This is a genomic window from Paenibacillus lacisoli (assembly GCF_030580655.1).
In the GTDB taxonomy this organism is placed as follows: Bacteria; Bacillota; Bacilli; order Paenibacillales; family Paenibacillaceae; genus Paenibacillus; species Paenibacillus lacisoli.
Genome location: NZ_JAUQTB010000001.1, coordinates 692,059 through 749,729, shown reverse-complemented (window position 1 = coordinate 749,729; position 57,671 = coordinate 692,059). Strand labels below are relative to the sequence as shown.

At 52.5% G+C, this 57,671-nt stretch carries 50 protein-coding genes (1 of these 50 running past the window's edge); 48 read left to right on the top strand and 2 right to left on the bottom strand.

Annotated features, from left to right (window positions below; all coding sequences use genetic code 11):
- Positions 1-412 precede the first annotated feature (412 nt).
- The 3 genes from Q5741_RS03595 (at position 413) to holA (ending at position 3,553) form a co-directional block, all read left to right on the top strand.
- Positions 413-961 (top strand): RNA polymerase sigma factor, encoded by a 549-nt coding sequence (locus Q5741_RS03595; protein ID WP_305022655.1) that lies wholly within the window; start codon positions 413-415, stop codon positions 959-961.
- Complete coding sequence (locus tag Q5741_RS03590) at positions 958-2,286, top strand: zf-HC2 domain-containing protein (protein WP_305022654.1); 1,329 nt, start codon at positions 958-960, stop codon at positions 2,284-2,286. Before Q5741_RS03595 ends, Q5741_RS03590 begins: the two co-directional genes overlap by 4 nt.
- Before the next feature lie 247 nt (positions 2,287-2,533).
- Positions 2,534-3,553 (top strand): DNA polymerase III subunit delta, encoded by a 1,020-nt coding sequence (gene holA, locus Q5741_RS03585; RefSeq protein WP_305022653.1) that lies wholly within the window; start codon positions 2,534-2,536, stop codon positions 3,551-3,553.
- A gap of 142 nt (positions 3,554-3,695) precedes the next feature.
- Here holA and rpsT read toward each other — a convergent pair whose 3' ends face one another.
- Positions 3,696-3,968: a 30S ribosomal protein S20 gene (gene rpsT, locus Q5741_RS03580; protein WP_305022652.1), complete on the bottom strand. Its 273-nt coding sequence runs from the start codon at positions 3,966-3,968 to the stop codon at positions 3,696-3,698.
- A gap of 232 nt (positions 3,969-4,200) precedes the next feature.
- On the opposite strand from rpsT, the gene gpr reads away from it, so the two are divergent.
- The 17 genes from gpr to Q5741_RS03495 all read left to right on the top strand — a co-directional run bounded on the left by gpr (position 4,201) and on the right by Q5741_RS03495 (position 21,577).
- Positions 4,201-5,202, top strand: coding sequence for a GPR endopeptidase (gene gpr / locus Q5741_RS03575; RefSeq protein ID WP_305022651.1), 1,002 nt, complete (start codon positions 4,201-4,203; stop codon positions 5,200-5,202).
- Positions 5,203-5,419: 217 nt separating this feature from the next.
- Entirely contained in the window at positions 5,420-6,724 is a 1,305-nt protein-coding gene (locus Q5741_RS03570; RefSeq protein WP_305022650.1) for a stage II sporulation protein P, read from the top strand.
- 18 nt (positions 6,725-6,742) lie between these two features.
- A complete protein-coding gene (locus Q5741_RS03565; protein WP_305022649.1) occupies positions 6,743-7,162 on the top strand; it encodes a hypothetical protein in 420 nt (139 codons plus the stop codon).
- An 80-nt stretch (positions 7,163-7,242) separates the two neighbouring features.
- Positions 7,243-9,060: a translation elongation factor 4 gene (gene lepA, locus Q5741_RS03560; protein WP_305022648.1), complete on the top strand. Its 1,818-nt coding sequence runs from the start codon at positions 7,243-7,245 to the stop codon at positions 9,058-9,060.
- Positions 9,061-9,167: 107 nt separating this feature from the next.
- Positions 9,168-10,358 carry a radical SAM family heme chaperone HemW gene (gene hemW / locus Q5741_RS03555; protein ID WP_305022647.1) on the top strand — a complete coding sequence of 397 codons (1,191 nt, stop codon included), beginning with the start codon at positions 9,168-9,170 and terminating at the stop codon, positions 10,356-10,358.
- Positions 10,359-10,431: 73 nt separating this feature from the next.
- The gene (locus tag Q5741_RS03550) at positions 10,432-10,908 is read left to right on the top strand and encodes an N-acetyltransferase (protein ID WP_305022646.1); all 477 of its coding nucleotides are present in this window, start codon (positions 10,432-10,434) and stop codon (positions 10,906-10,908) included.
- Positions 10,909-11,251: 343 nt separating this feature from the next.
- Positions 11,252-12,283 (top strand): heat-inducible transcriptional repressor HrcA, encoded by a 1,032-nt coding sequence (hrcA, locus tag Q5741_RS03545; RefSeq protein ID WP_305022645.1) that lies wholly within the window; start codon positions 11,252-11,254, stop codon positions 12,281-12,283.
- A gap of 98 nt (positions 12,284-12,381) precedes the next feature.
- Positions 12,382-12,981, top strand: a complete 600-nt coding sequence (gene grpE / locus Q5741_RS03540; RefSeq protein ID WP_305022644.1) for a nucleotide exchange factor GrpE — start codon at positions 12,382-12,384, stop codon at positions 12,979-12,981.
- Positions 12,982-13,105: 124 nt separating this feature from the next.
- Positions 13,106-14,953: a molecular chaperone DnaK gene (dnaK, locus tag Q5741_RS03535; protein ID WP_305022642.1), complete on the top strand. Its 1,848-nt coding sequence runs from the start codon at positions 13,106-13,108 to the stop codon at positions 14,951-14,953.
- 121 nt (positions 14,954-15,074) lie between these two features.
- Positions 15,075-16,199 (top strand): molecular chaperone DnaJ, encoded by a 1,125-nt coding sequence (dnaJ, locus tag Q5741_RS03530; protein ID WP_305022641.1) that lies wholly within the window; start codon positions 15,075-15,077, stop codon positions 16,197-16,199.
- A gap of 153 nt (positions 16,200-16,352) precedes the next feature.
- A complete protein-coding gene (locus tag Q5741_RS03525; RefSeq protein ID WP_305022640.1) occupies positions 16,353-16,724 on the top strand; it encodes a hypothetical protein in 372 nt (123 codons plus the stop codon).
- 42 nt (positions 16,725-16,766) lie between these two features.
- Positions 16,767-16,955, top strand: coding sequence for a YfhD family protein (locus tag Q5741_RS03520; RefSeq protein WP_305022639.1), 189 nt, complete (start codon positions 16,767-16,769; stop codon positions 16,953-16,955).
- 134 nt (positions 16,956-17,089) lie between these two features.
- A complete protein-coding gene (prmA, locus tag Q5741_RS03515; RefSeq protein WP_305022638.1) occupies positions 17,090-18,055 on the top strand; it encodes a 50S ribosomal protein L11 methyltransferase in 966 nt (321 codons plus the stop codon).
- A gap of 2 nt (positions 18,056-18,057) precedes the next feature.
- The gene (locus Q5741_RS03510; RefSeq protein ID WP_305022637.1) at positions 18,058-18,735 is read left to right on the top strand and encodes a site-2 protease family protein; all 678 of its coding nucleotides are present in this window, start codon (positions 18,058-18,060) and stop codon (positions 18,733-18,735) included.
- Positions 18,736-18,929: 194 nt separating this feature from the next.
- The gene (locus Q5741_RS03505; RefSeq protein ID WP_305022636.1) at positions 18,930-19,688 is read left to right on the top strand and encodes a 16S rRNA (uracil(1498)-N(3))-methyltransferase; all 759 of its coding nucleotides are present in this window, start codon (positions 18,930-18,932) and stop codon (positions 19,686-19,688) included.
- A gap of 1 nt (position 19,689) precedes the next feature.
- The gene (gene mtaB, locus Q5741_RS03500) at positions 19,690-21,033 is read left to right on the top strand and encodes a tRNA (N(6)-L-threonylcarbamoyladenosine(37)-C(2))-methylthiotransferase MtaB (protein ID WP_305022635.1); all 1,344 of its coding nucleotides are present in this window, start codon (positions 19,690-19,692) and stop codon (positions 21,031-21,033) included.
- A 106-nt stretch (positions 21,034-21,139) separates the two neighbouring features.
- On the top strand, positions 21,140-21,577 hold the full coding sequence (locus Q5741_RS03495; protein ID WP_305022634.1) for an NUDIX hydrolase: 438 nt from the start codon (positions 21,140-21,142) through the stop codon (positions 21,575-21,577).
- Positions 21,578-21,600: 23 nt separating this feature from the next.
- On the opposite strand, the gene Q5741_RS03490 is transcribed toward Q5741_RS03495, so the two are convergent.
- Entirely contained in the window at positions 21,601-22,584 is a 984-nt protein-coding gene (locus Q5741_RS03490) for a Na/Pi cotransporter family protein (protein WP_305022633.1), read from the bottom strand.
- Positions 22,585-22,738: 154 nt separating this feature from the next.
- Here Q5741_RS03490 and Q5741_RS03485 point away from each other — a divergent pair, with 154 nt between their 5' ends.
- From Q5741_RS03485 to Q5741_RS03350, 28 genes are all read left to right on the top strand, one after another.
- Entirely contained in the window at positions 22,739-24,109 is a 1,371-nt protein-coding gene (locus tag Q5741_RS03485; protein WP_305022737.1) for a class I SAM-dependent rRNA methyltransferase, read from the top strand.
- A 218-nt stretch (positions 24,110-24,327) separates the two neighbouring features.
- Positions 24,328-27,861, top strand: coding sequence for a helicase-exonuclease AddAB subunit AddB (gene addB / locus Q5741_RS03480; RefSeq protein ID WP_305022632.1), 3,534 nt, complete (start codon positions 24,328-24,330; stop codon positions 27,859-27,861).
- Positions 27,861-31,790: a helicase-exonuclease AddAB subunit AddA gene (gene addA / locus Q5741_RS03475; protein ID WP_305022631.1), complete on the top strand. Its 3,930-nt coding sequence runs from the start codon at positions 27,861-27,863 to the stop codon at positions 31,788-31,790. Before addB ends, addA begins: the two co-directional genes overlap by 1 nt.
- Before the next feature lie 118 nt (positions 31,791-31,908).
- A complete protein-coding gene (locus tag Q5741_RS03470; protein ID WP_305022630.1) occupies positions 31,909-33,093 on the top strand; it encodes an exonuclease SbcCD subunit D in 1,185 nt (394 codons plus the stop codon).
- Positions 33,090-36,479, top strand: a complete 3,390-nt coding sequence (locus Q5741_RS03465; protein ID WP_305022629.1) for an AAA family ATPase — start codon at positions 33,090-33,092, stop codon at positions 36,477-36,479. The genes Q5741_RS03470 and Q5741_RS03465 overlap by 4 nt, the downstream gene beginning before the upstream one ends.
- 284 nt (positions 36,480-36,763) lie before the next feature.
- Positions 36,764-37,111: a hypothetical protein gene (locus tag Q5741_RS03460; protein WP_305022628.1), complete on the top strand. Its 348-nt coding sequence runs from the start codon at positions 36,764-36,766 to the stop codon at positions 37,109-37,111.
- A gap of 149 nt (positions 37,112-37,260) precedes the next feature.
- On the top strand, positions 37,261-37,620 hold the full coding sequence (locus tag Q5741_RS03455) for a histidine triad nucleotide-binding protein (RefSeq protein ID WP_305022627.1): 360 nt from the start codon (positions 37,261-37,263) through the stop codon (positions 37,618-37,620).
- 127 nt (positions 37,621-37,747) lie between these two features.
- Positions 37,748-37,921 (top strand): 30S ribosomal protein S21, encoded by a 174-nt coding sequence (gene rpsU, locus Q5741_RS03450; RefSeq protein WP_005547957.1) that lies wholly within the window; start codon positions 37,748-37,750, stop codon positions 37,919-37,921.
- Between the two features lie 16 nt (positions 37,922-37,937).
- Positions 37,938-38,381, top strand: a complete 444-nt coding sequence (locus Q5741_RS03445; RefSeq protein WP_305022625.1) for a GatB/YqeY domain-containing protein — start codon at positions 37,938-37,940, stop codon at positions 38,379-38,381.
- A gap of 301 nt (positions 38,382-38,682) precedes the next feature.
- Positions 38,683-39,996, top strand: a complete 1,314-nt coding sequence (locus tag Q5741_RS03440; RefSeq protein ID WP_305022736.1) for an NfeD family protein — start codon at positions 38,683-38,685, stop codon at positions 39,994-39,996.
- Positions 39,997-40,089: 93 nt separating this feature from the next.
- Positions 40,090-41,088, top strand: a complete 999-nt coding sequence (floA, locus tag Q5741_RS03435) for a flotillin-like protein FloA (protein WP_305022624.1) — start codon at positions 40,090-40,092, stop codon at positions 41,086-41,088.
- Positions 41,089-41,124: 36 nt separating this feature from the next.
- Positions 41,125-41,676, top strand: a complete 552-nt coding sequence (locus tag Q5741_RS03430; protein WP_305022623.1) for a hypothetical protein — start codon at positions 41,125-41,127, stop codon at positions 41,674-41,676.
- A gap of 185 nt (positions 41,677-41,861) precedes the next feature.
- Positions 41,862-42,155, top strand: coding sequence for a sporulation protein YqfC (gene yqfC / locus Q5741_RS03425; RefSeq protein WP_305022622.1), 294 nt, complete (start codon positions 41,862-41,864; stop codon positions 42,153-42,155).
- Positions 42,152-43,345 (top strand): sporulation protein YqfD, encoded by a 1,194-nt coding sequence (gene yqfD / locus Q5741_RS03420; RefSeq protein ID WP_305022621.1) that lies wholly within the window; start codon positions 42,152-42,154, stop codon positions 43,343-43,345. Before yqfC ends, yqfD begins: the two co-directional genes overlap by 4 nt.
- A gap of 6 nt (positions 43,346-43,351) precedes the next feature.
- Positions 43,352-44,326, top strand: coding sequence for a PhoH family protein (locus tag Q5741_RS03415; RefSeq protein WP_305022620.1), 975 nt, complete (start codon positions 43,352-43,354; stop codon positions 44,324-44,326).
- 16 nt (positions 44,327-44,342) lie between these two features.
- Positions 44,343-46,616, top strand: coding sequence for an HD family phosphohydrolase (locus Q5741_RS03410; protein ID WP_305022619.1), 2,274 nt, complete (start codon positions 44,343-44,345; stop codon positions 46,614-46,616).
- Positions 46,613-47,110, top strand: a complete 498-nt coding sequence (ybeY, locus tag Q5741_RS03405; protein ID WP_305022618.1) for an rRNA maturation RNase YbeY — start codon at positions 46,613-46,615, stop codon at positions 47,108-47,110. Before Q5741_RS03410 ends, ybeY begins: the two co-directional genes overlap by 4 nt.
- A complete protein-coding gene (locus tag Q5741_RS03400; RefSeq protein ID WP_305022617.1) occupies positions 47,110-47,496 on the top strand; it encodes a diacylglycerol kinase family protein in 387 nt (128 codons plus the stop codon). Before ybeY ends, Q5741_RS03400 begins: the two co-directional genes overlap by 1 nt.
- Positions 47,497-47,547: 51 nt before the next feature.
- On the top strand, positions 47,548-47,961 hold the full coding sequence (locus tag Q5741_RS03395; protein WP_305022735.1) for a cytidine deaminase: 414 nt from the start codon (positions 47,548-47,550) through the stop codon (positions 47,959-47,961).
- 27 nt (positions 47,962-47,988) lie between these two features.
- Positions 47,989-48,891, top strand: a complete 903-nt coding sequence (era, locus tag Q5741_RS03390) for a GTPase Era (RefSeq protein ID WP_305022616.1) — start codon at positions 47,989-47,991, stop codon at positions 48,889-48,891.
- 138 nt (positions 48,892-49,029) lie between these two features.
- Entirely contained in the window at positions 49,030-49,170 is a 141-nt protein-coding gene (locus Q5741_RS03385) for a YqzL family protein (RefSeq protein WP_305022615.1), read from the top strand.
- Between the two features lie 33 nt (positions 49,171-49,203).
- Positions 49,204-49,959 (top strand): DNA repair protein RecO, encoded by a 756-nt coding sequence (recO, locus tag Q5741_RS03380; protein WP_305022614.1) that lies wholly within the window; start codon positions 49,204-49,206, stop codon positions 49,957-49,959.
- Positions 49,960-50,337: 378 nt separating this feature from the next.
- Complete coding sequence (gene glyQ / locus Q5741_RS03375; RefSeq protein ID WP_305022613.1) at positions 50,338-51,225, top strand: glycine--tRNA ligase subunit alpha; 888 nt, start codon at positions 50,338-50,340, stop codon at positions 51,223-51,225.
- The gene (glyS, locus tag Q5741_RS03370; RefSeq protein ID WP_305022612.1) at positions 51,218-53,293 is read left to right on the top strand and encodes a glycine--tRNA ligase subunit beta; all 2,076 of its coding nucleotides are present in this window, start codon (positions 51,218-51,220) and stop codon (positions 53,291-53,293) included. Before glyQ ends, glyS begins: the two co-directional genes overlap by 8 nt.
- 291 nt (positions 53,294-53,584) lie before the next feature.
- Positions 53,585-54,058 (top strand): YaiI/YqxD family protein, encoded by a 474-nt coding sequence (locus Q5741_RS03365; RefSeq protein WP_305022611.1) that lies wholly within the window; start codon positions 53,585-53,587, stop codon positions 54,056-54,058.
- Between the two features lie 85 nt (positions 54,059-54,143).
- Positions 54,144-55,994, top strand: coding sequence for a DNA primase (dnaG, locus tag Q5741_RS03360; RefSeq protein ID WP_305022610.1), 1,851 nt, complete (start codon positions 54,144-54,146; stop codon positions 55,992-55,994).
- Positions 55,995-56,038: 44 nt separating this feature from the next.
- The gene (rpoD, locus tag Q5741_RS03355) at positions 56,039-57,172 is read left to right on the top strand and encodes an RNA polymerase sigma factor RpoD (RefSeq protein WP_305022609.1); all 1,134 of its coding nucleotides are present in this window, start codon (positions 56,039-56,041) and stop codon (positions 57,170-57,172) included.
- A 96-nt stretch (positions 57,173-57,268) separates the two neighbouring features.
- A protein-coding gene (locus Q5741_RS03350) for a hypothetical protein (protein WP_305022608.1) crosses the window boundary here: on the top strand, positions 57,269-57,671 show its 5' portion. It continues 422 nt past the right edge of the window; the window shows 403 of its 825 coding nt (coding positions 1-403); the start codon lies at positions 57,269-57,271; its stop codon lies beyond the right edge, outside the window.

The following is a 57,671-nucleotide window of genomic DNA, read 5'->3' as shown; positions in this document are numbered from 1 at the left end:
GTCACCTAACATCATTTCAATAATTTAACATAATTTATAGGAAAAACCTAGCATTATATGTAAGATTCTTAAAACCGACAAGCCATATCATCCATACAGCCACAGGAACGGACATAAATCTCACAATCACAAAAGGAATTATATGTTATATTTGTCTTATATACCATGTCCTCATACAGACAGGCGGAGAGATGACGATATTACCTTTTTCTGTTATTGTAAGGGAAAATGGTGCATTTGTACGCACTCCGCCCACAGGATGAGGTGTATAGCAGGAGGGCTCCGTGAATCCGTTGTTTCTAGTTCCCGGGTCCCTGAAGATATTATAAAAAAATGGGCAATTCTGATGAAAAGTTGCAACAATTACAGCCGGTATCACGTCTGTTAGGTTGCAGGGAGAGGGGGATCCTTTGTGGTGGAGCAGGGACTCATTAGAGCGGCTCAATCGGGCGATCGCGACGCTCTAATCACCCTATTAAGAGAGATAGAGGATCATGTCTACAAAACTGCATACTATATTTTGAATAATGAGCATGACGCTCTGGATGCAGCTCAGGAAGCACTGATCCGGGTCTATACCAAAATCAACTCTTATGAAGAGAAAGCTCAATTCAAGACCTGGGTGCAGCGGATCGTAACCAATATCTGCATCGATAAATTCAGAAGAACCAAGCCATCGGTTTCTATGGATGAGCATGAAATGGTATTCCATGACACACAGAACGTGGAGCATGAGGTGCTAACGGCCTATATGGCTCAAGACGTACAGGAAGCGATCAACCGGCTGCCGGAGCATCACCGGACCGTGATCGTGCTGAGATATTTGCAGGACTTCTCGTATAACGAGATTGCAGACTGTCTGAACCTGCCGCTGAATACGGTCAAATCGTATTTATTCCGGGCGAGACAGCAGCTGCAGACCTTACTTCAGGATTATCAGAAAGGTGGTGTATCAGGATGAGATGTCAGGAAATGGAGGAATGGATGAACCGGTACCTGGATCATGATTTGAATCAGGAAGAGACGGCCGAGCTTCTGCGCCACACGGCGGAATGTCCGGCCTGCGCCGAGAAGTTTCAGATCTTGCGCGCATTGTCGCGGGAACTGGAAGACCTTCCACAGGTAAAGCCCCGATTCAGTCTGGTTGATGCGATTATGCCGCAGCTGGATGCTATAGACGAAGCGAAGCGGGAACAAGGAAGCGCTCTGCAGGAGATGAAGCCGGTAGCTGCGGTTACAGATTTGGGAGCGCGTGCCCGGGACCGCAAGCCATCCTGGTTCAACTCCATGGTTGGACGGGCGGTGCTCGGTACAGCGGCTGCGGCTGCGGTTCTGGGTATTGCTATACTTAATTATGAACCGCACACGGTGCAGGATGCTGAGGCCTTGATGGAGCAAAATACAGCCTCTCAAGATACAGCCCGCACGGGGTCGGCCGGATCTTCGGTTGATCGCTCGATCACGGACGGAAATGCTACGATGAAGGCAGTGGAGCCAGATCCGGAGGATAAGGACAGTTCAGAACCTGCATCGGTTCAAACTGGCCAGGAGTCTGATGCTAAGGAAAGTCCTGATCATTCAGAACCCAAAAAATCTGTTCTTCAGGACCAGCCAGACGTGACCAAAGAATCCAAGCCTAGTGAGGACAGTGCAAAGGCAAGCAGCAGTGCGCCTGCGTCTTCCGACGGCTCAAACAGGCCTTCAGCTTCTTCGGAGCCTGCGGAATCGCCCAAGCCCGCTCGGAGCCAGTCAGCAGAGAACAAGAAGACGGTAGAATCGACTCCTTCTACGGGCGAGCTGTCCAAATCGGAGAAAGCGGCTCCTAAAACAGGGGCTGCCGATACGAAAGATCAAGCGAAGGCAGACGATTCAGATCAGGCTGCCCTGCCGGAGATGTCGATTCAGTCTTCTCCGGAAGGTAATCAGCAGCCGTCGGCAGATGTGCCGACAGCCCAGCAGCAGTTGGTTCCTCCTCGAGGGATTACAGCGCCTTCAACGGATTCAGCTGCAGCAGGTGAATCTAAGCTGAAGGTGGCAGAGGAGGATCCTTTCAAATCGCCGGATGGACAGTACGTAGTTAAGGTGGAGGGCAGGAAACTTACGGTGTATCAGTTGGCAAGTGACGATACCGGTGCGGGAACAGCCATTGAGGTCCGGGACTTAGCTGGAACGTGGAGCGAGGGATCCTGGTCGAAGGACAGCAAGGTGTTCACCTACAAAATTCAGCAGGATGGTGTAACGAGCACACTTACCTATACCGTGCCGACTCCGAATAAAACTCCTTAAATTTTTGAATTTCTTCACGTTTTGACTTGGACCTGAATATAGTATTGTAAAGGGTTGGAGAATGAAAGAAAGATCCGGCCGTCGGTATGACCGTTTGTCCGAAAGTTTCTAGAGCTTTCATGGGCAGGCGTTTATATAGATGCTGGGACAGAGGGACGGGGCTGCATGGCGGCTCGGTCCCTTTTGCATGCGCGTCTGTTCCCACGTTTCATTTTCTGTTAGGATAGATGGATGGAGGTGTGCGGAATTGGATGTGAAAGCGGCGGTTAAAGCCATCCGCAAAGGTGAAATAGCACCAGTCTATTTGTTATACGGTACAGAGAAATATCAAATGCGTCAATTTACAGATTTTCTGACAGAGCAGGTCATTGAGAAAGACCAGCGTGACTTTGCCATCGTGTCTCTGGATCTGGGAGAGGTGCCGGTAGAAGTAGTCGTGGAAGAAGCCGAGACAGTCCCCTTTCTCGTGCCGCGTAAGCTGATTCTCGTCCGGGATGCATCGCTGTTTACAGCAGCGAAGGACAGCGGTAAGCTGGAACACCGGATTGATGCGCTGATGGACTACCTGGATAATCCGGCAGACTACAGTGTAGTTGTTTTTATGGTCCAGAGTGAGAAGCTGGATGAACGTAAGAAGATCGTAAAAGCAATGAAGAGCAAGGCACAGGTGCTGTCATTTACGCCTCTTGGCGGTGAAGAACTGCTGGACTGGGTGAGCAAACAGGGAACACGCCAGGGCTCCACGTTTGCACCTGAGGCGGCGGCGGCGCTCGTTAATAATGCGGGTACAAGCCTGCAGACCTTGTCGGCCGAGATTGACAAGCTGTGCCTGTATGCCGGCAGCGGTGGAACAATTACTTCGGAAGACATTGACCATCTTGTGGCGAGAAGTACTGAGCAGAATGTATTTGCCATGGTGGAGGACATTGCGAATCTCCGGATGGAGAAGGCGCTGAATATATTCTATGAATTGTTGAAGCGGCGAGAGGAGCCGATCAAGATTGCAGCGCTCATCACGCGGCAGTTCCGTATTATTCTGCAGGTGAAGGAGCTGGCTCAGCAGAGCTATTCCCAGCAGCAGATTGCGGGTCAGTTGGGCTTGCATCCGTATGCGGTCAAAATTGCCGGCGAACAGGCCCGTAAATTTCCGCCGGATCAGCTGAAATTTATTCTAAATCAGCTTGGCGACCTAGACTACCAGATGAAGACAGGCCGAATTGATAAGGTACTTGGTCTGGAGCTGTTCCTGTTAAGGCTTGGTGCATGAATGTAATGAAAAAAAGCCGGATTCCATACATGAGTATGGGTCCGGCTTTTTACTATACGAGTCTGCTGCAGATCATCTACTAAAAAATCCTGACCCGTCGAACGGATCAGGATTTTTCCATTGTCGTATAAAATAGCGCTTCTTACGCTTGAGCAGTAAGAGCGTTCAATTTTTTCGCCAAGCGGGATTTCTTGCGGGCTGCAGCATTTTTGTGAACAAGGCCTTTAGTTACGGCTTTGTCCAGCTTTTGGGAAGCAGTTTGAACAGCAGCTTTCGCAGCTTCAACTTCTGTAGTAGTCAGCGCAGTGTCAGCAGCTTTAACTGCAGTACGAAGCGCGGATTTTTGGGAAGCGTTCAGCGCACGGCGTTTTTCGCTAGTTTTTACGCGTTTAACAGCGGATTTGATGTTTGGCATTACATTCACCTCCTGTAAAGGCATTCCTTATGAACACAAACGTTTCACAACTTAAAATATTCTAGCACGCTCCTTCTTAAATTGCAAGAAGTGAGTTTATTGAATAAAGCGGCGGTCTCTCCTGCACACTATCGTTACCGCAGCATTTTGCAACTATCCCAGCAAGCCCTGAGCTTGTAAGTGAACTATGGGGATCATGCAGAGGCACGAAGGTAAAGGAGGAGATTGAAGGATGAGCCTGGATTTGGAGAAATTTGCGGTACGTACCGATTTGGCGATTGAGGCCAGGGAATTGGCTGCCCGCAGCGGTCAGACTCCGTTCCCGGGAGTGGAGGAACAAGTTGAGGAGCACGATGGCATCAAGGTTACACGTCTGGACGTTCTCAATGAAGCAGGCGAGCGCGCCATCGGCAAAGTGAAGGGGCATTATATTACGTTCGAGGTTCCCCAGCTGCGTGAAGGAGATACTGGACTCCAGGACCGGGTCGCTAACGCTTTTTGCCGGGAGTTCGAACGCTTCATTGCCAAGTTGGGTATCACGCCCAAGAGCCGTGTGCTTGTTGTCGGTTTGGGTAACTGGAACGTCACACCGGATTCACTCGGACCGCTGGTTGTCGAGAACCTGATGGTGACTCGCCAGTATTTTGAGTTGGTGCCGGATCAGGTGGCTCCCGGGTATCGCGAGGTATCCGCGGTTGCTCCAGGTGTACTCGGACTGACAGGTATAGAGACGAGTGATATTGTTCAGGGGATCGCGGAGCGTACCAAGCCGGATTTGATTATCGCGATTGATGCGCTGGCATCGCGTTCACTGGAGCGGATCAACACGACGATCCAGATCGCGGATATCGGCATTCATCCCGGTTCCGGGATCGGGAATAAGAGGAGAGGAATTACCCGGGATATTATGGGTGTTCCGTGTATTGCGATTGGTGTGCCCACTGTCTCTTACGCCTCCACTATTGTAAATGATGCTCTTGATCTGATGAAAAAGCACTTTGGACGGGAGACGAACAGCACCAGGGACATTATGGGCATGCTGGATGATATCTCGGAGCAGGACCGGTTAGGCCTTGTCCGCGAAGTACTGCAGCCGCTCGGACATGATCTCATCGTGACTCCCAAGGAGATTGATGAGTTTATCGAAGATATTGCGAACATTATCGCGACCGGTCTGAACACGGCTCTTCACGAAGCTGTTAATCCGGATAATGCTGCCGCCTATACCCATTAACAGCCGGAGACTCCGATACCATCGGAGTCTTCTTTTGTTATGAACAAATCATACTTGTAAAGATCTTGCCGAACGGAAAGAATGCAGCATGGCTGGACGGGCCTCACCTGATGCTGCTTCTATTATTTCTGTCCATCTATTGGTTCTAGTATTCTCCTTCTCCTCATAGAGTTGAAGTATAAGAGAGTTGAAAGTGACCAACGAGGAGGATGGACAGATGAAGAGCATCCATGCCTGGAATGTAGGGAGATGGAAGGATAACGCGCTCCGTGTGCTGGCCATGGGCCGGACACTCGTCATTTTGATGCTGCTGTCAGTTGTATTTTTTGTCGTGCTGGGACTCGGTGGAATGGCCAAAAACAAGCTGAACTCTTCTCCGGTTTCTTCAATGAAGGGATTTGCCGCCTCGGTCTCCAGCGGCTTCTTCATGGACATGCTGGGCATGGAGATGCCTCATCTGGCGAAGGCCAAAACATCCTCAAGCCCTACGGGTGAGGAAATGACGACTTTTATGTTCCAGCTGCTAACCGGTGTGAACCCCCAGGATCCGAAAACTCTGGTCGCAGCCGGTGTTCCGGGAATGGCAACGAATAGTCCGGTTGTGCTGCGCAAGGGATCAGGTAATGCGAATATTGAGGCTCCGGAGGACTATCAGCCTGATGCAGGCACTGACGATCCTGCAGGCGGAAACGATGGCCACGGTGGACAAGCCCCGGACAGCAGCCAGACACCAGATGGCGGGGGAGCATCTGGCAGTAACCCCCCTCCGGTCAACGGAGGGAACGATGCGGGCAAGAAGGATACTCCTGCCAATCCGCCTTCCAAAGGCAGCAAGTCAGCCGGCAGCGGCGTGCTTATCTATCATTCTCACCCGCGGGAAGCCTATAATCCGCTGACGGGCAAAGAAAGTGACAACCCCAATTCCTCCTCTCCTGCCAAAAACGTTATGAACGTCGGGGATATCGTTGCAAGCACTCTGGAGAAAAAGGGTGTGGGTACGATCCATGAGAAAAAAGATTATGCTTCGCTGATTAAGGGCTACAATTGGAACTTTTCTTATAAATATTCACGGGCCACGGTACAGGCGGCTCTGGCAGAGCACCAATCTCTTCAATATTTAATTGACATCCACCGTGATTCCCAGCGGCATGACAAGACGACAGCAACGATCAATGGGGTCAAATACGCCAAGGTTTACTTTATCATCGGTCACGAGAATAAGAACTGGAAGAAGAACGAGGCATTCGCCGCACGCATTCATGCGGAATTCGAGAAATCCTACCCTGGTATCTCCAGAGGCGTGTGGGGCAAGGACGGCGGGGGCGGGAATAACGGGGAATACAATCAGTCCCTCTCCCCGAACAGCATTCTGATCGAAATCGGGGGTATTGATAATACCCAGGAAGAACTTCGCCGAACTGCGACTCTGCTGGGCAATATTGTTGCAGACCTGTATTGGAAAGATCAGAAGGTGCAGAAGGTAGATGCAAGTGCCAAGACAAATGCAGGCAGTACAAAATAGGCGGAGCGGGGGATTTTTATGGCTTCTTTTCGAAAAAAGGCAATCACATTCGGCGTTCTGATGGTCGGCGGCGTACTGCTCGGTATGCAGCTGGCAGGCTCCGGTATGGACGCGGTGTACGGACCGGGACTGTATATCACCAAGGAATCTGCGCCCGATCCTGTCACCGGTCAGACCCTCATTCGTGAATCAAATGCTGTTGATGGAAGAGGGTTGGCTGAGCAGCCTGAGAGAGACGAGGAGAGGACGGAGGCGGCAGCTTCTGCATTGAAAGCCTCGGCCGCCACCAGCGAAGAGCTGCCCCGTCAAGCTGCGCTTCCGGCGGCCGCCCCGCCTGCTGTCGACCATCTGGCCGACAAAGCAGCAGGGCTGCTGCAGCAGCTGTCCCAGAAGAGCATTCGCTGGGTGGCGTCCATTTTCACCGGCGATCCGGAATAAGACAGGACATGGGATTGCTGCGATACCCTCCAGCTGTTATAATGAAGCGATTGACACTAGGCTGTGTGTGGGGGTAAGGCATGACAGATATTGTAGCAAGACAACGAAAAATTCGTAATTTCAGTATTATTGCACATATAGACCATGGCAAATCGACGCTGGCTGACCGGATTCTGGAGTACACCGGCGCACTGACTTCGCGTGAAATGCAGGATCAGGTGCTGGACCAGATGGAGCTGGAGCGCGAACGCGGCATTACGATTAAGCTGCAGGCTGTGCGTCTGACGTACAAGGCGGATGATGGAGAAGAGTATATTCTGAACCTGATCGATACACCGGGACACGTCGACTTCACGTATGAGGTCTCCCGCAGTCTTGCAGCCTGTGAAGGCGCGCTGCTGGTCGTCGACGCTGCGCAGGGTATTGAGGCACAGACGCTGGCGAACGTATATCTGGCGCTGGATAACAATCTGGAGATTCTTCCTGTCATCAACAAGATCGACCTGCCGAGTGCAGATCCGGATCGGGTGAAGCAGGAGATTGAAGATGTGATTGGACTGGATGCCAGTGATGCGGTCCTGGCTTCGGCCAAGGCAGGCATCGGGATCAAGGAGATTCTGGAGCAGGTAGTCAAGTCGGTTCCGGCACCAACAGGCGATCCGGAGCAGCCTTTGAAAGCGCTGATCTTTGACTCCCACTATGACCCCTACAAGGGTGTTATTGTGTACGTGCGTGTCGTTGACGGCAAAATTAAAGCCGGTTCCAAAATTAAAATGATGGCAACGGAGAAAACCTTTGAGGTTATTGAAGTGGGAGCCTTTATGCCGCGCATGGGCATTGTGGACGAGCTGAACGTAGGCGACGTTGGTTTCATCGTGGCAGGCATCAAGCATGTCGGCGATACCCGTGTCGGTGATACGGTGACAGATGCCAAGAATCCGACGCTGGAGCCGATGCCGGGTTACCGTAAAATTAATCCGATGGTCTACTGTGGTCTGTATCCGATTGAGACTTCGGATTATAATGATCTGCGCGAAGCGCTGGAGAAGCTGCAGTTGAATGACGCATCCCTCAGCTTCGAACCGGAGACTTCCAGCGCCCTGGGCTTTGGTTTCCGCTGCGGCTTCCTGGGGCTCCTGCACATGGATGTTATCCAGGAGCGGATTGAGCGTGAATTTAATATTCCGCTTATTACGACAGCGCCAAGTGTTATCTATCGCGTTACGCTGACGAATGGCGAAGTGATCTCCATTGACAACCCGTCCAACTACCCTGAGGTAGGCCGGATCGAGCATGTAGAAGAGCCTTATGTCAAGGCAGCGATTATCGTGCCGAACGATTATGTGGGTACCGTCATGGAATTGTGCCAGACCAAGCGCGGCGAGTATGTAAACATGGAATATTTGGACACGACCCGGGTTACCATTACTTATGAGATCCCGTTGTCCGAGATAGTATACGACTTCTTCGATCAGCTGAAGTCCAGTACGAAAGGATATGCTTCCTTTGACTACGAGATTTCCGGCTACCGCCAGTCCAACCTGGTCAAAATGGATATTCTGCTGAACGGCGAGCAGGTCGATGCTTTGTCCTTCATCGTTCACAGAGAAAGAGCCTACCACCGGGGCCGGATCATCTGCGAGAAGCTGCGTGAGCTGATTCCGCGCCAGATGTTCGAGGTGCCGATTCAGGCATCTGTCGGTACCAAGGTTGTAGCACGTGAGACGGTAAAAGCGATGCGCAAAAACGTCCTGGCCAAGTGTTACGGCGGTGACATCTCGCGTAAACGTAAATTGCTGGAGAAGCAAAAAGAAGGTAAGAAACGCATGAAGCAGGTCGGCAACGTCGAAGTGCCGCAGGAAGCGTTCATGGCCGTCCTGAAAATCGACGACAACTAAAATGCTGGCAGCAGCATTCCATAGCAGTACTTACCAGGGGAAGCCGACAGGGTTTCCCCTTTTAAGATATACATGAACCATAGAACAAGAAACAGGGGGAATTCCCGATGGCAGCTGAAGCTGTAACTAACCACGTACATTCATCCGCTCCTGAAGCGGTTTATATTCATATTCCTTTTTGCACAAACAAATGCTTTTACTGCGATTTTAATTCCTATGTCCTGAAAGACCAGCCGGTGATGGACTATCTGCGTGCGCTGGAAAAGGAGATGGAATACACAGTTGCCGAGCATCCGCCGGGAGAAATTAAAAGTATCTTTGTCGGTGGCGGTACACCAACCGTACTGAAGCCGGATGAGATGGAATATTTCCTCGCTTCCGTGAAGCGGCATTTCCCAAACTGGTCAGATAACATCGAATTCTCGATGGAAGCGAATCCGGGTACGACGGACTTGGAAAAGCTCAAGGTCATGAAAGACGGCGGTGTGAACCGGGTGAGCTTTGGTGTACAGGCATTCCAGAACGATCTCCTGACAGGTATCGGGCGTATCCATAATACGGACGATGTCTACCGCAGTCTGGAGAATGCCCGCAAGGCGGGTCTGGACAATCTGTCCATCGATTTGATGTTCGGCCTGCCCAACCAGACGGTCGAGATGCTTGATGAGAGTGTCAGCCGTGCGCTGGAGCTTGAGCTGCCCCATTATTCGATCTACAGCTTAAAGGTAGAAGAGAACACCCTTTTCCATACACTGTATCAGAAAAACCAGCTCCCGCTGCCGCATGAAGATGCAGAGTTGGAGATGTACCTGCTGCTTATGCGCCGGATGAAGGAAGCGGGCTACAAGCAGTATGAGATCAGCAACTTCGCCAAGCCGGGCAAGGAAAGCAGGCATAATACGACCTACTGGCGCAATGAAGATTATTACGGGCTAGGCGCTGGCGCACACGGTTATGTGAAGAGACAACGTCATATGAATATTAAAGGGGTTACCCCTTATGTGGAGGCTGCGCTGAAAGGACTGCCGCGCCTGGACAGTTATGAGATTGCCCGTGAAGAAGCGATGGAGGATTTCCTCATGGTAGGTCTGCGCATGCTGGATGGTATTTCCGCACAGGATTTCGAGCGTCAGTTCGGAGTCAGCATGGAAGACACCTTTGCGCGGCCGCTGAATAAAATGCTCAATGCAGGTCTGATCGAGAAACGTGAGGGCTATTACCGCCTGAGCGAGCAGGGTATTTTGTTCGGTAATGATGTATTCGCTGAATTTATTGGTTCCCTGACGGTCAATAACTAGCTTGCACTTCTATACGTGTTGTTGTATATTTATTCATATTGTATGGGACAGCACGGTTAGGGGGAAAGGACACATGGCGACGGTCTGCAAACAAGTAGTTTGCCGTAAAGCGGTTCAGGAGGATGTGGAGCCGCTGTATGAAATGATTCAAGGATATGCACAGCAGGGGATCATGCTTCCGCGATCGCGTGCGGTGCTGGAGCGCCAGCTCGATTTGTTTGTAGTAGCCGAGGTGGACGGCAAGCCGGTTGGCTGCGGTTCACTGTGCCGGCTGGGGGCCGACCTTGTGGAGATTCGTTCTTTAGGTATTTCAGACGGCTATAAAGGGCTGGGCATTGGCTCCAAAATTGTGAAGCTGCTGATCGAGGAAGCAAAGCGGCAGGATATTCCGAAGATCATGGCTTTGACGTATGAAGTGGCCTTTTTCGAGAAGAACGGCTTTACCGTCGTTAATAAGGAGATTTTCCCTGAGAAAGTGTGGACGGATTGCGTGAACTGCAGCAAGCAGCATGCCTGCGATGAAATTGCTGTACTGAAGATGTTAAAGTAAGAATTAAGTGAAGAAACACTCCGGGAACAGGTTAAGCCTGATGAACCCGGGGTGTTTTGGTATATCATCCTTTTTATCAAAAATGCAGTCTATCGTGTTCTTGTTAAGGAAGGGAAGATCGTTAAGTCCTGGATTCAAGTTGACCGGGAGGGGATATCGGTACAGCTGGAACGCGATCGGACCGAGAGTCAGATAAAGTGCCAGCAGCCCTGATAGCCAAACCGACTTGACACGCTTCTGTCGGTTTGGTATTTTTGTAATAGCAATTAGCACTCATCTGATTCGAGTGCTAACGAACACTGTGATTCGAATGGATCGTTAGACCGAACAAGGAGGGATTTCCATGTTAACCGAACGCCAGAAGCTGATTTTGAATGCAATCATCGATGACTATATTCGTTCGGCTGAGCCTGTGGGATCCCGCAGTATATCGAAGCGGGACGACGTAAGCTTCAGTCCTGCGACCATTCGCAACGAGATGGCGGATCTGGAGGAGCTTGGTTTTCTTGAACAGCCGCATACTTCAGCTGGACGAATTCCTTCCAATAAGGGCTACCGCTATTATGTGGACCATCTGAATCCCGCACACCTTCTGGAGCCGGTTGAGATGAATGAACTGAAGGCGTTTTTCGCAGAGAAGCTGAATGTGATGGAGCAGGCTATTCAGAATGCCTCCAACATTTTGTCCAATATGACGAATTACACTTCCATCCTTCTGGGACCGGAGGTTTTTCATACTTCATTACGCCATTTCCAGCTCCTGCCGCTGAATGAGACGACGGCGGTTGCCATCATTGTGACGAATACCGGACAGGTGGAGAACAAGACGGTTCATATTCCACCGGGCGTATCCGTATCTGAGATGGAGAAGGTCGTGAACCTTCTGAACAGCAAGCTGGTTGGCGTGCCTATCTATAAGCTGAAATCGCGTCTGTATGCTGAGCTGGGCGAGGAGATGCAGCGTCATATCGCTCATTATGAAGATGTACTGAACGTTCTCGACCGCGCGTTCGATAACGAAACAGATCAGCGTCTGTACCTGAGCGGAACGACGCATATGCTGTCTCAGCCGGAGTTCAAGGATGTAGATAAGCTGAAGCATGTGCTGGATCTGTTCGAAGAGACGTCTACCCTGTTAAAATTGATGGCCCCTTCAGCAGGTGCTCCAGGCATCCAGGTGCGTATTGGGCAGGAGAACGCCCATGAAGCTTTTGCCAACTGCAGTCTGGTTACCGCGACTTATTCTGTGGATGGCGAGGCGCTTGGAACCATTGGTATTTTGGGACCGACACGCATGGAATATGCCCGTGTAATCAGTATTTTGGGTATATTATCGAAAGATCTGTCCGCCATGCTGACGCTCCGTTATAAATAATGCACGGTCTTCCTGCGCCGCCTTGATTGATGGACAGGAAGACGGTATCCTATACGTTGTGCCTTGTGTTGAGGCCTATTTTAAGGAGGTGAGACAACTTGAAAGAGGATCAAACGTTTCAAGGGGAAGAACAGCAGCCAACCGCTGAGGAGGAAGTCGTAGAGGTAGAGACCACTCAAGGTGATGAGCCGGCTGTAGAGGAAGTGGTGAACGAATCTGCTTCTCTCGAGACAGAGTCTGCGGAGGAGAATGATGAGGCTGCCCGCCTTCGTGCAGAAGCCGAAGAAAGTCAGCAGCGCTTCCTGCGTACACAGGCCGACTTCGATAATTTCCGCCGCCGTACGGCGAAGGAGAAAGAAGACCTTGCTAAATATGCTTCCATGAAGCTGATCAATGAGCTTGTGCCGGTTATTGATAACTTCGAGCGTGCCGTAGCTGCGCTTCCGCAGACACCTGAATCCGAGTCGTTCACGAAGGGAATCCATATGATTTTCCGTCAATTCGAGGGCGTACTGCAGGCTGAAGGCCTGACGGCCATGGAGACGGTTGGCGAGCCGTTCAACCCTGAATTCCATCAGGCAATCATGCAGGTGGAGAGCGACGAGTATGAGGAAGGCATCGTCGTTGAGGAAGTACAAAAAGGTTATATGCTGAAGGATAAAGTACTGCGACCAGCCATGGTCAAAGTGAGCATGTAATCATTCACATAGATTGACATGGTTTATCAAACCAACCAGAAACAAATCCATATCCGGCATGCTCAGGCATGCCTACCATTTACGGCCGGAACGGCCTTTGACGATGTGAAGGAGGAACTTTTCGATGAGTAAAGTAATCGGTATTGACTTGGGAACAACCAACTCTTGCGTTGCTGTAATGGAAGGCGGCGAGGCCGTTGTCATCCCTAACCCGGAAGGCGCTCGTACAACCCCTTCGGTTGTAGGTTTCAAGAAAGACGGAGAGCGTGTTGTTGGTGAAACAGCAAAACGCCAGGCGATTACAAATCCTGACCGTACGATCATTTCTATCAAACGCCACATGGGTACGAACCACAAGGAAACCATCGACGGCAAAGAATATTCGGCACAGGAAATCTCTGCAATGATTCTGCAAAAGCTGAAGTCTGATGCTGAGGCTTATCTGGGCCAGCCTGTAACCCAAGCGGTTATCACTGTACCTGCCTACTTTAATGACAGCCAGCGTCAAGCAACCAAGGATGCGGGCAAAATTGCAGGCCTCGAGGTGCTGCGTATTGTCAACGAACCAACTGCTGCTGCATTGGCATATGGTATGGAGAAATCTGAAGATCAGACGATCCTTGTCTATGACCTGGGCGGCGGTACGTTCGACGTTTCGATTCTGGAACTGGGCGACGGCTTCTTCGAAGTTAAAGCTACCAGCGGTGACAACCACCTGGGCGGTGACGACTTCGACCAAGTCATCATCGACTATCTCGTGAGCGAATTTAAAAAAGACCAAGGTATTGACCTGAGCAAGGATAAAGCGGCTGTACAGCGTCTGAAAGATGCAGCAGAGAAAGCGAAAAAGGAACTGTCCGGCGTCATGACATCCACGATCTCGCTGCCGTTCATTACCGTAGTTGACGGTGTTCCTCAGCACTTGGAGCTGAGCCTGACTCGTGCAAAATTCGAAGAGCTGTCCGCAGGTCTGGTAGAGCGTACGCTGGGGCCAACTCGTCAAGCTTTGAGCGATGCTGGAATGACTGCCAACGACATTGATAAAATTGTCCTTGTCGGCGGTTCCACACGTATTCCTGCTGTACAGGAAGCAATCAAGAAGCTGACAGGCAAAGATCCGCATAAAGGCGTTAACCCGGATGAAGTGGTAGCCCTCGGTGCCGCTGTTCAAGCAGGCGTCCTGACGGGTGACGTCAAAGACGTGGTTCTGCTCGACGTAACCCCATTGTCTCTGGGTATCGAAACAGCAGGCGGCGTATTCACCAAAATGATCGAGCGCAACACTACGATCCCTACAAGCAAATCCCAAGTCTTCTCCACTTATGCAGACAACCAGCCTAGCGTTGAGATCCACGTACTGCAAGGTGAACGCGAAATGGCTGCGGGCAACAAAACACTGGGACGCTTTATGCTGGGCGATATTCCGCCAGCACCACGCGGTGTACCGCAAATCGAAGTTACTTTTGATATCGATGCGAACGGTATCGTGAACGTTGCAGCTACAGACAAAGGCACAGGCAAGAGCCAAAAAATTACTATCACTTCTTCCAGCGGTCTGAGCGATGAGGAAGTTGAACGTATGATGAAAGACGCCGAGCTGCATGCGGAAGAAGATAAAAAACGCAAAGAGCTCGTTGAAGTGAAAAACTCGGCTGACCAGCTGATCTACAGTGTTGACAAAACGATTAAGGATCTTGGCGACAAAGCTGATGCAGCCGAAGTAGATAAAGCGAATGCAGCCAAGGAAAAACTGCAAAAGACGCTGGAATCCGATAACGTAGACGAAATTAAGGCAGCTACTGAAGAGCTGACTGAAATCGTACAGCAGCTGTCTGTGAAACTGTATGAGCAGGCGGCACAGGCACAACAAGCGGCTGAAGGTGCTCAAGGTGCAGGACAGCAGGGTGCAGGTCGCGACAACGTCGTTGACGCTGACTACGAAGTCGTTGACGAAGACAAGAAACAAAACTAATCTGGCAATAGACAGATTCATGCATGCAAGCAGCAATGGGAAGGTCAAAGCCGGAAGCATCCGGTTTTTGGCTTTCCTTTTGTCATGATGCGGGAAGCTGAATAGGCATGGGGGTGGAGCAGTGGCTGAAAAGCGTGATTATTATGAGGTGCTAGGACTCGGCAAAAATGCTTCGGATGACGAGATTAAGAAAGCATACCGTAAACTGGCGCGCCAGTATCATCCGGACGTGAACAAGGAGCCGGACGCAGAAGCAAAATTCAAGGAAATGAAAGAAGCTTATGATGTACTGAGTGACGGCCAGAAGCGAGCGCAATATGACCAGTTTGGACATGTTGATCCAAATCAGGGCATGGGCGGCGGCTTTGGCGGGCAGGACTTCGGCGGCTTTGGTGATATATTTGATATGTTCTTCGGCGGTGGAGGCGGCGGACGTCGTGATCCAAATGCTCCGCAGCGGGGGAATGATCTGCAATATACGATGACCATTGAATTCAAGGAAGCGGTCTTCGGCAAGGAAACGGATATTACGATCCCGCGTACCGAAAATTGCGATACGTGTAATGGTTCTGGTGCCAAGCCGGGTACTCATCCAGAGACCTGCTCCGTCTGTCATGGCAGCGGACAGCAGGAAGTGGTTCAGAACACGCCGTTTGGCCGTATGGTCAACCGTCGTCCTTGCTCAAACTGCAGCGGTTCCGGCAAGATCATCAAGGAAAAATGTACAACTTGCCAAGGCTCAGGCAAAGTACGCAAGCAGCGTAAAATTCATGTCCGCATTCCTGCAGGCGTGGATGACGGCGCGCAGCTGCGCATGAGCGGTGAAGGGGAAGGCGGCCTGCGTGGCGGTCCTGCCGGCGACCTGTACATTGTCATTCGCGTCAAGCCGCATGATTTCTTCGAACGCGAAGGGGACGACATCTACTGCGAAGTGCCGCTGACCTTCGCTCAGGCAGCACTCGGCGATGAGATTGAGATTCCTACCTTGTCCGAGAAGGTCAAACTGAAGATCCCTGCCGGAACACAGACCGGAACCTATTTCCGTCTCAAAGGCAAGGGCGTGCCGCGTCTACGCGGTGTCGGCCAGGGCGATCAGCATGTGAAAGTGATTGTGGTGACACCAAGCAAGCTGAGCGATGAACAGAAAGATCTGCTGCGCAGCTTTGCTTCCCTCAGCGGGGAGCAGACCCATGAGCAGGAGCAGTCCTTTTTCGACCGGATGAAGCGGGCATTCCGCGGAGACTGATCAACCTATTATAATCAAAAGAGGCGTTCCAGATGATGTTTATCATCTGCGAACAGCCTCTTTTTTTGTGCACGGATAAATGAAGCCTAAGAATAAACCGGCCTGCTTTCACGCACTCTAGAACAAGGACCAGCGGAAGGCAGGTGGAATTCAATGAGTGACAAGAACATACTGGCGTATTTTAAATCACCGGAAGAGGCTGAAGCGGCTGCGATGAAGCTGAAGGCACTGCGGGTGATTGATATGTCGATCGACCGGTTCAGCCGGTATCCCGGCGGCAGCATCAGCTATGGGATTCCGGTCATATCCGGCAATATCAGCAGCCTGGCTGCTTTGACGCAAAATGGCGCCTTCAGCAGTGCCATAGATGGTATTTTGGCTGCAGCAGATCCGGCGGCAAGCGGCATGAGTGACGGAGGCCAGGGAGGTCCGACGGGGCGTGATATTTTGTTGACCGTCGTGGTGAACCAGGACGTGCATGAACGCGCATTGGCAATTGTTGAACAATGCGGCGGGATGATTTAATTAGGAAAAGGCTGGGTTCTATTATCAAAAGGAGGCGGGATTATGGCAGAATTTCAGAGCAGCCGCGGCAAAATTTTGAAGAAGACGGACAAGATGAGAGATCTTCAGGCAGCCAAAAATGAGGATGTCGAATTCTCCGGCGCGCTGGCAGATCATGACGATGTGGAAGCTCTGCGGCGCAGCGAGGCAGCAGAACGCCGGCAGGAGCGTATTATTTTTGACGACAAGTAAACCGGTTACCCATTCGGATTCCATCTTGATCCGATGCGGCTGCGCTCATCAGCGCAGCCGCTTTTTTTGAATTCAGCCCATCAGGTATAGTACAATAAGACTCATGCATGCTAATGAGGAGGAAAAGATAACTTATGTTATGGCACGAATTAACGATACATACCACGGAGGAAGCGGTGGAGATGATCTCGAATTTCCTGCATGAAGCCGGTGCAGGCGGCGTCTCGATTGAGGAATCCGGTACATTAAATAAAGAGAGAGATACTTCCTATGGACAATGGTACGAACTGCCTCTGAACGATATCCCGGAGGGCTTGGCCGTTATCAAAGGCTATTTTGCCGAAACAACTGATATGGATGAGGTTCTGACGGAAGTGAAGCCGCGTATTGAGGGGCTGCAAGAGTTTGATATTGATGCGGGCAGCTGGACTACAGAGGTGCGTACGGTTAATGAAGATGACTGGGCGACGGCATGGAAGCAGTACTTCAAGCCGCTGCGAGTGTCTGACCGGCTGACCATTAAGCCGACCTGGGAGGATTACACTCCCGCTGATCCGCAGGAGCAGATTATTGAGCTGGATCCGGGCATGGCCTTCGGAACTGGTACCCATCCGACGACCTCCCTCTGCCTTCGTACATTGGAAGGTGTAATTCAGGGAGGGGAAGAAGTCATTGACGTCGGCACGGGCTCGGGCATCCTGGCTATCGGTGCCATCAAGCTGGGGGCAAAACACGTTCTTGCCCTGGACCTCGATCCGGTTGCTGTCTCCAGTGCGGAAGAGAATACCCGTCTGAACGGATTGGAGGACCGTATTACCGTTAAGGAAAGCGACCTTCTCTCGCTGCTCGGGAGCCATGAACAGGGCCTGGGTGTAACCCTGCCGGTGAAGGTCATTGTTGCGAATATTTTGGCAGAGATTATTCTGCTCTTCATCGATGATGTATATCAGGCACTGGAGTCTAATGGCGTTTACATCGCTTCAGGCATATGGAAGAACAAGGAAGAAGTTGTGGAGCAGGCGCTGACTGCAGCCGGATTTGTGATTGAAGACAAGAAACGGGATGAAGACTGGATCGCCTTTGTCGCGAGGAAGAAATAACGATGGATTTTCTGGATCGTTTTCTTCAGGTTCCTCTTGCCAATTTGCCGTTTTATATTCTCGCGCTTATTTTTGCCTTCACCGTGCATGAATTCTCGCACGCCTACTTTGCCAACAAGTTCGGAGACCCCACAGCCAAGCTGCTGGGACGGGTGACCTTAAACCCTGCGGTTCATATCGATTTTCTCGGTACGCTGTTACTGCTGATCGGAGGCTTTGGATGGGCGAAGCCGGTTCCGGTGAACCGGGCCAACTTTACCCGACCCCGTCTCATGGGTGTGATCGTCTCTGTTGCCGGTCCGCTCAGCAACCTGCTGCTGTCGGTGGTGGGATTGTTCATTTTTCATCTTCTGAACTACTTCGGTGTACTGGAAGGCATTGAGAACCAGCGTGTGTATATGGCGGTCTATTACTTCTTCAATTATCTTGTTTCCCTGAACATGTTTCTCTTCCTCTTTAACCTGATTCCGCTGCCGCCGCTGGACGGCTACCGGATCGTAGAGGATTTGGCACCCCGTTCAGCACTGCCGGCGCTGCAGCGTTACGAGCAATGGTCTTTATTCATTTTCCTGCTGATTGTGTTCATCCCTGCACTGCGCAATGTAACCATTGTTCCAATTTATGAATTCGCCAACTTCCTTGTACGGAGCTTTGGCCAGGTATTTCTGCATTTATTCTAAGGGGCCTAAGGGCTCCTTTTTTGTTGTGCAGGTTGTGATTTCCAGGACCACTTACGGGGAAAGGCTGGTTTTTCAGGCCTAAACGGTGTATGATGTTTGTTGGTGTTTTTGCAGGTGGGGTTCGGACCAAGCTTCCCGTCACGTCCTGTCCCGCCCTGCATCCAATTCAGGTGAGACAGGTGTGAATAAGGGACATGCAGCGTTATTTCATTACACAGGAACAGTTCGGCGAGAACAGTGTGACCATAACCGGCGAAGATGCCCGCCATATTAGCAGGGTCATGCGCGGCAAGCCCGGCGATAAAGTGATTGTCAGCGATGGTGCTTCGAGAGAGGCTCTGGTCGAGCTGACGTCGCTGGAAGCGGGCGAGGTAACGGCTGCTATTATAGACAGGCTGGAAATGAATGCAGAGCCTAAAGTGAAGGTTACCATCGCACAAAGTCTGCCGAAAGGCGACAAAATGGAGCTGGTGATCCAAAAATGCACCGAGATCGGGGCAGACCGGTTTGTGCCGTTCCTCTCGGAGCGGACCATTGTTCAGTATGACAGCAAAAAGGAAGGCAAACGTGTCGAGCGCTGGCGCAAGATTGCCAAGGAGGCGGCAGAGCAGTGCCACCGTAACCGTATTCCGGAGGTGGATAGCCCGCTGGGCTGGAAAGCGCTCCTGACTTCCTTTGAGGAATATGATCTCGTGTGCTATTGTTATGAAAAAGAAAGCGGCCGCCAGCTGCGCGATATGGTGAAGCCATTCGTAGAGCACCATCCTGATGGCGGTAAGGTGCTTGTGGTAGTCGGGCCGGAAGGCGGTTTTACCGAGCAGGAGAGCCAGGCGGCAGAAGCGGCCGGGGCCTTCCCGACAGGGCTCGGCCGGCGTATTCTGCGCGCTGAGACGGCTGGAATGGCAGCGTTAACTTGTATTTTATATGAATCCGGAGAAATGGGAGGAATGTGATATGCCATCCGTGGCGTTTTACACCTTGGGCTGTAAAGTCAACTTTTACGATACGGAGGCCATTTGGCAGCTGTTCAAGAACGAAGGGTACGAGCAGGTAGATTTTGATGAACAAACGGCTGACGTATACCTCATTAATACATGTACGGTAACGAACACAGGCGACAAGAAGAGCCGGCAGATTATCCGCCGTGCCATTCGCCGTAACCCGGATGCCATCGTGGCGGTGACAGGCTGCTATGCGCAGACTTCACCTGCCGAGATTCTGGATATTCCGGGTGTCGACCTTGTGATTGGTACCCAGGACCGGGATAAAATTTTGCCTTATGTCAAGGAAATCCAGGAATCGCGCCAACCGGTCAACGCGGTGCGCAATATTATGAAGACACGTGTATTCGAAGAAATGGATGTGCCGGATTTTGCAGACCGCACACGAGCATTCCTGAAGATCCAGGACGGCTGTAACAACTTCTGTACGTTCTGTATTATCCCGTGGTCGCGCGGCCTGTCCCGCAGCCGGGATCAGAAGAGTATCATCGCCCAAGCCGAGCAGCTCGTTCAGGCAGGCTACAAGGAGATTGTACTGACAGGCATTCATACCGGCGGCTACGGCGACGATATGGAGAATTATGATCTGACTGACCTGCTCTGGGATCTGGATAAGGTGGAAGGTCTGGAACGCATCCGGATCAGCTCCATTGAAGCGAGCCAGATCGATGACCGCATGCTCGATGTGATCAACCGCTCAAACAAGCTGGTGCGCCACTTCCACATCCCGCTTCAGGCGGGCGACGATACGGTACTGAAGCGGATGCGCCGCAAATATACAACCCAAGAATTTTACAACAAGATGCTCCGCATTCGTGAAGCCATGCCGGACGTGGCGATCACGACCGATGTCATTGTCGGATTCCCGGGCGAGACGGACGAAATGTTCCGCAACGGGTATGAGCTGATGAAAAAAATCGGCTTCTCCGAAATGCACGTCTTCCCTTACTCCAAGCGGACCGGCACACCGGCTGCCCGTATGGAGGATCAGGTGGATGAGGAAGTGAAAAATGCCCGCGTTCATGAGCTGATTGATCTTTCCGAACAGATGCAGCTGGCTTACGCCGAGAAGTTCGTCGGCCAGGTGCTCGATGTTATTCCGGAAGGTGAGGCCAAAGGCCGCGAAGGCAGCGGCAAGCTGCACGGTTACAGTGACAACTATATCCAGGTTGTGTTCGACGGTACCCCGGATATGGTCGGACAGGTATGCCGTGTGAAACTGACCCGGGCCGGCGTGAATGAAAGTGAAGGCCAGCTGGTGCGTGTGCTGGATGGGGAACTGAAGGCAGCTCTATAATATGGAATAACAACAAGGATTTCGCTGATCGGGTGAAATCCTTGTTGTTCTACAGGCATGATTATAGATGGAGTCTACGAATTGTGAACAGGGGAGAGGAAGCAGCATGGCAGCAAGAAAGGAAATTTCCGCAGGCGGCGTTGTATATCGTTATGTTGGAGGGGAGCTGGAAGTTCAGCTAATTCAGGACCGTTACGGCAAGGTATCCCTCGCCAAAGGCAAGATGGAGCCCGGCGAGACGGTAGAACAAACGGCACTGCGTGAGATTGTCGAAGAGACCGGCATTGAGGGTAAAATCATCGAGCATGTGGACATGATTGCTTATACTTATCAGCATCCGGAATATGGCACGGTCGACAAAGAGGTGCATTATTATCTTGTTGAAGCACTCGGCGGTGAGATGCAGCCGCAGGTAGAAGAGATTAAAGGGGTCGCCTGGTATACTCCGCAGGAGGCCTGGGACAAGCAGGTAAATGAAGGTTACGACAATAACGATATCATTCTGCGCAAAGCGCTGCAGTCTCTGGACATCCAGCTAGGCTGAGCCGGATGCTGTGAGAATTTGATTTAGGCTGTATGGAGATTACGGTCAACCTTCCTCCACACCGGAAGGTAACAGAGGGGGAGCGCCAGCAGGGAACAGGCGATGTTGAACAGCGTCTGCGCGTGAGCGATCTGCGCTCCCGGATCGGCGGACAGCCAGGCCGATACGGCCTGCAGCAGTCCGGCCAGCGGCATGAACAGCAGGGCGCCGCCTGCGTTCAGGGCAATGTGTGACCAGGCGACGAAGGCGGCGGCGCGGGTACCGCCGACGGATGCCATCAGCGCGGTCACACAGGTTCCAACATTGGCGCCGATCACAATCGTGACGCCAATCTCGACAGGCAGGATGCCCGCTCCTGCCATGCTGATGGCCATGCCGATGACAGCGGCACTGCTGTGGATCAGCGCGGTGAGACAGGCGCCGGCGGCAAAGCCCCACCAGGGGCTGTGGGCCGCCTGCTCCAGAAACGCGCTGAAGACGCCGGTCCGCTCCAGATACGGAGCGGTCAGCTGCATGGTGCGGATGCCGCCCAGCACCAGTGCAAAGCCGGCGCCGGCAAGGCTGCCGTACTGCCAGGCCAGAAGCGGACTGCGGCCGGGCCTGTGCGAAGGTCTGCCGAATTCGTACAGCAGGACAGTGAAGGCCCATAGTGCAAGGCAGACGGCGAGCAGCGGCCAGGCGAACCGGCCGATCTGCAGGCTGATGAGCTCGGTTGTCAGGCAGGTTCCGATATTGGAGCCAAGGATAATACCCAGCGTCTGACCGAAGCTCAGCAGACCGGCATTCACAAGTCCCATGGACAAGACGGTGACCGCGGTGCTGCTCTGGAGCAGGGCCGTGATGACCGTGCTGAAGAGCATGCCTTTCCAGGGGGATGACGTGGCCCGGTTCAAGCCTTGTATCAGCAGGGGACCGGCAAGCTTGTGCAGTGCATTCTCCATCAGCTTCATCCCTGCAAAAAATAAGATCAGCCCGTAAACGACAGGCACTATGACTTCTCTCATCATGGCTTAAGTACTCCCTTCGTACAGCTTGTTTTACATATATGAGCCATGGACGGGCACCATGACTGTGCAGCAGCCGAAACGGCCGCGTGGCAGAGAGCAGAAGCTGGGGCTGCAAGAATTGTTTTGATAAAACTTGATTAAGGAAGTGAAAGATTTGCCGTCAGTCATATTGGAACGGGGACGTAAAAAAAGACTCGAACAGAGCCACCCGTGGATCTATAAAAGCGAGATTGCTTCTGTGAACGGTGAGCCCGGGAACGGAACTCTCGTGGAAGTGCTTAACCATCAGGGACGGTATCTTGCGACAGGGTACTACAATGCCAATTCACAAATTACGGTGCGTGTCGTGTCACATCAGCCGCTGGAAGCGATGGATACGGCCTTTTTTGTCCGTCGGTTTGAGGATTGTCTGAAACACCGGGAACGTTTTGTTACAGGAGGGGACGCGTACCGTCTGGTCTATGGCGAAGCAGATTTTCTGCCGGGCCTGATTGTAGACCGTTTCGGAGACGTACTCGTTGTACAGCTGCTGACCCTGGGAATGGACGTGTGCCGTGAAGCGATTGTGGAGGCACTGATCCAGGTGGTGGAGCCAGCCGGCATCTATGAACGCAGTGACGTTCCGGTGCGCGAGCTGGAAGGTCTGGAGCAGGTCAAAGGCGAACTGTACGGGAAATGTCCGCGTCATGTGACGGTAACCGAGAACGGGCTGCTGATCAAGGTGGACATCGTGGAAGGCCAGAAGACCGGATATTTCTTTGACCAGCGTGAAAATCGGGCATCCATTGCTCCGCTGATGACAGGGTGGGGTGCGAAGAGCGGCATTCAACTCCAGGATGTGGTGGAAGAAGGCGAGGTCCGCCGCCTGCCCGTGAACAAAAGCGGCAAAACCGTTACGTTCCCATACTGGGATGGCGCAACGGTGCTGGAATGCTTCTCTCATACCGGAAGCTTTACGCTTCATGCTTGCAAGTACGGTGCCAAGAAGGTGACCTGCCTGGACATTTCGGAGCATGCCATTGAGAGCGCGCGGGAGAATGTCCGGCTGAACGGTTTTGAGGACCGTGTAGAATTTGTCGTTGACGATGCTTTTCAATACCTGAGATCCCAGGTTAAAGGGGTGGAGGAACGAACAGCGCGTGCGAACGGCGGAAAAGTGGATACATCCCAGCCTCTGACCGCAGGTGGAGGGAAAACATTTGATGTTGTTATCCTTGACCCGCCAGCCTTTGCCAAAACAAAAAGTGCAGTTAAAGGTGCCTGCCGCGGCTATAAGGATATTAACCTGCACGGGATGAAGCTGGTGAATGAAGGAGGCTATCTCGTAACGGCGAGCTGTTCCTACCACATGCGTCCGGACTTGTTCCTGGAGACGATCCGTGATGCTGCCATGGACGCGGGTAAAGTGCTTCGTCTGGTTGAATGGAGAGCCGCTGGCAAAGATCATCCGCAGATTCTGGGTGTTGATGAAGGCCATTACCTGAAGTTCGCGGTATTCGAGGTTCGCAGCAAGACCAGTCTGTAACGGAATGTGAAATTACCTTATAACGAATACACGATATAACGAATATTCGGTCAAAAAAGTATACGAGGTTATCCTTTGCTCGAAGAGCACCGGGATAACCTCTTTCTTTTCGGCATGGAGTAGAGAATGCTGGAAACAATCCAAACGTATGTTCCATGATGCGGCATTATGATATAATTGGAGTCATTATGTTTAGTTCGAATGAGGAGGGATTGGCAGTGAGTGTTACATTTCTGTTGGGACGGGCCGGAAGCGGCAAGAGCACGAAAATCATGGAGGAGATGACAGCTTCACTGCGGGATCAGCCCCAGGGAACACCGATGATGCTGCTGGTACCGGAGCAGGCGACCTTCCAGGCAGAGCACTCATTGGTATCTTCGGGAACCGTAAAGGGCAGTGTGCGGGCCCAGGTGCTCAGCTTCCGCCGGCTGGCCTACCGGGTGATGCAGGAGACAGGCGGAGCCGCGCTCACTCCGATTAGCGAAGAGGGTAAGAAAATGCTGCTGTACCGGATCATTCGCCGCCGTAAAGAAGAGCTGAAGCTGTTCGGTGATTCCGGAGACCAGCTCGGTTTTGTCGGCCGCCTTAACGACCTGTATACCGAATTTAAACGTTATTGTGTAGAGCCGATGCAGCTGGAGGAACAGATGGACCGTATGCAGGCTGCTGCCGGCAGCGCGCCCATGCTCCGGAACAAGCTCCAGGACATCATGACGATTCACCATGATTTTGAACACGAGCTCTCCAGGCTGTACGTCGACGAAGAAGACACGCTTGCACGCCTCGAGGAGGCGATCCCGCGTTCTTCCTATACTTCTTCTTGTGACATCTGGCTGGACGGATTTCGCGGGTTTACCCCTCAGGAGCTGCAGGTGCTGGAGAGGCTGATGGCAGCGTCGAGGTCCATGACCATTGCCCTTACTCTTGACCGGGAATACAGTCCAGGTGAGCTGCCTCATGAACTGGACTTGTTTCATCCGACAGCTTCGACCTTTGTTCAGCTGCGCGGGATGGCTGAGAGCCTTGGACTGGATATTCAGATCCGTTGGATGAATGAACGTCCGCTGCCCCGTTTTCGAAACAGTCCTCAGCTTGCTCATCTTGAGGAAGGTTTTGACCGGCGGCGCCGCTGGGACCGGCTGAACCAAGCCGCAGAGGCACCCCTGCTGAGCAGAGAGAGTGATATCAGATTGATCGCGGCCTCCAACCGCAGAGCTGAAGTTGAAGGGGCTCTGCGCGAAATGCTCAGACTTGCCCGCGAAGAAGGAGCACGCTTCCGCGATATGGCGATTCTGGTACGCAATCTGGAGGATTACGCCCCGCTGGTGGAGCCTGTATTCCGGGACTTTGATATTCCTTATTTCCTGGACCAGAAGCGGAGCGAGCTGCATCATCCCCTTGTTGAGCTTCTCCGTGCATCGCTGGATATCGTGCTGAGACGCTGGCGTTACGAAGATGTATTCAGGGCAGTGAAGACCGATATACTGCTGCCGCTGGACGGCAGTCTGACCCGTCAGGATATGGACCGGCTGGAGAACTACGTGCTTGCCTGCGGGATCCAGGGCTATCGCTGGACCGACGGTCGTCCATGGCAGGCCGTACCGAGTCTGTCGCTGGAGGACAACGGACAGGGGCTGCAGAGCAGCCGCCAAGAGCTGTTGGATAAGATGGAGGCCTGCCGGACAGCCATCGTTACGCCGCTGTATGCTTTTGAGAAGCGGCTGTCGAGAGCCAAGACGGCCCGGGAACAATGCGAGGCGCTGTACCTGCTGCTTGAGGATTGCGGAGCAGCGCACAAGCTTGAAACTTTGGCTGCAGAGGCGATGAACCAGGGTGACCCGGAGCGAGGCCGGGAACACCGGCAGCTGTGGGGTAAAGTGCTGGAACTGCTGGACCAGATCGCTGAAATGATGGGGGACGAGAAGCTGGAGCCCGAGCTGTTCGCCGGGATGATGGAAACCGGATTGTCTGAACTGAAGCTCTCCCTTGTACCGCCTGCACTGGATCAGGTGCTTGTCGGGACGATGGACCGGACGCGCACCGTCGGGGTGAAATATGCATTTCTACTCGGTTTTAATGAAGGTGTCGTGCCCGCAGTCATTCAGGAAGAAGGCGTGTTAACTGAACAGGAACGGATGCTGCTGGCTGAGCGCGGTTTCGAGCTGGCGCCGGATATCACTCGGCGTACGCTGGACGAGCGGTTCCTGGTGTATCAGGCACTGACACTGGCCAGCGATAAGCTGTGGGTCAGTTATCCGGCTGCCGACGAGGATCTGAAACCGCTGCTGCCTTCGGAGTACATCCGCCATCTGCGGCAGATGTTCGCTCTGCAGGAAGAAAAGCTCAGCCTGCAGCCGCTTCCGGGTCAAGGCTGGGAACAGCACGCGGCTTACGCGGCTCACCCTGAAGAAGCGCTGGCGCAGCTGATCGTTCAGCTTCGCCAGTGGAAGCGCGGGATCGATATCCCGCAGCCATGGTGGGATGTGCTGAACTGGTTTGCCGGTCAACCGGAGTGGCGCGGCCGGCTGGAGCGTAGCCTGGGCTCGCTCTTTTATCAGAACCCTGGTGAACCGCTGCGGGAGTCGACCAGCCGCCAGCTGTACGGCAGCAAACTGCGGACCAGTGTTTCACGGATGGAACGGTTTGTAGCTTGTCCGTTCTCTCATTTTGCCTCCCATGGTTTGCGCTTGAAGGAACGGCAGCTGTATCGTTTGCAGGCACCTGATATCGGACAGCTGTTTCATGCAGCACTGAGCCAGATGGCGATGAACCTGAAGGAGCGTAATCTGAGCTGGGGAAGCCTCAGCAGCGAAGAGTGCCGGCAGGAAGCGGAACAGACGGTGGATCGTCTGGCCCCGCAGCTGCAGGGAGAGATATTGCTCAGCTCCAAGCGCTATGGCTACATCTACCGCAAGCTGAAGAGTATCGTCAGCCGCGCATCCCTGATTCTGGGTGAACATGCACGCAGGGGCAGTTTTGAGCCGCTGGGACTGGAGCTCGATTTTGGTCCGGACAAGCCGCTGCCGCCCCTGGTGTTCGAACTGGAGAACGGCTGTGTCATGGAGGTCGTAGGGCGGATCGACCGGGTGGATGTGGCGGAAGGCGAACAGGGGCTGCTGCTGCGAGTCATCGATTACAAATCCAGCCAAAAAGATTTGAAGCTGCATGAAGTTTACTATGGCTTGGCGCTGCAGATGCTGACCTACCTCGAAGTTCTGCTCAGTTCGGCTGAGGATTGGCTGGGAGAACCGGCTTTTCCGGCAGGAACGCTCTATTTCCATGTGCATAATCCGCTGCTTCAGGCACCCAATGGATTGAGCAAGGAAAAAGCAGAAGAAGAGCTGCTGAAAAGGTTCAAAATGAAGGGGCTGGTACTGGCTGACCGTGAAGTGGTTGGCCAGATGGACACCAGTCTGGATAAGGGGTATTCCTCGGTTCTGCCTGTTGCCGTTAAAGCGGACGGCAGCTTCTACAGCAGCGCTTCCGTGGCTACAAGGGAGCAGTGGGATCAGCTGCTGGCTTCCGTACGGAGCAGCATCCGTCAGATCGGCACCCGGATCACGGAGGGTGACGTGGAGATCAAGCCTTACAAAATTCAGCAGGAGACTGCATGTGCCTTCTGCTCTTACAAACCGGTATGCCAATTTGACGACACAATCGAAGGCAACGACTATAACACCTGGTCTAAGCCCGGCAAGCAGCAGGTATGGGAACTGCTGGATTCATCCAAAGGTAAAGGAGGAGAGGAATAATGATCGAGATACCGAAACCCGAGGGAAGCTTCTGGAGTGACGATCAGTGGAAAGCAATCTCTCAGTCCGGCAGTCATATGCTGGTTGCTGCTGCAGCTGGTTCCGGGAAAACGGCTGTATTGGTTGAACGGATTATACGCAAAATTGCAGATCCGTCTTTGGGATACAGCGTAGACCGCCTGCTGGTGGCTACGTTCACCAAGGCCGCTGCCTCGGAGATGAAGCAGCGGATTCGTGAGGCGCTGGAGAGGGCGCTCGAGGAGGATGCCGATAACGATCATCTGCGCCGTCAGTTGTCCCTGCTGGGACGGGCATCGATTACGACGCTGCACTCCTTCTGCCTGGAGGTGATCCGGCGTTATTATCAGCTGATTCCACTGGATCCGGGCTTCCGCATCATGAATGAACATGAGGCGGAGCTGATGAGACAAGAGCTGCTTGAAGAGCTGTTCGAAGACAAGTATGGCGAGGAGCCGGAGGATAGCATATTCCGCCGCCTGGTGGACTGGTTCAGCGGGGAACGAAGTGACGATGCGATGTACGGATTGGTACAGAGACTCTACGATTTCTCCCGCAGTCATCCGTGGCCGGATCACTGGCTTATGGAGACCGCTCAAAATTTTGACGTTGAGGATACGGCTAGTCTTGGGCGCTCGATCTGGGTGCACAGTATCCTGCAGGATGCAGAACTGACGCTCCAAGGGGCAACGAGTCAGCTTATACAGGCGCTTGAGCTCACCGGACTTCCGGGCGGGCCTGTGCCTTATGCCAGTACGCTGTCAGAAGAGCTGGACATGATTCGTGAGCTGGAGCTGCAGCTGTCCCAGCGCCCGTGGTCGGAGCTGTATGATGTGTTTCAGACTGCAGCGTTTGGTAAGCTGAAGCCTTGCAAGAAGGATCAGACCGATCCTCTGCTGCAGGATAGGGTGAAGGCGCTGCGGGAATCAGCCAAGAAGGCGGTCAGTGAAGTTAAGCAGTCCCTGTTCGGCAGACCTGCAGAGGTATTCCTTGGCGAATTGCAGGAGGCAGCACCGTTAATGAACGAGCTCTCCGCTGTAATCATAGAATTCGGCCGGCGCTTTGAACAGGCGAAGCGAGCGAAGGGAATGGTCGATTTCAGTGACCTTGAGCACTACTGTCTGCGCATTCTGCGCCACCCGGACTCCACTCCGGCACAGCTTTTCCCTTCCGATGCCGCCTTGGAGTACCAGGCACAGTTCGATGAAGTACTGTTAGATGAATATCAGGATACAAATACGGTCCAGGAAGATATTGTCCGTCTGATTGCACGGCAATCACCCGGCAACCGTTTTATGGTCGGTGATGTCAAGCAGAGCATTTATCGGTTCCGGCTGGCAGAACCTGGCTTGTTTCTGGACAAGTACCGCCGCTATGACGAGCGCCCGGACGGAGAAGGAATGCGGATTGATCTGGCACGTAATTTTCGCAGCAGGACCGAAGTAGTCACCGCTGTTAATATGCTGTTCCGGCAGATCATGAATGAGGGTGTCGGCGAAATTGCCTACGATCATCGTGCAGAGCTGGTTTACGGAGCTTCTTTTCCGGCAGGAGAGGAGTACGGTCCATCCGCATATCAACCGGAATTTATTCTGATTGACCGGGCGGGGCAAGGCGCTGATGAACCATCAGCCTCTTCGGAAGAGGAGATGGTAGATTCGGCACCCGCTGAATGGGCCGAACTGGAGACAGCCCAGCTGGAGGCAAGAGCAATTGCTGCACGAATTCGCGAAATGACCGGGGAGACCGGGCATCCGCTGATGGTATATGACAAGGTGCTGAAGGATATGCGGCCGGCCGTATACAGTGACATGGTCATCCTGCTGCGTTCCACCCAATTGTGGACGCCTTTAATCGTGGAGGAACTCCGGCTGGAGGGGATTCCTGCGACAGGGGAGCAGAACAAAGGATATTTTCAGGCAACGGAAGTAGAGATCATGCTGTCGCTGCTGCAGGTTATTGATAATCCGCAGCAGGATATTCCGCTGGCATCCGTCCTCCGCTCACCGATTGTCGGATTAAGCAATGAAGAGCTTGCCAACATTCGTGTACTGGGAGGGGGAAGCTCTTTCTATGATGCGGTAACAGCAGCTGCAGGAACGGAGGCCGAGGGTGCTGCTGAACCTGAAGATGCAGCATACAGGCAGGGTGAGCAGGCTGCGCTGGTCCGGAAGCTCCAGTCATTCCTGGTCCAGCTGAGCCGCTGGCGTGATGAAGCGCGTCAAGGCAGCCTAGCGGAGCTGATCTGGCGCTTGTATCGTGATACCGGCTATCTGGACTGGGTTGGCGGCCTGCCGGGGGGAGTCCAGCGGCAGGGCAACCTGAGGGCACTGTATGACCGTGCCCGGCAGTATGAGCAATCGACGTCTAACCGAGGGCTGTTCCGCTTCCTGACCTTCGTCAAGCGTCTGCGTGAGCATGGCGGTGATCTTGGTGCGGCAGGTGGTACAGCTGAACTGGACAATGCGGTAAGAATCATGACGATCCATCGCAGTAAAGGACTGGAGTTTCCCGTCGTATTTATCGCGGGTATGTCGAAGATGTTCAACCAGCAGGATCTGAATGCGTCCTTCCTGATTCATAAGGAACTTGGTTTCGGGCCGAAATTTGTAGATGAAGATAAGCGGGTCAGTTATCCGACGCTGCCGAATCTGGCGATCCGCCGGCGCTCTCGTCTGGAACTGCTGGCTGAGGAAATGCGGGTGCTGTACGTAGCGTTGACCCGGCCGAAGGAAAAAATGATTCTGGTCGGGACGGTGAAAGATCTCCATTCCAAGGCTCAGGCGTGGGCGCAATCCCGTGATGTGTCCCTCGAGCGGCTGCCAGAAGACCTTCTGGCCTCGGCACGGTCTTATATGGACTGGGTTGGCCCTGCGCTGATTCGGCATCCCTCGGCCGGTCTGCTGCGGGAGATGGCGGGAGAGCCTGAAAGCCAGGCTGCACCTCTTGAGGGAGCATGGCAGATCGCTGTGCTCTCGTCAGATGGCATCGCACAGGCTGCCGCAGGACTGGAGATGACGGAAGATCTGCCGGATGAACGGAGGCAGCAGCTCCAGTCCCTTCGCCAGCTTCAGCTGTCCGAACTGCCGGGAAGCAGCGATACCGTTGATCGGCTCTTGTCATGGACGTATGGGTACCGTGAGGCAGGTAGAGTGGCGTCCAAGACGTCAGTTACCGAGATTCGCTCTTTACTGGCTGACCAGGATCAGCCGCCAGTAGATCTGCTGGAAGAACAGCTGCTGCGGCAGGAAGGCGAAGGCGGACCTGTCCGGGAGCAGGCAGGGCTTCATTTGCGCCGTCCCCGGTTCATGGAGCAGAAGAAGCTGAGCCCTGCCGAGCGCGGTACGGTCTATCATACGGTTATGCAGCATATCCCGCTTGCACTGGATACGGATACGTCCGTTGTGCGTGCAACGCTCGATCAGCTGGTATTGCTGCAGATTATTACAACCGAACAGGCGGAAGCAGTTGAAGCGGAACAGGTGGCATCCTTTTTCCAGAGCGAGGTTGGCCGCAAGCTGTCTGCCTCGGCTTCGGTTCAGCGGGAGCTGCCCTTCAGTTATGGTCTGCCGGCCAGGGACTCGGTGGTAACCCCGGCTCTGCTTGCTGAAGCGGAAGGGGATTCCATGGACGGACAAAGCGACGAACGACAGCGGCTGCAGCAGCTCGACGGGGATACGGTCCTGATCCAGGGGATTATAGATTGTTTGTTCGAAGCTGATGGTGAATGGATTCTGCTCGATTACAAGACAGACCGGGTGTTAGAGCATCAAGGCGGCACGGATACGCTGAAGGAGCATTATCGTTTTCAGCTGGATCTCTATGCGAAGGCCATTGAAGATATTTTGGGCAAACCTGTCAGCCAGAAGTGGTTGTACTTTTTTGACGCGGCGGCTGCTGTCAGACTGTAGCCGTATGAAGGATTTATTTTGCCAAACAACGATGATGGACAATAAATTCAAACCAAACCACAGCCTGGAGAAGGTATAAAAGATAGAGAAAGCTGCAGTGCAGAGAGGAGAAGCGGAAATGCGGATTTTGCATACGGGGGACTGGCATTTCGGTCGTACCCTGGAGGGGCGCAGCAGACTGAAGGAACAGGAGGCTTTTGTTGATGAGCTGGCTGCTATGGCGGACGATCAGCAGGCAGACCTGATTCTGATGGCGGGCGATGTCTATGATTCGGTTAACCCGCCAGCAGCTGCCGAGCAGCTTTTTTATGAGGCGGCAGCCTGTTTGACAGCAGGTGGAAGACCTATGGTTGTCATTGCAGGCAACCATGACCAACCGGAACGTGTGGCATCCGTAACTCCTCTGGTTCAGGGAAGAGGAATTACATTGGTCGGCCTCCCGACACAGGAGATTATAAGAGTCGGTACGGCCCGAACAGGGGAAGTGGCTCAAATCGCGGCGCTGCCCTATCCATCGGAAGCCCGGCTGAACGAGCTGCTGACCGGAGACGGGGATGAACAGGAACTGAGGGAGGCCTACAGTGCGCGGGTTGGACGGCTCATGAGACAGCTAGGCGGTTACTTTAGCAGGGATACCGTGAACCTGGCTATGAGTCATATTTATGTGCTTGGCGGTGTAGAAAGTGATTCGGAACGGCCTATTCAGGTCGGCGGCGCTTACACCGTTGACCCGCGTGCATTGGATACGGGGGCACAATATACAGCTTTAGGGCACTTGCATCGTCCTCAGGCTGTCAAAGGTGAAGGGATGATCCGTTACAGCGGTTCACCGCTGGCCTACAGCTTCTCCGAAGCCGGGCAGGCCAAATCGGTGACGATGATTGATGTAGTCCCGGGTGGCATACCTGTCATGGAAGAGCTTTATTTGGGCTGCGGTAAGCCGCTCGTACGATGGAAAGCCAAAGGCGGCTTGCAGGAAGTCTATCGCTGGCTGGACGAGGGTCAGGATGCTAACGCTTTTGTAGATCTGGAGATCCAGCTCGACGAGGCGATGTCCATCGGCGAGATTCAGGCTCTGCGCAAGCGTCATGAAGGTATTATTCATATTCGTCCGGTTTACCCCGAGATGGAAGCGGCCGAACTGGACGTGCAGCGGTCCCGGCTGCCTGTCCATGAATTATTCCGCAAATTCTATCAGCGGCATACGGGTGGTGCCCAGCCGGAGGAGGGGCTTGTTCAGCTGTTCCTAGAGCTAGTTGAAGAAGAACGGAGCCTGACTGGCCAGGAGGAGGACGAGCTATGAAACCGATCCTTTTAAAAATCGCCGGTTTACAGAGTTATCGGGAAGCGCAGGAAATTCATTTTGAGAAATTGACCGAAACGGGCCTTTTTGGCATCTTTGGCCCGACTGGCAGCGGGAAATCAACCATCCTGGATGCGATCACACTGGCTATGTATGGTAAGGTCGAACGTGCTGTAAACGGCACGCAGGGTATCATGAATCATTCCGAAGACAGTCTGGCCGTAGCCTTTACATTTGAACTGATGTCTGCGAATGGTCCTCTGCGCTACAGGGTTGAACGCCGGTTCAAGCGGAATAATGAAATTTCGGTCAGCAACACCGTCAGCCGTTTTATCGAAATTACCCCGGATGGTGACCAGGTTCTTGCTGATAAACTAGCGGATGTTACACGCTGTGTGGAAGAGCGGATTGGACTGAAGATGGATGATTTCACCCGCGCTGTTGTCCTGCCGCAGGGCAAATTTGCGGAGTTTCTGTCCCTCAAGGGAACTGAGCGCAGACAGATGCTGCAGCGATTATTTCATCTGGAACGGTACGGGGATCAGTTGGGGATCAAGCTGAGCCGCCGGGTGAAGGAGACGGATGGTGCCTTGAAGGCGCTGGAAGCGGAACAACAGGGTCTCGGACAGGCGGATGCTTCTTCGGTAGAAGAGGCCAAGACGGCTGTTGAGACGGCCGTACGGCTGGCAGAAGAAGCAAGAGCACTGCTGGATGCGGCCAGCCGTGAGGCGGAAGCCCTGTCCAAGCAGCGTGAGCTGCAGCAGGAACAGACCCGGCGCCAGGAGGAGCTCGATACACTGTCCAGCCGGGAGCAGGACATGACAGAGATGGAACGCAAGCTTCGCCTGGCGGCTGAGGCTAATGGAATGATGCCTGTCCTTCGGGAACGGAAGTCGTCCGCTGTGGAGTCTGAACGACGTCATCATGCTGCGGCCGCTGCTGAACAGCAGTCCGGACAGGCCGAAACCGCTGCTCGGGAGGCTGCTGGCGCAGACTTGGCTGCGAGGCAGGTCTTGAGTGAAGAAGAACCGAAGCTGCTGCTCCGGCTTGACCAGCTGGAACAGGCGCGTCAGCTGCAGATTGAGAGCCGGACGCTTGAGGGCGAAGTTCAGCAGCTGGCCATACGTCAGGATGGGAATGATCAGAAGCGCAGCCGGATCGAGCAGCAGCTGCTGAAGGAACAGGAGCTGCATACGCGCGGACAGAAGAAGCAGCAGGAACTGCAGGAGCTGCTTAAGCAATATGAAGTGCGGGCGTCTGAACGCCGGCAGCTTCAGGAAGCCATACAGCTGCTGCAGCAGCTGAATTCGCAGGAAGATCAGCTGCGTCAGCTGTCTGAGGAGGAGCGGCTGCAGGAAGGGCGGCTGCAGCAGTCCGTTCTCGAGCTGGAGCAGACACGGAAGCTGGAATGCGAGCAGCAGCAACAGCAGCAGCAGCTCGCTTACTCGGCGGCAGAAGCGCTGGAGCAGCTGCTTGTTCTGGAAGCCGCGTGCACTGCGGAGCTGGCCGGGCTTGATGCGGACGAAGTGCTGCTCCGTCAAGAGCTCCGCGCAGGGGAACTGCGGCGCCTGTCGCTCAGCCTGGCGGCCGAGCTGCGTGACGGTGAGCCCTGCCCCGTCTGCGGGGGCATGCATCATCCCGCCCCTGCTGCGCCAGGCGATGAAGAGGCGCACGCCGGCGAGGCGGCGCTGGCCGCGCTGCAGCAGCTGCGCAGCGAACTGCACGAGCTGCGCCTGAACCTGCGCCAGCAGCTGCACGAACGCCGCAGCCTGCTGGAGCAGCTGGGCGCCGCCCAGCCCGAAGCCGCAGCAGCAGCGGCTTCGCCCCAGCCCAAGCCGGCGTCCGACGCCGCCGGCAGACCCGCCCGCTGCGCCGGGCTTACACGGCAGGCGGCCGGTCTGGCCGCTGCCGGAGCGCCGCTGCGCGCAGCAGCTGCGGGCCTGCGGGAGGCGGCATCCGCCGCCGGGCAGGCCCGCATGAAGGCGGCCGCCGAGCAGGAGGCGGCCGAGCAGGCGCTGGCGCAGGTGCGCCGCAAGCGGGAAGCGGCAGCTTCCGCTTGTGAGGCGATGCGCAGCGAATGGGCCCAGCGGCTGCCGGACCTGCAGCCGGAAACGGCGGCATCGCAGTATGAAGCAATGCAGGAGCGGGACAGCCGCGCCGAGGAAATTCGCGGCAAGCTGGACATCAGCGTCACCTTTCTGGAGGACAAGGTGCGCCTGGTTCAGCAGCTGCGCCAGGAGATGGCAGAGCTGGACAAGCAGCTGGCCGCAGGCACAGCGTCCCTGGAAGGCAAGCAGGCCCTGCTGCGGGAGAAAGAAGAAAGGCTGCGGGCCTGGATCGGGGATCAGCAGGTGGAGTCTCTGCTGCAGGAGGCACAGTCGCGCCTAAGCGGGCTGAAGGCGGATGCCGAACGGGCTGCCAAGGCGCATAGGGCGGCGGATGAGACCCGCCAGGAGCTGGCCAAGCAGGCGGTGATGGCGCGGCAGGCTGCGGATTCTGCTCGGGAATATCAGCAATCCGCCGTACAGCGCTGGGAGGAGCTCCTGCAGGCATCGTCGTTTGACGATGAGGCGGAGGTGACGGCCAATGATCTGGAGCCGGCGGTGATTCAGCGCTTTGGGGAAGAGACCCGTCTTTACCGGGAGCGTCAGCGGGAGCTGCATGCCCAGCTGCGTCATGTTGAGGAGCAGCTCGGCGGCACGGTGGTAAGTGAGGAGCAGTGGCAGGAAGCGCGGCTGCGGTTCCTGGCATGCCGGCAGCAGGACGAAGAAGCGCTCCAGCAGCGGGCCCGTGCGCTGCGGGATCTGGAAGATTTGCAGCAGCGTCATGAACGTTGGACCGTTCTGGAGGAACAGCGCAAGCGCCGGCAGGCGGAAGCGGATCAGCTGTCCAAGCTGCAATCGTGTCTGCGGGGCAACGCCTTCGTAGAGTATATTGCCGAGGAGCAGCTGATGCAGGTCAGCCAGGCAGCATCCCAGCGTCTGCGCTTTCTGACCAAGCAGCGCTACTCACTGGAAGTAGATTCAAGCGGTGGGTTTGTGATCTGTGACGATGCAAACGGGGGAATGAAAAGGCCGGTATCGACCCTGTCGGGCGGCGAAACCTTTCTGACTTCGTTATCATTGGCATTGGCGCTGTCGGCACAGATTCAGCTGCGGGGGCAGTATCCGCTGCAGTTCTTCTTCCTGGATGAAGGTTTTGGAACACTGGATCCTGAACTGCTCGATACCGTCATTACATCCCTGGAGAAGCTCCATCATGACAAGCTTTCGGTTGGTGTCATCAGTCACGTACCGGAACTGCGGGCCAGACTGCCGCGCAAGCTGGTGGTCGTACCGGCAGGGCATGCAGGCGGAGGCTCCAAAGTGGTTATGGAATCCCTGTAAACAGAGGTTCAGAGTGACAAGAGTCACAGTGACAGTTTCAGACGGCTGTTATACTACAGTTAAGCCGATATCTTACTTGGAAGCACCCCGGCGGGCGCATGTGAAGGAAGTTGATTCCCTGATATGCGTCCGCGTGCAGCAGACCTTAAGGTCTGCAGGGTGCTTCTTTTTTTTACAATCCATTCAGAAGGTCAACAGGTAAAAGCCTGTTTTCTTGTCACCTTTCGCCCATTTTTGGAATAAGATGCAATTAGAAAATGGCAGTGAATGAGGAGGAAATCGGTATGTCGAGTCATGAAACCAAAGAGGTATGCGGCCAGCATGTTCATCGCTATGTCGCCGTATGGACAGTTGAAGGAAAGGTGTACGACGGAATCGTCGATCATGTGGATGACGAGAAATTGTATCTGGCTGTTCCGGTCGGAGGCGGAGAAATGGATGACCGTTTCCCGCAGGGAGAGCCAAGAGCTTTTGTACCAGGCTATCCGATCCCGCCGGGCGGCTACATCAATGCTTATCCCAGCTATCCGGTGTACCCGCCCTATGGTTACCCGTATATTCGCCGGCGCTTCAATCCCTTGATTTTACCTTTGGCGACGCTCACTGCAATCAGTCTGCTGCCTTATTATTGATTTAAGAAGGACGTCCATTCCGCGGAATGGGCGTTTTCTTATGCGCGCTGCTGCCCAATTGGACGCTCTTTCCGCTTTCGGGTATGATTAGATACAGCGCGATACGGCCGCGCAGGCGGCGTACACCAATGAATGAGGGGGGTCTTTTTATGGACTGTTTATTTTGCAAAATTGTAGAGGGCAGCATTCCCGCTAAGGTGCTCATGGAGACAGATAACGTGCTTGTGTTCCACGATATTCAACCTGCAGCGCCGGTGCACGTTCTGATCATTCCCAAGAAGCATATCGCTTCTATGAATGACGTGACCGCAGAAGATCTCGGTGTAATCGGTGAGATGCATCAGGCTGCTCAGCAGGCTGCACGGAAACTGGGTGTCGACCAGTCCGGCTACCGTCTAATTAACAACTGTGGTCCGGACAGCGGACAGGCAGTGCATCATCTGCATTATCACCTGCTGGGCGGCGCCAAACTTGGAGCGTTGACGGGAATTTCCGGCTCTCATGCCTGATTAGAATCTTCATACTTGAAATAACATTTCGTATTAGGTTGACACCTATGCTATCCTTGACCTATAATGTAGTTTGATGAACCGTGTTATTGCTCTTGGACGGTCTGGTCGGAGGGAGGGAAAACTGGTGTCTGAAACTAAAGTTCGCAAAAACGAGACTATTGATGCTGCACTTCGCCGCTTTAAACGTTCCATCGCTAAGGATGGCGTTTTGGCTGAGGTTAAGAAGCGTAAGCATTATGAGAAGCCAAGCGTAAAGCGCAAGAAAAAGTCTGAGGCTGCTCGTAAGAGAAAGTTTTAGGAGGATTTGAACTAGCATGAATCTTAGCGAACGATTGAACGAAGATATGAAGCAAGCGATGAGAGACAAGGACAAGTTCAAACTCTCAACGATTCGGATGGTTCGTTCGACGATCAAGAATCTTGAAATAGATTTGAAACGAGACTTGGATGACAACGAAGTGCTTGATATCCTAAGTCGTGAAATCAAACAGCGCAAAGATGCCCTCCAAGAATTTAGTAAGGCTGGCCGCGAGGAAATGGCGGCAGATGCCCAAGCGGAAATTGATTTGCTCATTCAGTACCTTCCCGCACAGCTTTCTGAAGAAGAAATTAAAGTTATTGTACAGCAGACCATCCAGGAAACCGGTGCTTCTTCAAAAGCCGAGATGGGGAAAGTCATGGCGGCTCTGATGCCTAAGGTAAAAGGCCGTGCAGATGGTAAACTCGTGAACCAAGCGGTTCAACAATTTCTGCAATAAAACATGAAGCGCCCGAACACCCCCTGTTAACAGGGGGTGTTTTTTCTATGTTCATTTTTGATGTGCATGGGAGAGGATCTGCAGCAGCTGGAGACGATAAAATAAGTTGGATACCGATTTGTGGAATCTGCTGGATATATTGTATCTGTAAGGATTTTCAGGAGAATTCCGAATTCCGACAAATTTTTGAAACGTAATGCTTGCATGATTCGTAATAAATACCATAAGCTTGACATGACCGTTACTGGAAAGTGAGGGGAAAGCTGTGAATATAAGGCGCTATCTGGGAGCCTTCGGAACGATGCTCCTGTTTCTAGCCATACTCCTGCCGCTGTTGGGAGCTGCTCTGCCAGTATCTGCTGCAGCCCAAGCGGGACCTGTTTACGTAATTCCTGTGAATCAGGAAATTGAGCGGGGGCTCCAGCAATTCATGGAGCGGGGATTTAAGGAGGCTGCTGATATGAAAGCGCGGCTGATCGTTCTGGACATTGATACGCCTGGGGGAAGAGTGGATACGGCCGATGCGCTGGGCAAGCTGATCCGGGAGAGTGAGATTCCGACGGTGGCCTACATCCGCGGTAAAGCGGCTTCTGCTGGAAGCTACCTGGCACTAAATGCGGATAAGATCGCGATGGAGCCTGGCAGTTATATTGGTGCAGCCGCACTGGTTGACAGCTATGGCAATCATATCGAGGATGCGAAGCTGGTAGCTGCCTGGAAGAGCCAGATGGCTTCGGCTGCAGAGTCCAGCGGGCGCAATGCCGATATTGCCCGAGGTATGGTGGATGCCAATATCGTTGTGGAGCTGCCTGGTCTTGACCAAGAGAAAGAGAAGGGTCAAATTATTTCATTGTCCAGTGAGGAAGCGCTTAAAGTTGGATACGCGGATAAGATTGCTTCCAGTACAGACGAGGTTGTCGAGTGGATGGGCTATTCGAAAGCAGATGTCTTTCAGGTAGAGCATTCTTTTGCTGAACGTCTGGCGGCATTTCTGACAAACCCGGTGGTGCAGGTTGTACTTCTGTTTTTCGGCATAGCCGGTGTAGTGATTGAAATTCTGGTTCCTGGCTTCGGAGTGCCGGGAATTCTGGGGATCACGGCCTTCGCGTTATATTTCTTCGGGAATTATGTTGCAGGGTTTGCCGGCAATGAGACTTGGCTGTTGTTTATTATTGGTCTTGTGCTGCTGGTGCTTGAACTATTTGTACCTAGCTTTGGTATCCTTGGCATCCTTGGATCGGTCAGCCTGGTTGCCGGAGTCGTCAGAGCAGCTTATGATACTTCACATGCTTTCCTGTCATTGGGGATTGCCTTTGGCGCCGCTTTGGTAGTTGTTGTTATCGTGGCCATTGTGTTCAAGGAGCGAGGGGTCTGGAACCGGTTTATCCTGAGTGAGAGTCTGACCTCTGACAAGGGTTATTCCTCGATCCGTGACCGCAGCTTGCTGGTTGGTCAATTGGGTGTCAGTGTTACGCCGCTTCGTCCTGCGGGAACTGTGCTAATTGACGGAGAGCGGATCGATGTTGTCACAGAGGGCGGGTTTATCGCTGCCAATACACCGGTGGTTGTCCAGAAGGTGGAAGGATCCAGAATTGTGGTTCAGCAGCAGGCATAGTCCTAGCTGCTTGTACATAGGCATTCAGCCTGTTCATGAATGCCGACGATAAGAGATTCGATATAATCTCACATTATGGAGGATGATAGTTGTATGGAACCAGGATTGATTACTTTTCTACTCATTGCGGTCGTTGTTGTCATCGTACTGAGCGTGTTTTTCAGCTTTTTCCCGGTGATGCTCTGGATTTCGGCGCTTGCTTCAGGCGTGCGGATCAGTATTATCACACTGGTAGCTATGCGTTTGCGCCGGGTAACACCGAGCCGTATCGTAAATCCGTTGATCAAGGCGACGAAGGCCGGTCTCGGTTTGACCATTAATCAGTTAGAGAGTCACTTTCTTGCTGGCGGTAATGTAGACCGGGTTGTAAATGCATTGATTGCAGCCCAGCGTGCAAACATTCCGCTCGAATTTGAACGGGCGGCTGCCATTGACCTGGCTGGCCGTGACGTGCTGCAGGCTGTTCAGATGAGCGTAAACCCGCGTGTCATTGAGACGCCGATCGTCGCTGCCGTTGCTAAAGACGGTATCGAAGTGAAGGTAAAAGCACGGGTTACGGTTCGCGCGAATATCGACCGACTGGTCGGCGGCGCAGGCGAAGAGACGATTATCGCACGTGTTGGTGAGGGGATTGTAACGACGGTAGGTTCGAGTAACTCGCATAAAGACGTACTGGAGAATCCGGATCTGATCTCACGTACCGTATTGTCCAAGGGTCTTGACGCGGGTACAGCATTCGAGATCCTGTCTATTGATATCGCGGATGTGGATGTAGGCAAGAACATTGGTGCCTTCCTGCAGACAGAACAAGCCGAAGCCGACAAGCGTATCGCTCAGGCGAAGGCGGAAGAACGCCGCGCTATGGCGGTAGCACAAGAGCAGGAAATGAAGGCACGTGTCGTTGAGATGAGAGCGCGGGTAGTTGAATCCGAGTCCGAAGTACCTCTTGCGATGGCAGAGGCACTGCGCGGTGGTCAGCTGGGCGTAATGGATTATATGAACCTTAAGAACATCGAAGCCGATACTCAAATGCGCGGGTCTCTTGGCAAATCAGGTGACAGCGGCCAGAATGATTCCAAGAACGGCAAATAAACCGCTCTAACTGAAATCGGGGAATGGCGGTGAGTTATGGATAACTTAGTGGATTGGATCGTCAATCATATCTATATTGTGTTTGTAGTGGTGTTTGCTTTGTACTCGATGTTCAGCAAAGGAGTAAAGGGCGCCACCAAGGGCGGAATGCCGACCTTTGGCGGTAAGCCTGAATCGGCAGAGACACAAAGAAATTCGGACTCCTCGGATTCGGATGATGACTGGGATGAGGACACGGATGAATCCAGCCCGTACTCAGATAGCCATACGGCTGCCCGCAGACCTTCGTACAATACGTTTGAGAAGGAGTATGATGGTGAAGGGAAGACGATGGAGCTGGATACGACGCTGGATGACCGGATCCGGGAAATGGAGGCAGAACGCCGCCGTATTCAGAAACATTTGGACTCAGTCTCTACCTCCCATATGCCGGGGGTTACCGAACTGTCTGATTCCTCCTCTTCCAGCATAGAGAATGACAACAATATTCAGGCGGATGACCTTCGCCGGGGAATCGTATGGGCCGAGATTCTGGGCCCGCCGCGAGCCAAACAATCTTTAGCGGCGTCCAGAAGGACGCAGCGTTAATGCTTGAACCTAACCGGGTTCTTCGGAAACCGGTTAGGTTTTTTTTCATCCGGACATAGGGGCAGCCGCAGCTGCTGACAAAAAGCCGCCATCTGGATTTATGTAAAGCCGGGAATATCTATTTCTTCATAAACCAGCCTTCTGCTGCATATGGTGTACAGTACAGGAAGGGGGATCACCGTTACATGAGCCGTTTAAGCCGTAAGCTGCGCAGATGGACCAGCGAAGCACTGGATCTGCCGCAGGACGTTCTTTTTGATCTGCCGCGGGTGACCCTGATCGGAAGCAAACAGCTGTACATTGAGAACCATCGAGGGGTCGTGGATTTCCGGCCGGATCAGCTGATTCTGGCCCTGTCCCGGGGAAGGCTGGTCATTCAAGGCAGCGGACTTGTCATCCGCTCCATCCTCTCGGAGGAGGTTGCCGTTGAAGGCACCATTATAGATATCCATCTGGACGGAACGGAGGAGAACAATTGAAGAGTCCGACTTTGTCCACAGTTAGAGGAAGTGTCGTTATCGTTGTTACTGGCGGGCGGGTGGAGGAGCTGATGAATCTGCTGGCCGCCGAACATATTGTTATCTGGAATGTCAGAGCGCTTGCCGCGCAGAAAGCCGAGATGCAGGTGCTGCTGTCGGATTTCTTCAGGCTGCGTCCGCTTCTGCGCAGGACAGGCTGCCGGATGAAGGTATCCCAGCGGAATGGCCTGCCGTTCGTATGGCTGCGATTGCGAAAACGAAGCTTTTTCACAGCGGGCATTCTCATCTTTTTTGTTACGCTGTATTTCCTCTCTTCTATGGTATGGGATGTGAAGGTGGAAGGAAACAGTCGGCTTACTACAGATGAGGTGCTGCGGGCAGCCCGCGCGGAGGGGATCTACCCTTTTCAATGGGAAGGGCGGCTGGCCCCGCAGGACAAGCTGGCGAAGCAGCTCGCTTTGCGTCTTCCTGGCGTCTCATGGATTGGTGTCAGCAAGGAAGGGACCACGGTTAAGATCGAGATTGTGGAAGCGAAGGAACCGCAGAAAGCGGAGCTCCTTAATCCAAGGCATCTTATTAGCACAGCGGATGCAGTCGTCACTCACATTTACGCTGAACAGGGCAGGCCTGTCGTAGCACAGAATATGCGTGTGAAGAAAGGGGCAATCCTGATCTCAGGTACGCTGGGAGATGAGGAGAACAGCCAGACGGTTGTCGCCAAGGGAGAAGTAAAAGGGCTTGTCTGGCATGAATATAATCTAGAGGTGCCTCTCACGCACCGCACACAGGTGTATACAGGGGAAAGTAAGGAAAAGCTCTATCTGGTGCTCGGCAGCAGAGCCATTCAGCTATGGGGATATGGCAAGGACCCCTATGAGTCCTCTAAAGTGGTTACCGAGCTTGATCCGTTAACCTGGCGGTCTTACAAGCTGCCGGTCGGCTGGATGACCGAGAAGGTCATGGAGAACAGCACGTTGGAAGAGAAGCTGACCCCACAGCAGGCCAAGAATGAGGCGCTAGCTGCTGCCCACTCGGATATTTTGGCGAAAAACGGCAAAGGCACAAAAATAATGAGTCAAAAAATTTTGCATGAGAAGACAGAGAATGGTAAAGTTTATATGAAAGTGCTTTTTGAAGTTGAACAAAATATTACGGGAGAACTTCCGTTAGTTCATAACCAAGGAGAATGAGGCTATTTGGCAGACCAACAACGCAGCATACGAATTGCTCTAAATAATGCGGGTGAAGGACAATCCTTGTTCGGACCCCAGGATCTATTCCTTAAACTGATCGAACGTGAACTACCGGGAGCGCAAATTGCATCCAGAGAAGCGGAAATCGGCATTCACGGCAGCGCGCGAGAAGTTGAATCCCTCGAGCAGCTGTTCGAGGTGCTGCTGCAGCTGATCCGCAATGGTTACATTTTGACCGAACGGGACGTGCTTTATGCGATTGAGCTTGCGAAGGATTTGCGTGCAGACCAGCTGCTTGATTTGTATAAGGGGGAGATTACGACCACCTTCCGCGGCAAGCCGATCCGGGTCAAGACGATTGGACAGAAGCATTATGTTACGACGATCAAGAAGAGGGATATTGTATTTGGAATCGGGCCGGCAGGTACCGGTAAGACCTATCTTGCGGTTGTGCTCGCTGTCGCAGCTCTGAAGGAAGGGAGCGTCAAGCGCATCGTGCTGACACGTCCGGCTGTAGAGGCTGGCGAGAATCTGGGCTTCCTGCCCGGCGATCTTCAGGAGAAGGTTGATCCTTATTTGCGACCGTTATATGATGCGCTTTATGATGTAATGGGGCCGGATCAGACGGCAAAAGCGCTTGAACGCGGCCTGATCGAGATTGCTCCATTGGCTTATATGCGCGGTCGCACGCTGGACGACTCGTTCATTATTTTGGATGAAGCCCAGAACACGACGCCAGAGCAGATGAAAATGTTCCTGACCCGTCTCGGGTTCGGATCGAAGATGGTTATTACGGGTGACGTCACGCAGATCGACTTGCCAAGAGGCAAGAAGTCAGGGCTGGTGGAAGCCAAAGCGATCTTGAGCGGTATTGAGGAGATCGGCTTCGTATACTTTGCGGAACAGGATGTAGTAAGGCATTCCCTAGTCCAGAAAATTATCGTTGCCTACGACCAAGCAGCCGAAAATCAAGAATAGAGAGGGATTGTCTTAGATGACTTCCAAGGAATTATCGAAAGGCAAAGCGCTTCAGTATAGAAATGGTGGATGGAAGTATAGCGTGGCAACACGCTATCTTCTGTTTTTGTTTATAGCGATATTGTTTTATGTCAGTCTGGCTCCGCAGCTGCTGCCAGAGCGGTATGATATTAAGGTTGGCATGCGCAGCGAGAAGGACATCGTGGCACCGATGCAGATCCCGGACAATAAGGCTACGCTGAAAGCGCAGGAACAAGCGGCCGAACGGGTTCAGCCGATGTACAGTATTATTTTGATGAAGAACGACAGTCTGCTGCTGTCTATGCTGGATCGGATTGAACGGCTGAATCAGGATGATCAGGTATCATCGGAAGATAAAGCCGCCATTTACAAGGATGAAATCCCGCAGCGTATGCAGGATTATGTTCAAAATTTTGTAACGAACAGTAAAGCTTCAGGTGCCTATGGCGAGAAGCTGCTTGAAGAGATGCGCAAGACGATTCAGGAACAGACCTACCGCATTCCCGAAGAGACCTACCTGAAGATTCCCCGTCTGCGTTCTGAAGATATATCTGAAATGAAACTGGTGGCCCGTGATATCGTTCCCCGGCTGATGAATGACCAGATCGCAGATGCCCAGACCGCGAGGGCCAAAGTGGCTGAGATGGTCAGCATCAGTTCCCTTAGTCAGCGGACAGCGCGGGAAGTATTGCAGGAGCTGGTCAAAATGGTCATCACTGCCAATAAATTTTACGACGATGACCTGACCAAGGAGACGAAGGTCCGCGAACGTGAGAACACGCCGCAGGTTTACATCAAGCAGGGAGACGTGTTGGTCAAGAAAGGCGATATCATAACGGAAGAAACGTATGAGCTGCTGGATGAGAACAAGCTGCTGAAGAATGAAGTCAACTATTGGCCGCAGCTGGGACTGGTAATGTTTTCTGCGCTGCTGTCATTGGGACTCCTTATGTATATTCGTCAATCCAACAATCACAAATTCAAGTATAATAATGCCCAGCTGTTAATGATGGTGCTTGTTTTTGTAATTACCATCGGTATTCTTCATCTTGTGGGAATTCTGCAGACGGCAGAGCGGCCATATTTCGGGTATTTGGCTCCGATCGCTATCGGCAGTATGCTGATCACCATTTTGCTGGACATGTCGCTCGCACTGGTATCCTCCATGGTGTTCAGCGTATTGGCAAGCATTATACTGAATGTTCATCAGGGGCAAATATTTGATTTCCATTTTGGCTTTTTCACCATGGTTGTGTCTCTGGCGGCCATGTTTTCGATTCATCGGGCAAGTCAAAGGTCAACCCTGTTTAAGGGTGCAATCATGGTATGTTTATTCGGATCGTTTGCTGTGTTCGCTCTGGCTCTGATTGATCAAGGCAATTGGACGCAGATGACGACGCTTTATGCGGTCGGCTTCGCCTTTGTCGGCGGCTTACTGACAGCTATCCTGGTCATCGGCCTGATGCCGTTCTTTGAAGCGACGTTCGGTATCCTGTCTGCGCTGAAACTTGTTGAGCTGTCCAACCCGAATCATCCGCTGCTGCGCAAGCTGTTGACGGAGACGCCGGGAACGTACCATCACAGTGTAATGGTGGGCAACCTGTCGGAAGCGGCAGCTGAAGCGATCGGTGCGAATGGACTGCTTTGCCGGGTGGGTTCCTATTATCATGATATTGGCAAGACCAAACGGCCATCCTACTTTATAGAGAATCAGAACAATATCGAGAATCCTCATGATTCCATTGATCCGAAAATAAGCAAATCCATTATCATTGCTCATGCCCGAGACGGGGTGGAGATGCAGAAGGAATACAAGCTTCCCAAACCGATCCGGGATATCGCGGAGCAGCATCACGGTACGACTTTCCTGCATTTCTTCTACCATAAGGCGCTGCGCCAGGCAGAAGAGCAGGGAGTCGAACCTGATTTTACAGAGGATGATTTCCGTTATCCTGGACCCAAAGCGCAATCCAAGGAATCGGCGATTGTCGGTATTGCTGATAGTGTGGAGGCTGCAGTCCGCTCACTGCGTCAGCCAACTGTGGATCAGGTGGAATCAATGATTGAGAAAATTATCAAAGGCCGCCTTGATGATCACCAATTTAACGACTGTGATCTCACCATGCGGGAACTGGATGTGGTGTCCCAGACGCTTAAGGAAGCAGTCATGGGAATATTCCACTCACGGATTGAGTATCCGGAAGAAATCAAGAAAACAAAGGCTGCGCAGGATGTCCCTGCGAACGCGCAAAAGGAGAAATCAGAATGAGCCTGCAACTGGCTTGGACGAATGAACAACAAGAATGGGAGATCAAGGAAGCTCTGATTTCCCAATTGGAGAAGCTGCTGCAGAAAGCAGCTGCATCCGAGGGGATCACGGACGGAGAGGTAGCCCTCACTTTTGTGGATGATGAACAGATTCATGAATTGAATCGGGAATACCGCGGGATCGACCGTCCGACAGATGTGTTATCCTTTGCAATGAATGAGTCGCTGGACGAAGAGCTTGATATTGTCTATGAGCTGGAAGAAGGCGAAGAACTGGCTGACGTGCCGGATGTGCTGGGTGACATTATCATTTCTGTCCCTACTGCGATTGCACAGAGCCAGGAGTACGGCCATTCCATCGAACGCGAGATCGGTTTTCTTTTTGTTCACGGCTTCCTGCATCTGTTGGGCTATGATCATCAGGATGATGCCAGTGAAGCGGAAATGATGGGCAAGCAGGAAGCTGTCCTCGCGGAAGTGGGGCTGACCCGATAATGCAGGTCCGGTCATGGGGGGAGACGTTCCGTAATGCGGTTGAAGGACTCGTGTACGGATTGAAGACACAGCGCAACCTGCGTGTGCATACGCTGGCGGCTGTTTTGGCGGTATTCTCAGGTTTCTTCTTCGGCATATCCCGGACCGAATGGCTGTTTCTGCTGCTCGCCATAGCGCTGGTGATGATTTCCGAACTGCTGAATACTGCAATAGAGGCCGTCGTTGATCTGGCTTCACCGCAAATCCACCCCCTGGCCAAGGCTGCCAAGGATACCGCTGCCGGAGCTGTGCTGCTGGCTGCGGTTTTTGCCGTTATTACAGGTGTTCTGATCTTTTATGCGCCTATCATACGTTCCCTTCGCAATTTATGCATAATGTGGTTATAATCATCATACATCAGTATTTATGACACACGGGTGGAGAAGGGAAAGATGAAGATGAAAGATGAACTTTTGATTCAGGAAGCCATTAAGGCAAGCACCAATGCGTATACACCTTACTCTCATTTTAACGTAGGCGCAGCTCTTTTGGATGCAGATGGTCATGTGCACTATGGCTGCAATATTGAGAATGCGGCCTATGGACCGAGCAACTGTGCTGAGCGTACGGCGATGTTCCGTGCCGTGGCGGACGGTCACAAGCCTGGCAGCTTTAAGGCTATTGCCGTAATTGGTGCTACGGATGGTCCCATTTCTCCATGTGGTGTATGCCGCCAGGTCATGGTTGAGCTGTGTGCTCCGGATATGAAGGTGATCCTTGGCAATCTCAAAGGGGATATCCAGGTGACGACGGTTGCTGAGCTCCTTCCGGGAGCTTTTGGCCCAGCACATCTCGACGAAGCAAAAAAATAAATTGGGCGTATGCCCGGAGGTTAATAGATGGCAGAACAGAAATTCAAATCCGGTTTTGTGGCGATTGTCGGTCGTCCTAACGTGGGCAAATCGACATTAATGAATCAGGTTATCGGACAAAAAATAGCAATTATGTCTGACAAGCCGCAAACGACACGCAACAAAATTCATGGCGTGTATACTACGGATCATTCCCAGATCGTATTCCTGGATACACCCGGTATTCATAAAAGGCAGTCCAAGCTGGGTGACTACATGAACAACACCGCTCTGAACACGCTGAAGGAAGTCGAAGCGGCTTTGTTTCTCATTGATGCTTCCGAGGGACTGGGCGGCGGTGACCGCTTTATTGCAGAGCAGCTCAAGAAGGTTTCAACCCCAGTCATACTTGTCTTGAACAAAATTGATCTCATTGAACCGGAAGCACTGCTGCCGCTGATTGAGGGATACCGTAAGCTGCATGACTTTGCAGAGATCGTGCCGATTTCAGCCAAGCTGGGCAGCAATGTGAACACCTTGCTGGAGCAGCTGGCGAAATATCTACCTGAAGGTCCGCAGTATTACCCGGCTGATCAGATTACCGATCATCCTGAGCAGTTTGTCTGTGCTGAACTGGTACGTGAGAAAATCCTGCATATGACCAGGGAAGAGGTGCCTCACTCCATTGCAGTAACCATTGAGGATATGCGTGTGGAAGAGAACGGCACCGTGTACATTTCGGCAGTGATCTTTGTGGAGCGTGATTCCCAGAAGGGCATCATTATCGGTAAGCAGGGCGCCATGCTTAAGGAAGTAGGTCGCCAGGCTCGCCAGGATATCCAGAATCTGCTCGGGTCCAAGATTTTTCTGGAGCTGTGGGTTAAAGTGAAGAAAGATTGGCGCAATCAGGAACGCGTCCTTCGTGACCTTGGCTTTCACCGGGACGCTTAGGCTGGAATGTCGGTAGGGATTGATGTCCGCCCTCGTCCGTGAAGTCTCCTGCCAGTTATTACAACGCATAGATGTTCCCGCTGAATTCCATCCTAATCTCACAGGCAGACGCCGTTTCCAAAGAGAGGATGAATACGAATGCGGGATTTTTCGTGGAAGTATTTTACGTTGACTGGAGATGTCGATGCTTACATGCTGTACAAGGCAGCGGTGGGACAGGCTCAGGAGGAGATTGCTGCTGGAGGAGAGCGGAACGAAGATGAAGAAACCGCTGAGTAATTGGTTTGTTCAGGAATGCTTGGGGGATGAAGCATGCTATACAGGGTGCAGGGGATTGTCATCCGCAGCATGGATTACGGCGAAGGGAACAAAATCATTACGCTTTGCACCGAAAACGGCAGCAAAGTAGGTGTGCTGGTCCGCGGGGCCAAGAAACCTAAAAGCCGCCATGCTGCACTGACACAGCCGTTTACCCACGGTGAATATGTATTTTTCAGAAACAGCGGTCTGGGGACGCTGAATTCCGGTGAGATTATCCAATCTCACCATTCTTTACGTGAGGATATTGTGAAGGCTGCTTATTCCTCTTATGCCTGTGAGCTGCTGGACCGGGTTCTGCAGGATGAGGAGACAGGCGGCTTCTGGTTTCGACAGCTGCAGGCTTGCCTTGAAGCGCTGGAGAATGACAAAGACCCGCAAGTTATCATTAATTTATATGAGATGAAAATACTGCAAAGCGCCGGCTATGGGCCGCAGCTGGATGCCTGTATCTCCTGCGGGCGCGAGGAGCTGGATGAAGAAGCCAGAATCAGCCCGCGGTTGGGCGGTATTCTGTGCAGGTACTGCAAGCATCACGATCCGCCGGCCCTTAAGGTGGATGCACGTACTTTGAAGCTGCTGCGTTTGTTCGTACGCCTTGACCTTCAGCGTCTGGGTAACGTAACGGTAAGTGAAGCTACCCGGAGCGAGATCAAGCATATCATGCGTCAGTTTATGGATATGCAGCTTGGACTCCATCTGAAGTCGCTTCATTTTTTGGATCAGCTGGACAGGTACAATCTGCAGTGAATGGCGAGGGCTGTGCAGCAGGTGTCAGGTATTGACTTTCGGTCGGCGACTGTGTAAAATCATATTAAATATCTCATTTTGGTAATGAGACATGCATTGAACGAGCAGTAGCGGAGTGATCCTGACATCTAGCGAGCCGGGGAAGGTGGAAGCCTGGCGGAAGGTTATTCGTGAACGGCACTCGGGAGCATGAATTGGACTCGGAAAAGTGGATTGCTTCGCTATCATGGATGAAGTAATCAAGTAGGGTGGAACCGCGGGAATTAACTCTCGTCCCTATGTCTGTGCAGCAGGCGTAGAGACGAGGGTTTTTTGTGTCTTTTGCCGTGCTGCCAGCGAGAACCTTGTATTACATTTGATTAAAAAGGAGCTAGTCCGATGAATTTTCAGCAGATGATTCTGACGCTGCAGCAGTTTTGGGCGGAACAGAACTGTATTATCGTGCAGCCATACGACACGGAAAAAGGTGCAGGTACGATGAACCCGATGACCTTCCTGCGCTCACTGGGGCCCGAGCCATGGAAAGTGGCTTATGTCGAGCCTTCCCGCAGACCGTCGGACGGCCGGTATGGTGAGAACCCGAACCGTCTGTACCAGCATCATCAATTCCAGGTTATTATTAAGCCTTCTCCGGATAACATTCAGGATATTTATCTAGAGAGCCTAAAGCGCTTGGGTATCGATCCTCTTCAGCATGATATCCGTTTTGTTGAAGATAACTGGGAAAATCCTTCGCTGGGCTGCGCAGGACTTGGCTGGGAAGTATGGCTGGACGGTATGGAGATTACCCAGTTTACGTATTTCCAGCAGGTGGGCGGTATTGAAGCGAGTCCGGTATCTGTTGAAATCACATATGGTATGGAACGTCTTGCTTCCTACATTCAGGAGAAAGAAAATGTGTTTGAACTGGAATGGGTCGAAGGCATTGCCTATGGAGACGTATTCCATCAGCCGGAATTTGAACATTCCAAATACACGTTCGAAGTTTCCGATGTCAAAATGCTGTTCACGCTGTTCAACATGTATGAGGAAGAAGCTAAGAATGCCATGGCACAAAATCTGGTATTCCCGGCCTATGATTACGTGCTGAAATGTTCCCACACCTTCAATCTTCTCGATGCACGCGGGGCCATTAGTGTAACGGAGCGTACAGGCTATATTACCCGGGTGCGTAATCTGGCTCGCCAGGTTGCTGCAACTTATCTGGAGGAACGTGAGAAGCTCGGCTTCCCATTGATTAAAAAAGGAGGTGCGGAGCATGTCTAAGGATCTCTTGTTCGAAATCGGTCTGGAAGAAGTGCCAGCGCGCTTTATACCTGGAGCGATCACCCAGCTCAAAGACCGGTTGAGCAAATGGCTGGATGAATCCAGAATCGCACACGGTGAGGTTAGGACATTCGCAACACCACGCCGCCTGACGGTGCTGGTGGAGCAGGTAGCTGAAAAGCAGGAAGACGTTCAAGAAGAAGTGAAAGGTCCTTCCCGCAAAATCGCCCTCGATGATCAAGGCGGCTGGAGCAAGGCAGCACTTGGTTTTGCTAGAAGCCAGGGCGTTGATCCGGAGCAGTTTACGTTCCGTGAACTGGGTGGGGTTGAATATATCTATGCCTCGAAGAGCAGTGTAGGTGTACCTACTACAGAGGTGCTTGGAGACGGATTGCTGCAAATTCTGCATGCCATGACCTTCCCTAAGTTTATGCGCTGGGCTTCCTATGATTTCAAATTTGTTCGTCCGATCCGCTGGATCGTGGCTCTGTTCGGAACCGACATTATTGATCTTGAAGTGACGGGTGTCCGAGCGGGCAATGTTACACGGGGACATCGTTTCCTGGGACAGGATGCAGTTATCGCCGAACCTTCAGAATACGTGGAACGTCTGCGCGAGCAGCATGTCATTGCTGACGTTGAGGAGCGCAAGGCATTGATTCTGAAGCAGATCAACGAACTGGCCGAGAGCAAAGGCTGGACCATTGCGATCAAGGATGATCTGCTGGAAGAAGTGTTGTACCTGGTTGAAACGCCGACGGCTCTGTTCGGTACTTTTGAGGAGTCGTTCCTGAATATCCCGCAAGAAGTTCTGATTACTTCCATGCGCGAGCATCAGCGCTATTTTCCGGTCCTGGGCAAAGACGGGCAGCTGCTGCCTTACTTTGTTACTGTGCGTAACGGCGGTTCAGAATCCCTGGATGTCATTGCAAAAGGCAATGAGAAGGTGCTGCGCGCACGTCTCTCGGACGCCAAGTTTTTCTATGAAGAAGATCAGAAGCTGGAGATTAAAGACGCCATATCCAAGCTTGAAAGTGTCGTATTCCATGAAGAGCTGGGTACAGTAGGGGATAAGCTGCGCCGCATCCGTAAAATTGCTGACCAGCTGGCGGCCAAACTGGAAGTGTCTGCAGATACAGCTGAATCCGTAAGCCGTGCTGCTGACATCTGCAAGTTCGACCTTGTCACACAAATGGTCTATGAGTTTCCTGAACTCCAGGGCGTTATGGGCGAAGATTATGCCCGTAAAGCTGGTGAAAAGGAAGAGGTTGCCAAAGCTGTATTCGAGCACTACCAGCCGCGTTCTGCTTCCGACAGCCTGCCTTCCACACTAACAGGCTCCATTGTCAGCATTGCAGACAAAATGGATACCATTGTCGGCTGCTTCTCGATCGGTATTATACCAACTGGATCCCAGGATCCATACGCACTGCGCCGTCAGGCCCAGGGTGTCGTGCAGATTTTGCTGGACAACAAGCTGACAGTTTCCCTCTCGGATGTTTTCGGAATTGCGCTTGAAATTCATGAAAATATGCGGATTTTGAAACGTTCGGGTGATGAAATTCGTAAAGATCTGTATGAGTTCTTTGGCCTTCGCGTGAAAAAGCTGCTGTCCGAAACCCTGCGTTATGATGTGGTAGATGCGGTAATCACGGCTGGATTTGACCAAGTAAGCTCTGTGGTTGCCCGCGGTGCTGCATTGATGGATGTAGTAGGGAATAAAGAGACATTCAAAGAAACCGTTGAGTCCTTCAACAGGGTCAGCAATCTGGCAGCTAAGTCTACACAGACTCGAGTTACACCAGAATTGTTCCAGGAAGAAGCGGAGTCTTCCCTGTTCACGGCATGGCAGAATGCAACAATACGATACAAAGATGCTCTTGCCAGTGAGAGTATGGCAGAAGCATTGGAACTGGCCGGCGGCCTTACCCCGAGCATTACGACGTTCTTTGATTCGGTCATGGTTATGGCCGAAGATGAGGCTGTCCGGGTGAATCGCCTGGCGCTGCTTGCTTCCATTGACGGGGATCTCAAGAAATTCGCAGATTTTTCAAAGTTGGTGTGGTAGTCTAGTCAGGCTACGGCTCATCATATTTCTAGTGTATGAAGCAAGCCTGAATACGGGTATAAATATACGGAACGGCGTGCAAGGCAGGTCTTTTGCACCCGTTCCGTCTTTTGACTTGTTGGGATCTCTGCAAATTGTTTCAGTCTTGTTACATGAGCGGAAGGATTTTGTTCCGACGAAGCGTATATTATATATAAGAGTTGTTTTACAGCTGTTGGATCAGGGTAAAGTTTGGTTTATGCAGACGGCAATAGAGGAAATTTATTTTTGAAGGAAACCGGTGATACTCTGATGACTTCAGCAGTACAGTATAAAATTGTTGTTGACGGTGATGCATGCCCTGTGAAAAAAGAGATTGCCGACACGGCGGCCAGCTTCAATCTTCAGGTTCTGCTGGTCTCCTCATTCGATCATCTTCTGAAGGGAGCCGGCCACGTATCGACGGTGCAGGTAGACCGAAGCGATCAAAGCGCAGACTTGTATATTGCCAATCACATTGCAAGAGGCGACGTCGTAGTTACCGGTGACTATGGACTCGCTGCATTGGCGCTTGCGAAGGGCTGTCATGTTATTTCTTTTCGCGGACAGAACTATTCCAACGAGAACATCGACTTTATGCTGGACCAGCGCCATGTCTCGGCCAAAGCCAGGAAGCAGGGGAAGTATGGCAAGGGACCGAGAAAGTTTACAGAGGAAGACCGGGTATTTTTTCAACATAAATTGACAAAACTTTTGCAAAAATTGCAGGAGAATCAACTTTCATAGCGAATTATATTTACGTGCTAAAGGAGCATTTTGTGCCTAATCATCTATGGCCTTATACCTGTTTTTTATTTGGGGATGATACAAAATGCTGAAAGAGACGAAGGTGGTTAATGTGAGTGCAGGACAGGGCAGTATACCGGAAGATATCATTGAATCCGTTCTGAATCAGAATGATATCGTAGACACGGTAAGCAAGTATGTGCATCTGACCAAACAGGGTAAATATATGAAAGGCCTTTGCCCATTCCATTCAGAGAAAACCCCTTCTTTTACGGTGACGCCGGATCGTCAGATTTTCTACTGCTATGGCTGCGGCAAGGGTGGTAATGCCATCAAATTCAGGATGGAAATCGAAGGACTCTCCTTTCCCGAAGCTGTCAGAACCATGGCGGAAGAAAGCCACATCCCTCTTGGAGAATGGCAGGGGCGTGACAGCGCGCATCATCAGAGCCCTGAAGTGGGCAGACTGCTTGAGGCTCATGAACTGAGTGCTAAGCTGTATCATTTTCTGCTGAAGAATACGGAGCATGGCAAGGAAGCAATGGATTATCTGAGGTCCCGCGGGATCAACGATAAAATGATTGACCAGTTTCAGATTGGATACGCGCCTAACCGATGGGATACGCTGGTGCAGTTTCTGGAGAAGCGCGGATTCGATCTCGGTGAGATGGAGAAGGGCGGCCTCTTGTCTGCAAGACAAGAAGGCAGCGGTTATGTTGACCGTTTCCGTGACAGGGTCATGTTCCCCATTGCCAACCGCAACGGACAGGTTATTGCTTTTGCGGGCCGTATTATGGGTGAAGGGCAGCCAAAGTACCTCAATTCACCGGAGAGCAGGTTGTTCAACAAAAGCCGGACGCTTTATAACCTGAACCTCGCCAAGACCAGCATACGCAAGCTTCGGCAGAGTGTCCTGTTTGAAGGCTATGGGGATGTAATCTCCGCGTGGGAAGCAGGGGTGCAGAACGGTGTTGCGAGCATGGGTACATCTCTTACTGAGAACCATGCCTTAATGCTCAAGGGAATATGCGACGAAGTCATAATCTGTTATGATGGAGATTCGGCCGGACAAGCAGCAGCAATGAAGAGCCTCCCCATCTTGGAACAGGCGGGGCTGCATGTCAAAATTGCCGTCATCAGCGGCGGTCTTGACCCGGATGATTTTATCCGCAGACACGGAAGTGACCGGTTTGTCCACGGAGTCATTGAGAGCGCCGTTTCGCCAGTGAAATTTAAGCTTATATATCTTAAAAAAAACCATATACTGCTAGAGGAAGATGGTCGTATTTCCTACTCGCGTGAAGCGTTGAAGATTATTGCACCGCTAGCGTCACCGACCGAGAGGGAAGTATACTTGAGGGAACTGGCATCAGAAGTCAAGGTTGATTATGAGACGTTGAAGCAGGAATGCAACCTCATGCGCCAATCCATGCTAAAAAAGCAGCAGGTTGGGGATAATAACGACAATTCGTGGAATAATGGTAGGCATAAAAAAGTACGGGTGCCCGCACCCAATTTGCTTCCGGCTTACCATGTAGCGGAACGCCGACTGCTCTCCTGGATGCTTCAGGATGAGGAAGCTGCGCGGTATGTTGAAGAACATCTGGGTGATGCGTTTAACATTGATGATCATGCAGCCATTGCTGCTTATCTATATGCCTATTATGCGCAGGGCAAGCCGCCGGACACAAGCCGTTTCATCTCATCGCTGCAGGACGACCGTCTTGAGAAGACAGTCAGCTCCATCTCCATGATGGATACCCCAGGCGGTTGGGATCATCAGACGCTGGACGACTATATACGTGAAGTCCGTAAGATGCCGGTACAGCAGGAGATTGACCGCAAACGCGAAGAAATGATTGCTGCTGAACGTTCTGGTGATTTTTTGCGTGCTGCACAAATTGCAAGTGAGATTATAGCCCTAGAGAGACAGTGATATGCAGAAACGCTTAAGGTTTCTAGGGAGGAGGGAGTCGAAATATGGCGAATGATCAGCATACTGAACTAGAAACAGAACTGACACTGGATCAGGTGAAGGACCAACTGATTGAACAAGGTAAGAAGAGATCTTCCTTGAACTACAAAGAGATTATGGAGAAATTATCGCCATTCGATCAAGACCCGGAACAAATGGATGAGTTCTATGAGCAGCTGGGGGATCTTGGCATTGACCTGGTCAATGAGAATGATGAGGAAATTAACCCGCTTCGTCAGGAAGGGGACCGGGAGAACAATGAAAGCGATGAATTCAATTTCGACGATGACCTGAGTCTCCCGCCGGGGATCAAGATCAATGACCCGGTTCGTATGTACCTGAAGGAGATTGGCCGTGTGCCGCTGCTGTCAGCGGACGATGAAGTGGAGCTTGCCAAGCGGATCGGTAATGGGGATGAGGAAGCCAAACGCCGTCTGGCTGAAGCCAACTTGCGTCTCGTTGTAAGTATTGCGAAAAGATATGTAGGCCGGGGCATGCTGTTCCTGGATCTAATCCAGGAAGGCAATATGGGTCTGATCAAAGCGGTTGAGAAGTTCGACTATGAGAAAGGTTTCAAATTCAGTACCTATGCGACCTGGTGGATTCGTCAGGCCATCACCCGTGCGATCGCCGACCAAGCAAGAACTATCCGTATTCCGGTACACATGGTTGAAACCATTAACAAGCTGATTCGGGTATCCCGTCAGCTGCTGCAGGAACTGGGACGCGAACCAACACCGGAAGAAGTTGCGGCTGAGATGGATCTCAGTGTCGAGAAGGTGCGGGAAATTATGAAGATTGCCCAAGAGCCGGTATCCCTTGAGACACCGATCGGTGAAGAGGACGATTCCCATTTGGGAGACTTCATTGAGGATCAGGAGGCATTGGCGCCTGCGGATGCTGCTGCCTATGAGCTTCTCAAGGAACAGCTGGAAGATGTGCTCGATACGCTTACGGAACGGGAAGAGAATGTGCTGCGTCTGCGTTTCGGTCTGGATGACGGCCGTACCAGAACACTGGAAGAAGTGGGCAAGGTATTTGGCGTAACCCGTGAACGGATTCGTCAGATTGAAGCCAAGGCACTACGTAAGCTGCGCCACCCTAGCCGCAGTAAGCGGCTGAAAGATTTCCTCGAATAACAAGCGTAAACCAGGACCGTCTGCAGCTTTGTGCAGCGGTCCTTTTTTTGCGGCTATACAGATCATCTCAATGCAAATGATGGGGGAGTTGCACGGGTGAACCGGGACAAACGTGATATCATACTTGATGAGATTGAGCACTGGCGGAGCAGCAGGCTGCTTCCAGAGCATTACTGCGATTTTTTATCCAATCTGTATGATGAAGAACAGCAGCAGAAGGAACGACGCACGTTATCGATGGCTGCCCTGAAGCAGGGAAGCCTGAAATCCTGGCTGCTTTCTTTTGTCATAATTTCCTTGATTTTCTTTATAGGGTTTTATTTTAGCTCTTTTCCATGGCCATTGCAAATGGCATCAGCCGTGTTATCGGCAGGAATCTGTTACGGTTTTGCGGCCATTCGCAGGCGGGCGGATTTTACACTCAGTCTAATCATTGCGGGGGTTGGCAGCCTGCTGCTGCTCGGATTGGGGGCCTGGATGATCTCATTGCATGAGGTGG

Coding starts and splice junctions, on each gene's coding strand:
- Q5741_RS03590 (WP_305022654.1), top strand. CDS start 958: ATGAGATGTCAGGAAATGGAGGAATGGATGAACCGGTACCTGGATCAT.
- rpsT (WP_305022652.1), bottom strand. CDS start 3,968: ATGCCAAACATCAAATCCGCTGTTAAACGCGTAAAAACTAGCGAAAAA.
- gpr (WP_305022651.1), top strand. CDS start 4,201: ATGAGCCTGGATTTGGAGAAATTTGCGGTACGTACCGATTTGGCGATT.
- Q5741_RS03570 (WP_305022650.1), top strand. CDS start 5,420: ATGAAGAGCATCCATGCCTGGAATGTAGGGAGATGGAAGGATAACGCG.
- Q5741_RS03565 (WP_305022649.1), top strand. CDS start 6,743: ATGGCTTCTTTTCGAAAAAAGGCAATCACATTCGGCGTTCTGATGGTC.
- lepA (WP_305022648.1), top strand. CDS start 7,243: ATGACAGATATTGTAGCAAGACAACGAAAAATTCGTAATTTCAGTATT.
- hemW (WP_305022647.1), top strand. CDS start 9,168: ATGGCAGCTGAAGCTGTAACTAACCACGTACATTCATCCGCTCCTGAA.
- Q5741_RS03550 (WP_305022646.1), top strand. CDS start 10,432: ATGGCGACGGTCTGCAAACAAGTAGTTTGCCGTAAAGCGGTTCAGGAG.
- hrcA (WP_305022645.1), top strand. CDS start 11,252: ATGTTAACCGAACGCCAGAAGCTGATTTTGAATGCAATCATCGATGAC.
- dnaK (WP_305022642.1), top strand. CDS start 13,106: ATGAGTAAAGTAATCGGTATTGACTTGGGAACAACCAACTCTTGCGTT.
- Q5741_RS03525 (WP_305022640.1), top strand. CDS start 16,353: ATGAGTGACAAGAACATACTGGCGTATTTTAAATCACCGGAAGAGGCT.
- Q5741_RS03520 (WP_305022639.1), top strand. CDS start 16,767: ATGGCAGAATTTCAGAGCAGCCGCGGCAAAATTTTGAAGAAGACGGAC.
- prmA (WP_305022638.1), top strand. CDS start 17,090: ATGTTATGGCACGAATTAACGATACATACCACGGAGGAAGCGGTGGAG.
- Q5741_RS03510 (WP_305022637.1), top strand. CDS start 18,058: ATGGATTTTCTGGATCGTTTTCTTCAGGTTCCTCTTGCCAATTTGCCG.
- Q5741_RS03505 (WP_305022636.1), top strand. CDS start 18,930: ATGCAGCGTTATTTCATTACACAGGAACAGTTCGGCGAGAACAGTGTG.
- mtaB (WP_305022635.1), top strand. CDS start 19,690: ATGCCATCCGTGGCGTTTTACACCTTGGGCTGTAAAGTCAACTTTTAC.
- Q5741_RS03495 (WP_305022634.1), top strand. CDS start 21,140: ATGGCAGCAAGAAAGGAAATTTCCGCAGGCGGCGTTGTATATCGTTAT.
- Q5741_RS03490 (WP_305022633.1), bottom strand. CDS start 22,584: ATGATGAGAGAAGTCATAGTGCCTGTCGTTTACGGGCTGATCTTATTT.
- addA (WP_305022631.1), top strand. CDS start 27,861: ATGATCGAGATACCGAAACCCGAGGGAAGCTTCTGGAGTGACGATCAG.
- Q5741_RS03470 (WP_305022630.1), top strand. CDS start 31,909: ATGCGGATTTTGCATACGGGGGACTGGCATTTCGGTCGTACCCTGGAG.
- Q5741_RS03465 (WP_305022629.1), top strand. CDS start 33,090: ATGAAACCGATCCTTTTAAAAATCGCCGGTTTACAGAGTTATCGGGAA.
- Q5741_RS03460 (WP_305022628.1), top strand. CDS start 36,764: ATGTCGAGTCATGAAACCAAAGAGGTATGCGGCCAGCATGTTCATCGC.
- Q5741_RS03455 (WP_305022627.1), top strand. CDS start 37,261: ATGGACTGTTTATTTTGCAAAATTGTAGAGGGCAGCATTCCCGCTAAG.
- Q5741_RS03445 (WP_305022625.1), top strand. CDS start 37,938: ATGAATCTTAGCGAACGATTGAACGAAGATATGAAGCAAGCGATGAGA.
- Q5741_RS03440 (WP_305022736.1), top strand. CDS start 38,683: ATGCTCCTGTTTCTAGCCATACTCCTGCCGCTGTTGGGAGCTGCTCTG.
- floA (WP_305022624.1), top strand. CDS start 40,090: ATGGAACCAGGATTGATTACTTTTCTACTCATTGCGGTCGTTGTTGTC.
- Q5741_RS03430 (WP_305022623.1), top strand. CDS start 41,125: ATGGATAACTTAGTGGATTGGATCGTCAATCATATCTATATTGTGTTT.
- yqfC (WP_305022622.1), top strand. CDS start 41,862: ATGAGCCGTTTAAGCCGTAAGCTGCGCAGATGGACCAGCGAAGCACTG.
- Q5741_RS03410 (WP_305022619.1), top strand. CDS start 44,343: ATGACTTCCAAGGAATTATCGAAAGGCAAAGCGCTTCAGTATAGAAAT.
- ybeY (WP_305022618.1), top strand. CDS start 46,613: ATGAGCCTGCAACTGGCTTGGACGAATGAACAACAAGAATGGGAGATC.
- Q5741_RS03400 (WP_305022617.1), top strand. CDS start 47,110: ATGCAGGTCCGGTCATGGGGGGAGACGTTCCGTAATGCGGTTGAAGGA.
- Q5741_RS03395 (WP_305022735.1), top strand. CDS start 47,548: ATGAAAGATGAACTTTTGATTCAGGAAGCCATTAAGGCAAGCACCAAT.
- era (WP_305022616.1), top strand. CDS start 47,989: ATGGCAGAACAGAAATTCAAATCCGGTTTTGTGGCGATTGTCGGTCGT.
- Q5741_RS03385 (WP_305022615.1), top strand. CDS start 49,030: ATGCGGGATTTTTCGTGGAAGTATTTTACGTTGACTGGAGATGTCGAT.
- recO (WP_305022614.1), top strand. CDS start 49,204: ATGCTATACAGGGTGCAGGGGATTGTCATCCGCAGCATGGATTACGGC.
- glyQ (WP_305022613.1), top strand. CDS start 50,338: ATGAATTTTCAGCAGATGATTCTGACGCTGCAGCAGTTTTGGGCGGAA.
- glyS (WP_305022612.1), top strand. CDS start 51,218: ATGTCTAAGGATCTCTTGTTCGAAATCGGTCTGGAAGAAGTGCCAGCG.
- Q5741_RS03365 (WP_305022611.1), top strand. CDS start 53,585: ATGACTTCAGCAGTACAGTATAAAATTGTTGTTGACGGTGATGCATGC.
- dnaG (WP_305022610.1), top strand. CDS start 54,144: ATGCTGAAAGAGACGAAGGTGGTTAATGTGAGTGCAGGACAGGGCAGT.
- rpoD (WP_305022609.1), top strand. CDS start 56,039: ATGGCGAATGATCAGCATACTGAACTAGAAACAGAACTGACACTGGAT.